This is a genomic window from Chitinophaga sp. H8 (genome assembly GCF_040567655.1).
GTDB lineage: Bacteria > Bacteroidota > Bacteroidia > Chitinophagales > Chitinophagaceae > Chitinophaga > Chitinophaga defluvii.
This window is the reverse complement of sequence record NZ_JBEXAC010000001.1, coordinates 3,344,951-3,402,621: the sequence shown is the minus strand read 5'-3', so window position 1 is coordinate 3,402,621 and position 57,671 is coordinate 3,344,951. Positions and strand designations below refer to the sequence as shown.

Annotated in this window: 48 protein-coding genes (2 of these 48 running past the window's edge); 32 read left to right on the top strand and 16 right to left on the bottom strand. The window is 45.7% G+C overall.

The window, feature by feature from the left end; genetic code table 11:
* From ABR189_RS12945 to ABR189_RS12915, 7 genes are all read left to right on the top strand, one after another.
* Positions 1-882, top strand: the 3' portion of a protein-coding gene (locus ABR189_RS12945; protein WP_354660921.1) for an aldose 1-epimerase family protein. Its footprint begins 186 nt before the window's first position; the window shows 882 of its 1,068 coding nt (coding positions 187-1,068); its start codon lies off the left edge, out of view; it ends in the stop codon at positions 880-882.
* Between the two features lie 21 nt (positions 883-903).
* Positions 904-2,121: a class I mannose-6-phosphate isomerase gene (locus tag ABR189_RS12940; protein WP_354660920.1), complete on the top strand. Its 1,218-nt coding sequence runs from the start codon at positions 904-906 to the stop codon at positions 2,119-2,121.
* A gap of 65 nt (positions 2,122-2,186) precedes the next feature.
* On the top strand, positions 2,187-3,233 hold the full coding sequence (locus tag ABR189_RS12935; RefSeq protein ID WP_354660919.1) for a sugar phosphate isomerase/epimerase family protein: 1,047 nt from the start codon (positions 2,187-2,189) through the stop codon (positions 3,231-3,233).
* Between the two features lie 46 nt (positions 3,234-3,279).
* A complete protein-coding gene (locus ABR189_RS12930) occupies positions 3,280-4,431 on the top strand; it encodes a Gfo/Idh/MocA family protein (protein WP_354660918.1) in 1,152 nt (383 codons plus the stop codon).
* Positions 4,432-4,466: 35 nt separating this feature from the next.
* On the top strand, positions 4,467-5,228 hold the full coding sequence (locus tag ABR189_RS12925; RefSeq protein ID WP_354660917.1) for a 3-keto-disaccharide hydrolase: 762 nt from the start codon (positions 4,467-4,469) through the stop codon (positions 5,226-5,228).
* A 31-nt stretch (positions 5,229-5,259) separates the two neighbouring features.
* Positions 5,260-7,668 (top strand): DUF1549 domain-containing protein, encoded by a 2,409-nt coding sequence (locus tag ABR189_RS12920; protein WP_354660916.1) that lies wholly within the window; start codon positions 5,260-5,262, stop codon positions 7,666-7,668.
* 18 nt (positions 7,669-7,686) lie between these two features.
* Entirely contained in the window at positions 7,687-9,120 is a 1,434-nt protein-coding gene (locus ABR189_RS12915; RefSeq protein ID WP_354660915.1) for a DUF1501 domain-containing protein, read from the top strand.
* Here the strand turns inward: ABR189_RS12915 and ABR189_RS12910 are convergent.
* Entirely contained in the window at positions 9,069-9,494 is a 426-nt protein-coding gene (locus ABR189_RS12910; RefSeq protein WP_354660914.1) for a winged helix-turn-helix transcriptional regulator, read from the bottom strand. The genes ABR189_RS12915 and ABR189_RS12910 overlap by 52 nt on opposite strands.
* Before the next feature lie 187 nt (positions 9,495-9,681).
* On the opposite strand from ABR189_RS12910, the gene ABR189_RS12905 reads away from it, so the two are divergent.
* A complete protein-coding gene (locus tag ABR189_RS12905) occupies positions 9,682-10,557 on the top strand; it encodes an SMP-30/gluconolactonase/LRE family protein (protein ID WP_354660913.1) in 876 nt (291 codons plus the stop codon).
* Between the two features lie 75 nt (positions 10,558-10,632).
* Positions 10,633-11,400, top strand: a complete 768-nt coding sequence (locus ABR189_RS12900; RefSeq protein WP_354660912.1) for an SDR family NAD(P)-dependent oxidoreductase — start codon at positions 10,633-10,635, stop codon at positions 11,398-11,400.
* Here ABR189_RS12900 and ABR189_RS12895 read toward each other — a convergent pair.
* The 3 genes from ABR189_RS12895 to ABR189_RS12885 all read right to left on the bottom strand — a co-directional run bounded on the left by ABR189_RS12895 (position 11,394) and on the right by ABR189_RS12885 (position 13,535).
* Complete coding sequence (locus ABR189_RS12895) at positions 11,394-12,269, bottom strand: ThuA domain-containing protein (protein ID WP_354660911.1); 876 nt, start codon at positions 12,267-12,269, stop codon at positions 11,394-11,396. The two genes, ABR189_RS12900 and ABR189_RS12895, sit on opposite strands and share 7 nt — an antisense overlap.
* Positions 12,270-12,414: 145 nt before the next feature.
* Positions 12,415-12,627, bottom strand: coding sequence for a dodecin family protein (locus tag ABR189_RS12890; protein WP_354660910.1), 213 nt, complete (start codon positions 12,625-12,627; stop codon positions 12,415-12,417).
* A 68-nt stretch (positions 12,628-12,695) separates the two neighbouring features.
* Positions 12,696-13,535: a universal stress protein gene (locus ABR189_RS12885; RefSeq protein ID WP_354660909.1), complete on the bottom strand. Its 840-nt coding sequence runs from the start codon at positions 13,533-13,535 to the stop codon at positions 12,696-12,698.
* A gap of 519 nt (positions 13,536-14,054) precedes the next feature.
* Here ABR189_RS12885 and ABR189_RS12880 point away from each other — a divergent pair.
* From ABR189_RS12880 to ABR189_RS12870, 3 genes are all read left to right on the top strand, one after another.
* Positions 14,055-15,056, top strand: a complete 1,002-nt coding sequence (locus tag ABR189_RS12880) for a hypothetical protein (protein WP_354660908.1) — start codon at positions 14,055-14,057, stop codon at positions 15,054-15,056.
* Between the two features lie 4 nt (positions 15,057-15,060).
* Complete coding sequence (locus ABR189_RS12875) at positions 15,061-15,645, top strand: Crp/Fnr family transcriptional regulator (RefSeq protein WP_354660907.1); 585 nt, start codon at positions 15,061-15,063, stop codon at positions 15,643-15,645.
* A gap of 97 nt (positions 15,646-15,742) precedes the next feature.
* Positions 15,743-16,171: a LytR/AlgR family response regulator transcription factor gene (locus tag ABR189_RS12870; RefSeq protein ID WP_354660906.1), complete on the top strand. Its 429-nt coding sequence runs from the start codon at positions 15,743-15,745 to the stop codon at positions 16,169-16,171.
* Here ABR189_RS12870 and ABR189_RS12865 read toward each other — a convergent pair.
* Together ABR189_RS12865 and ABR189_RS12860 are read right to left on the bottom strand one after the other, a co-directional pair.
* Complete coding sequence (locus ABR189_RS12865; protein WP_354660905.1) at positions 16,168-16,425, bottom strand: hypothetical protein; 258 nt, start codon at positions 16,423-16,425, stop codon at positions 16,168-16,170. The genes ABR189_RS12870 and ABR189_RS12865 overlap by 4 nt on opposite strands.
* Positions 16,426-16,592: 167 nt before the next feature.
* Positions 16,593-16,958: a GreA/GreB family elongation factor gene (locus ABR189_RS12860; RefSeq protein WP_354660904.1), complete on the bottom strand. Its 366-nt coding sequence runs from the start codon at positions 16,956-16,958 to the stop codon at positions 16,593-16,595.
* A 490-nt stretch (positions 16,959-17,448) separates the two neighbouring features.
* Here ABR189_RS12860 and ABR189_RS12855 point away from each other — a divergent pair, with 490 nt between their 5' ends.
* Positions 17,449-18,342, top strand: a complete 894-nt coding sequence (locus tag ABR189_RS12855; protein WP_354660903.1) for an AraC family transcriptional regulator — start codon at positions 17,449-17,451, stop codon at positions 18,340-18,342.
* Between the two features lie 9 nt (positions 18,343-18,351).
* Here ABR189_RS12855 and ABR189_RS12850 read toward each other — a convergent pair whose 3' ends face one another.
* Positions 18,352-19,917, bottom strand: coding sequence for a sodium:solute symporter family protein (locus tag ABR189_RS12850; protein ID WP_354660902.1), 1,566 nt, complete (start codon positions 19,915-19,917; stop codon positions 18,352-18,354).
* Positions 19,918-20,138: 221 nt separating this feature from the next.
* Between ABR189_RS12850 and ABR189_RS12845 the strand changes: the two genes are divergently transcribed.
* Positions 20,139-21,125 (top strand): dihydrodipicolinate synthase family protein, encoded by a 987-nt coding sequence (locus tag ABR189_RS12845; protein ID WP_354660901.1) that lies wholly within the window; start codon positions 20,139-20,141, stop codon positions 21,123-21,125.
* A 41-nt stretch (positions 21,126-21,166) separates the two neighbouring features.
* Here the strand turns inward: ABR189_RS12845 and ABR189_RS12840 are convergent, their stop codons facing one another.
* The 4 genes from ABR189_RS12840 to ABR189_RS12825 form a co-directional block, all read right to left on the bottom strand.
* Positions 21,167-21,682 (bottom strand): DinB family protein, encoded by a 516-nt coding sequence (locus ABR189_RS12840; protein WP_354660900.1) that lies wholly within the window; start codon positions 21,680-21,682, stop codon positions 21,167-21,169.
* A 53-nt stretch (positions 21,683-21,735) separates the two neighbouring features.
* A complete protein-coding gene (locus tag ABR189_RS12835) occupies positions 21,736-22,116 on the bottom strand; it encodes a VOC family protein (RefSeq protein WP_354660899.1) in 381 nt (126 codons plus the stop codon).
* Positions 22,117-22,263: 147 nt separating this feature from the next.
* A complete protein-coding gene (locus tag ABR189_RS12830) occupies positions 22,264-23,526 on the bottom strand; it encodes a hypothetical protein (protein ID WP_354660898.1) in 1,263 nt (420 codons plus the stop codon).
* Positions 23,527-23,535: 9 nt separating this feature from the next.
* On the bottom strand, positions 23,536-25,092 hold the full coding sequence (locus ABR189_RS12825) for a CotH kinase family protein (protein WP_354660897.1): 1,557 nt from the start codon (positions 25,090-25,092) through the stop codon (positions 23,536-23,538).
* A gap of 152 nt (positions 25,093-25,244) precedes the next feature.
* Here ABR189_RS12825 and ABR189_RS12820 point away from each other — a divergent pair, with 152 nt between their 5' ends.
* The 3 genes from ABR189_RS12820 (at position 25,245) to ABR189_RS12810 (ending at position 27,247) form a co-directional block, all read left to right on the top strand.
* Positions 25,245-25,706, top strand: coding sequence for a GNAT family N-acetyltransferase (locus tag ABR189_RS12820; RefSeq protein ID WP_354660896.1), 462 nt, complete (start codon positions 25,245-25,247; stop codon positions 25,704-25,706).
* Between the two features lie 146 nt (positions 25,707-25,852).
* A complete protein-coding gene (locus tag ABR189_RS12815) occupies positions 25,853-26,158 on the top strand; it encodes a hypothetical protein (RefSeq protein ID WP_354660895.1) in 306 nt (101 codons plus the stop codon).
* A 111-nt stretch (positions 26,159-26,269) separates the two neighbouring features.
* Positions 26,270-27,247, top strand: coding sequence for a sugar phosphate isomerase/epimerase family protein (locus ABR189_RS12810; protein WP_354660894.1), 978 nt, complete (start codon positions 26,270-26,272; stop codon positions 27,245-27,247).
* An 88-nt stretch (positions 27,248-27,335) separates the two neighbouring features.
* Here the strand turns inward: ABR189_RS12810 and ABR189_RS12805 are convergent, their stop codons facing one another.
* The 5 genes from ABR189_RS12805 to ABR189_RS12785 form a co-directional block, all read right to left on the bottom strand.
* A complete protein-coding gene (locus tag ABR189_RS12805; RefSeq protein ID WP_354660893.1) occupies positions 27,336-28,958 on the bottom strand; it encodes a RagB/SusD family nutrient uptake outer membrane protein in 1,623 nt (540 codons plus the stop codon).
* A 17-nt stretch (positions 28,959-28,975) separates the two neighbouring features.
* The gene (locus tag ABR189_RS12800; RefSeq protein ID WP_354660892.1) at positions 28,976-32,455 is read right to left on the bottom strand and encodes a SusC/RagA family TonB-linked outer membrane protein; all 3,480 of its coding nucleotides are present in this window, start codon (positions 32,453-32,455) and stop codon (positions 28,976-28,978) included.
* Positions 32,456-32,548: 93 nt separating this feature from the next.
* Entirely contained in the window at positions 32,549-33,505 is a 957-nt protein-coding gene (locus tag ABR189_RS12795) for a FecR family protein (RefSeq protein WP_354660891.1), read from the bottom strand.
* Positions 33,506-33,613: 108 nt separating this feature from the next.
* On the bottom strand, positions 33,614-34,186 hold the full coding sequence (locus tag ABR189_RS12790) for an RNA polymerase sigma factor (RefSeq protein WP_354660890.1): 573 nt from the start codon (positions 34,184-34,186) through the stop codon (positions 33,614-33,616).
* 94 nt (positions 34,187-34,280) lie between these two features.
* Positions 34,281-34,766 (bottom strand): hypothetical protein, encoded by a 486-nt coding sequence (locus ABR189_RS12785; RefSeq protein ID WP_354660889.1) that lies wholly within the window; start codon positions 34,764-34,766, stop codon positions 34,281-34,283.
* A gap of 447 nt (positions 34,767-35,213) precedes the next feature.
* Here ABR189_RS12785 and ABR189_RS12780 point away from each other — a divergent pair, with 447 nt between their 5' ends.
* From ABR189_RS12780 to ABR189_RS12710, 15 genes are all read left to right on the top strand, one after another.
* The gene (locus ABR189_RS12780; RefSeq protein ID WP_354660888.1) at positions 35,214-35,945 is read left to right on the top strand and encodes a GntR family transcriptional regulator; all 732 of its coding nucleotides are present in this window, start codon (positions 35,214-35,216) and stop codon (positions 35,943-35,945) included.
* A 76-nt stretch (positions 35,946-36,021) separates the two neighbouring features.
* Positions 36,022-36,939 (top strand): ROK family protein, encoded by a 918-nt coding sequence (locus ABR189_RS12775; protein ID WP_354660887.1) that lies wholly within the window; start codon positions 36,022-36,024, stop codon positions 36,937-36,939.
* 15 nt (positions 36,940-36,954) lie between these two features.
* Positions 36,955-38,721 (top strand): class I mannose-6-phosphate isomerase, encoded by a 1,767-nt coding sequence (locus ABR189_RS12770; protein WP_354660886.1) that lies wholly within the window; start codon positions 36,955-36,957, stop codon positions 38,719-38,721.
* A 50-nt stretch (positions 38,722-38,771) separates the two neighbouring features.
* Positions 38,772-41,111, top strand: a complete 2,340-nt coding sequence (locus tag ABR189_RS12765; protein ID WP_354660885.1) for a GH92 family glycosyl hydrolase — start codon at positions 38,772-38,774, stop codon at positions 41,109-41,111.
* A 48-nt stretch (positions 41,112-41,159) separates the two neighbouring features.
* Positions 41,160-44,252 (top strand): SusC/RagA family TonB-linked outer membrane protein, encoded by a 3,093-nt coding sequence (locus tag ABR189_RS12760; RefSeq protein WP_354660884.1) that lies wholly within the window; start codon positions 41,160-41,162, stop codon positions 44,250-44,252.
* Positions 44,253-44,273: 21 nt separating this feature from the next.
* Positions 44,274-45,869 carry a RagB/SusD family nutrient uptake outer membrane protein gene (locus ABR189_RS12755; RefSeq protein WP_354660883.1) on the top strand — a complete coding sequence of 532 codons (1,596 nt, stop codon included), beginning with the start codon at positions 44,274-44,276 and terminating at the stop codon, positions 45,867-45,869.
* Positions 45,870-45,913: 44 nt separating this feature from the next.
* On the top strand, positions 45,914-47,059 hold the full coding sequence (locus tag ABR189_RS12750; protein WP_354660882.1) for a SusE domain-containing protein: 1,146 nt from the start codon (positions 45,914-45,916) through the stop codon (positions 47,057-47,059).
* 25 nt (positions 47,060-47,084) lie between these two features.
* Positions 47,085-48,284: a glycoside hydrolase family 76 protein gene (locus ABR189_RS12745; RefSeq protein WP_354660881.1), complete on the top strand. Its 1,200-nt coding sequence runs from the start codon at positions 47,085-47,087 to the stop codon at positions 48,282-48,284.
* Between the two features lie 60 nt (positions 48,285-48,344).
* A complete protein-coding gene (locus ABR189_RS12740) occupies positions 48,345-49,514 on the top strand; it encodes a glycoside hydrolase family 76 protein (protein WP_354660880.1) in 1,170 nt (389 codons plus the stop codon).
* Positions 49,515-49,533: 19 nt separating this feature from the next.
* Positions 49,534-50,709: an MFS transporter gene (locus tag ABR189_RS12735; protein WP_354660879.1), complete on the top strand. Its 1,176-nt coding sequence runs from the start codon at positions 49,534-49,536 to the stop codon at positions 50,707-50,709.
* 331 nt (positions 50,710-51,040) lie between these two features.
* Complete coding sequence (locus ABR189_RS12730; RefSeq protein ID WP_354660878.1) at positions 51,041-51,403, top strand: hypothetical protein; 363 nt, start codon at positions 51,041-51,043, stop codon at positions 51,401-51,403.
* Between the two features lie 17 nt (positions 51,404-51,420).
* Positions 51,421-52,530 (top strand): C2 domain-containing protein, encoded by a 1,110-nt coding sequence (locus ABR189_RS12725; protein WP_354660877.1) that lies wholly within the window; start codon positions 51,421-51,423, stop codon positions 52,528-52,530.
* A 245-nt stretch (positions 52,531-52,775) separates the two neighbouring features.
* Entirely contained in the window at positions 52,776-53,453 is a 678-nt protein-coding gene (locus tag ABR189_RS12720) for an RNA polymerase sigma factor (RefSeq protein ID WP_354660876.1), read from the top strand.
* 88 nt (positions 53,454-53,541) lie between these two features.
* Complete coding sequence (locus ABR189_RS12715; protein WP_354660875.1) at positions 53,542-54,510, top strand: FecR family protein; 969 nt, start codon at positions 53,542-53,544, stop codon at positions 54,508-54,510.
* An 80-nt stretch (positions 54,511-54,590) separates the two neighbouring features.
* Positions 54,591-57,671, top strand: partial view of a SusC/RagA family TonB-linked outer membrane protein gene (locus ABR189_RS12710; RefSeq protein WP_354660874.1) — the 5' portion only. It continues 330 nt past the right edge of the window; 3,081 of the gene's 3,411 nt are visible here — the first part of the coding sequence; its start codon is at positions 54,591-54,593; its stop codon lies beyond the right edge, outside the window.

Genomic DNA, 57,671 nt, shown 5'->3' with positions numbered 1-57,671 from the left:
CATAATTTGTCCTGGCTGAGCTGTACAGGCATCACACCTCCAGCGCCCTTTTCGGATAAGGGCATTGAATGGTTGCGAACCTTTGGTGGCGGATTGATTACTACCTGTGGGCTCTCCCATGTTGGAGGTCCCGATAAGGATGCATTTGGAGAACGCAGCCTGCATGGAAGAATCAGTAATGCACCTGCTGAAATTATATCCATCATACAGCCAGACCCCGCTATGGGCAAGCTGGAGATGAGTATTACGGGTATTATCCGGGAAGCTACTGCATTAGGGCCCAACCTTATTCTGAAACGCACCATTTCAGGTGTACTGGGAGAAGCAGGTATTCAGGTAAAGGACGAAGTGATCAACCGGGGCAATACCCCTATGCCACATATGCTGTTATATCATATGAATTTTGGTTGGCCAATAGTAGATGAAGGAGCCCGTATCATCTGGAATGGTAGCTGGACATCCAGGGATGAAAAAAGCAGTGAGATCTTCCGGGAAGGAAATGATTTTTACACCTGTCCGCCTCCGTTGGCCAGTCATGCAGGTACGGGAGAAGCTGCTGCTTACATTGATGTGGCAGCAGATGCTGATGGTACTTGTACGTGCGGGGTGTATAATCCTGCACTCAATATGGCGGTAGCTATAAAATTCCGGAAGAAGGAATTACCCTGGCTAACCAACTGGCAGCACTGGGGAGAAGGGGAGTATATTATGGGGCTTGAGCCTGGTACTAACCCACCTATCGGTCAGAAAGCGGCCAGAGAGCAAGGTACATTACGTCAGCTGGCACCAGGAGAGCAATGTAATTATCATCTGGATATCAGGATATTGACCGACCAGCAGGCCATCAACAAATTTTTAAACGATACCACTAACGTGAATTGAAAATCATATTAATTGTAACCAATGGAAAAATTAAGTTTAGCTCAAAAAGCCTTTGATCAGGGAAAAGGAATTTTACGTCTGGCACCTAACTGGGTACCAAGATCATTTTGTGTACCAGGAAGAAGGATTAAACTTCATCCGGACGATTATTATGTATTGGGTGGCGTACGTGGTGGTATTGATGAACGTTGGTTATCATCTACTACACCCGCCAAGAATGGGCCATTAACCGGCGAAAATGAAGGGTTAAGCGTTGTGATTTTTAATGACGGTACAAAAGAAGAACGTATCTTATTAAAAGATGCGATCAGCGAGCTGAAAGGTGCGGTGATCGGCAAGCGTTTGTGGGATACTTATGGTGCATGGCCTATGTACTCCAAGTTTTTTGATAATATGGGACCACTTCCCCATCACATACATCATAATGACGAAAAAGCGGCATTGATTGGGCAGCTGGGCAAACCGGAAGCTTATTATTTTCCACCTCAGCTCAATAATCATGGGGGTGATTTTCCTTACACATTTATGGGAATTTCTCCGGGTACTACCAGAGATGAGATCCGTGAGTGTCTGAAGAATTTTACCAAGGGTGATAACAAGATCACCAGCTATTCCCAGGCCTTTAAGCTAGATCCGGGAACAGGATGGGATGTGCCGCCAGGATTATTGCACGCACCAGGTAGCTTATGTACTTATGAACCACAGAAAGCATCGGATGTATTTGCCATGTACCAGTCACTGGTAAATGAAGCGATTATTCCGGAAGAGCTATTGTGGAATGGTACACCAAAAGAAAGCATAGGCGATTTTGAGGCCCTGCTGGATGTAATAGACTGGGATCTGAACCTGGATCCTAATATTCATGAAAACCGCTACATGGCGCCTAAGCCGGTAAAACCCCTGGCAGAAATGCAGGCTGCGGGATATACGGAAAACTGGATCTGTTATAAATCAGATGCTTTCAGTGCGAAAGAGCTGACCATTCAACCAGGTGCAACGGTGGTGATAAAAGATAGTGCAGCTTATGGTATCATTATGATGCAGGGCCATGGTAAAATGGGTGTGTGGGATATAGAAACGCCTTCCCTGATCCGTTACGGGCAACTGACTAATGATGAGTTTTTTATCAGCGAACAGGCTGCTGTGGAAGGGGTTAAAATAGTAAACGCTTCTGCTACAGATCCTATTGTGATGCTGAAACACTTTGGACCGGGAAACCCTGATCTGGTTTTAAAATAAGCTGTTAGCTATTGGCTTTTAGCAATTAGCTATTATGTTCTGTTCTGGAAATAAAATTAAACGTTATGCAAGAAAATAATTATCCTAAGCTTCATAATGCTACCTGGCCTGGTATTGTTGGAAAAGGACCAGATTCTGAGCCGGTGATAGGTATAGATACTATGCTGCAGATGACTGCTGCAGCGGAAGTGGACGGTGTTAAGTTTGATGGAATTGATATCGGGCTTTTTAGTCCTCACTATGATATTGATGGTTCTGCGGATGGAATTAAAAAACTGGCAGATAAGGTAGGATCTTACCAACTCGAAATTGGCAGTATTGTAGCGCCAATATGGCCTCCCAGTGGAGGTTCTGCGATGGGCAGCAAAGAAGACCGGGCACGTTTTGTAGAGCAGGTGCGTAAATCCTGCCAGGTAGCGAAGCAGTTAAAAGAACTGGGCATCCGTAAAGGAGGCGTAGTACGTATTGATTCTGCTACTGGCCCGGAAGCCTGGTCAAAGGATCCGGCAGGTAATACAAAACTGATTGCACAAACTTTCCGCGAGGCTTGTGATGTTGCAGCGGATTACGGAGAAAAGCTGGCGGCAGAAGGAGAGATCTGCTGGGGTGGTATGCATAGCTGGAAAGCGATGATAGATACCCTGGAAGCAGTGGACCGTCCTAATATTGGTTTTCAGGCGGATATGTCCCACACCTTTTTGTATCTCCTGGGATATAACAGTCCGGAAGACCGCATACTGCCGGTTGATTTTGACTGGAATGACCGGGAGACACTGACGGCAGCGCTTAAAAAATTAACGCATGCCCTCCGTCCATGGACAATAGATTTCCACGTAGCACAAAATGATGGTACGGTGCATGGTACGGGATCACATGATAAAACCGGACGTCATTGCACTGCAGCTGATCCTAACGGCAAACTGGACATTGCAAAAGATGCCGGTCATTGGTTGCGCGACGATAATGGAGCGCTTACAAAAGCGTTCAGGCATATCTGTTGGGACGGCTGTATGTTCCCTAATGAGGTAATGACACAGCCTAAAACCTGGAATGATATCCTTGGAGCGATGATAAAAGTGCGCCGTATGCATGGTTGGTATGAAGCTGAATAGCATGACCACCGGTATTATTTTTCAACAACCTTAATCAGTAGCAATTATGGCAAAAAAGAAAGAACTGAATATTGGATTAATAGGATGTGGCTTTATGGGCAGAACACATTCCAATGGATATTTAAGGGCAAGGAATTTTTTCCCTGAACTCGCTTACACACCTGTATTAAAAGCGGTGTGTTCCCGTAGTGAAAATAAAGTAAAAGCATTCGCAGAACAATGGGGATATGAATCTGTGGAAACAGATTGGAAAGCAATAATTGCCCGCAAGGATATTGATGCGGTGGATATCTGTACGCCCAATGATATGCATGCAGAGATTGCTATCGCTGCAGCAGCGGCAGGCAAGATGGTACTGTGCGAAAAGCCTTTAGCCCGTACGTTGGAGGAATCCAAACAGATGGTAGATGCCATCGAAAAGGCAGGTGTTAAAAATACTATCTGGTATAATTACCGTCGTCTTCCGGCGGTAACCCTGGCCAAGAAAATCATTGATTCGGGAAAGCTGGGTCGGATCTTTCATTACCGTGCTAACTTTTTGCAGGACTGGACTATTAATGCCAACCTGCCACAAGGAGGCGAAGGGCTCTGGCGCATGGATGCGGATGTGGCAGGGTCTGGCGTAGTGGGAGATCTGCTTTCCCATTGTATCGATACTGCTATCTGGCTCAACGGAGGCATTAAAAATGTATCAGCAGTAGCCGAAACATTTGTTAAGGAAAGGATGCACCAGCTTACCGGTAAAGTAGAAAAAGTAAATATTGATGATGCTTGTGCTTTCCTGTGCCATTTTAATAATGGTTCCCTGGGACTTTTTGAATCTACCCGTTATGCCCGTGGACATAAAGCGTTATACACTTTCGAAATCAATGGTGAAAATGCCTCTATCCGCTGGGACCTGCATGATCTGAACCGGTTGGAATACTTTGATAATGCAGATGATTCTACGGTGCGTGGCTGGCGCTCTATTCATGTTACTGATGGGGATCAGCCTTACATGGATAAATGGTGGGTACCTGGTTTAGGTATCGGTTATGAGCATTCTTTTGTACATCAGGTAGCAGATTTTCTGAAAAGCCTGGAAACAGGAGCTCCTTGCTCACCTACTTTCAAAGAAGCCTACGAAACACAGCAGGTGTGTCAGGCAGTACTGGACTCTGCTGCTTCAGGCACCTGGAAGGATACCCAGGGCAAATAGTGTTTAATATTAAATCTATCACAAAAAAAATAAGGATGTTAAAAACAGCAGCTTCAAGATATATTCCATTGGCAATAGCAGCAGTGGGGTTAATGATCGGAGGATGTCAATCCAGTGGCAATACAGGAGGCAAAGATGGTTTTGTACAAATATTTGATGGTAAAACATTAGATGGCTGGGAAGGGGATACTACTTACTGGCATGTAGAAGATGGTAAACTGGTAGGGCAGGTTACACCGGATAAACCACTCAAGACAAACACATTTATTGTTTGGCAGGGTGGTCAGCCGGGTGATTTTGAACTTAAGGCAGAGTTCCGGATTACTAAAGATGGTAATAGCGGGATTAATTACCGTAGTGAAATGTTTGAAGGTATTCCGCATGCCATGAAGGGATATCAGGCAGATATTGATGGTAATAATAACTACACCGGGCAGAATTATGAAGAACGCGGCAGGACTACATTGGCTTATCGCGGACAAAAAACGATGATACCTGCTCCTACTGCAGAAGTACCGGGCGAAAGCAAGAATAATGCCTGGGTAACCGCTGCCGTAACCGGATCATTAGGAGATATCGATTCCTTAAAAACCCATATCAAAAGCGAAGATTGGAATGAGTGTCATCTGATCGTGAAAGGAGATCACTTGCAACATTATATCAATGGCATTTTAATGAGTGACGTAACGGACAAGGATACTGTGAATGGAAAGCTGAAAGGAATGTTAGGCATACAGGTGCATGTTGGGCCACCCATGAAAGTAGAATATCGCAATATTATGCTGAAGCAGGAATAAGCTACTGCATGGTGTATTTAAACATTGTTGTATGACGGTTGCAACTATATTGCTGACCATAACAGCGGTAACACCTGTAGTAGCCGGTGAGGGGACTACAGGTGACCATTTCTGGTTTTGGTCATTCCTGGGAAGGTTACATCCCATGGTAGTGCATTTCCCTGTCAGCTTGCTGGTAGTGGCATTACTGATGGAGGTGATAGGTGGGAAACGTAAAGCAGATAGTTTTAGGGCCGGTATACGGATGCTGGTTTTTATCGGAGCTATCTCAGCAGTAGCGGCTGTTGTTTTTGGGTTGCTTTTATCCAATACGGAAGATTATGGAGGAGATACACTTTCCATACATCAATGGACGGGTATTGCTACGATGGTATTTGCCTGCATTACAGCAGGTGGGTATTTAAAACAATGGCGCTTCCGGAAAACATTACTCACATTCACAGTGGTTGGTGTTACTATTGCCGGGCATTATGGTGCAGGACTAACCCATGGCGAAGATTATCTGACGAGTGTGATACCAGGTAATGATTCCTCTGCTGATACTTCGGGAGCGGGCAATTTTTTATTAGCCGGGCATACCGGGCCACTAACGGATGTGCAGGTACAAGACCTGAACCTGCAGGTGCGTACTATTTTTGCCCATAACTGTAATAATTGCCATGGCGAAGCGAAGGTAAAAGGTAAACTAAGACTGGATACCAAGGCATTTGCCATGCAGGGCGGAGAAAACGGGGTGGTAATTGTGCCGGGAGACCCGGGAAAGAGTGAGCTGATGAAGCGCATTCTTTTACCAAAGAGTCACAAAAAGGCAATGCCTGCTAAGGGCAAATCTCTTACCAAAGAGGAAGTAGCGGTGCTCGACTATTGGATTAAACAAGGGGCTCCCTGGCCAGAGGGAGAACAAAAAAGTGTATTCCGTGTAGCGGCACTGGAACCAAGAACACCAGACCTCCCACCCGCTACCGGCGATCTCGTTTCGCCGGTAGACCGTTTTGTAAATGCTTATTTTCAAAAGCATAAAATCAGCTGGCATAATCTGGTAGACGACCGTACTTATATCCGTAGGGTATACCTGGATGTGACCGGCTTGTTACCCCCCGTGGATAGTATAGATGCCTTTATCCAGAATAAGCAACCGGATAAGCGGAATACCCTGGTACTTAACCTGCTTAACCGTAACAACGATTATGCGCAACACTGGCTTACTTTCTGGAATGATGCCCTGCGTAATGACTATAGTGGTACCGGCTATATTACCGGCGGCCGGTCAGACATTACCAAATGGCTCTACACTTCATTGGTTGAAAATAAACCCTACAACAATTTTGTAAAAGAACTGATCAGTCCTTCCAATGAATCCCGTGGTTTTATACGGGGGATTGAATGGAGGGGAACTATTAACTCCAGCCAGCGCACTGAAATGCAGGCCGCACAAAACGTGGCGCAGGTATTCCTGGGACTGAATCTCAAATGTGCTTCCTGCCATAATAGTTTTGTAAGCGACTGGAAACTGGAGGATGCATATGCTTTTGCCAATGTGTTTTCTGATACTACATTGGAAATTAATCATTGTGACAAGCCTACCGGTAAAATGGCTGGCCGGCGTATGCTGTTTAAGGAGCTGGGAATTATTGACCCCAATGCTATCACAAAAGAGCGTTTGAAACAACTGGCAGACTACCTCGTGCAACCTAAAGACGGTAGATTATACCGCACAGTGGTAAACCGTGTATGGGCGCAGCTGATGGGCCGTGGTATCGTAGAGCCGGTAGATGTAATGGATAATGAACCGTGGAGCCAGGACTTACTGGATTGGCTGGCGGTGGATTTTGTAGAAAAAGGTTATGATATCAAACAACTGATTTATACGATACTTACCTCCCGTACTTATCAACTGCCGTCTGCAGGAATGAAAGAGGCCGGAGAGATTGTAGCACCTAATTATGTGTTTAGCGGAATGTTGCGCAGGCGGCTTACGGCAGAACAGTTTACGGATGCGGTGAGCAGTGCTATTTATCCGGTATATCCTGACAGTGTAGTAGTATATCCGCTTTTGCCGGAGCACGTTAAAAAGGAAATTCCTTTTGCACGCGCTGCCCTGGTGAAAAATGATGCATTCCTGACAGCATTGGGGCGCCCTAACCGGGAAACTGTTTCTACTAGCAGATCATCCCAGGCAAGTTTACTGCAAGCCTTGGAGCTGACCAATGGGGTACAGTTTAACGATGCGATTAAACGTGGTGCTGATAAATGGAAAGGTATGTATCCGGATGCAGGTGTAATGGTAAAAGAGATTTACCGGAATGCACTGGGACGGTTACCTTCTCCTGAAGAACAGGCTGTTTCTCAGAAAGCTTTAGGCAGTACACCAACAACAGCGGAGATACAGGATTTTATATGGGCGATGACGTTATTACCGGAATTTCAGTTGATTTATTAACCAACAAAAAATGTGAGCATGTCAACCAATTGGAACAGAAGGGATTTTATTAAAAAATCAAGTGCGGCCACACTGGCTGCATTGGCCGCATCTGCACCTATTGCAAGTATGCTGAGTGGATGTGGTAAAAGCAAATGGGGCGCTAATGCCGCTACTGCTGATACTGTGATACTCCTGTGGATGGCCGGAGGAATGGCACATACAGAAACATTTGATCCTAAGCGTTATACACCTTTTGAAAAGGGCATGGAAGGTAACCGGGTGCTCAGCACTTTCAAATCACTGCCTACCGCACTGGATGGTATTCATTTTTCAGAAGGATTGCAATCAATTGGAAAGGTGATGGACAAAGGCACCCTGATCCGGTCGTATGTGGCGGCTGATATGGGACATATCCTCCATTCCCGGCACCAGTACCACTGGCATACCTGTTATGAACCCCCGCAAACGGTGGCTGCACCACATATCGGATCCTGGATAGCCAAAGAGCTTGGCCCAAAGAATCCTGTTATTCCGGCATTTATTGATATCGGCCAGCGTATGACGGTAGGAGAGGCGGAAGAACTGAAAGCTTTTCATACGTCCGGTTTTTTAGGTAATGAATATGCTCCTTTTTTTATTCCTGATCCCCGGCAGGGACTGGAAAGTGTGCGCCCTCCCGTAGGAATGGATGCCAAGCGTTTTGAAAAAAGAAATCAGTTATATAATGACCTGATCAGCAAAAGTGCTGTAGGGGAATTGGGGAGTGATTATCAGAAAGAATCATTGAAGCGGTCTATGGAGCAGGCATATATGCTGCTTAACTCACCAGAGGCTAAAGCGTTTGACCTGAGCCAGGAACCCAAAGAAAGCTATGATATTTACAATACCGGGCGTTTCGGATTGGGCTGTTTGCTGGCAAAACGTCTCACAGAACAGGGAGCCCGCTTTATCAGCGTAACCACGGAATATGAACCTTTCATGGGATTTGATACACATGAAAACGGACATACCCGCATGGTGGACATGAAGAAAATGATTGATGCTCCTGTGGCACAATTGATCAAAGACCTGGACAAGAGCGGCCACCTGGATCGTACATTGGTGATTATCGCCAGTGAATTCAGCCGGGATATGATGGTAGAAGGAAGACCGGATGCCAAAGTATTGGAACAGGTAAATCAGCCGGATATTTTATCTGAAATGAAGTTCTATGGCATGCACCGCCATTTTACAGATGGCTGTTCTATGCTGATGTTTGGTGGTGGTATTAAGAAAGGGTTTGTATATGGAAAAACAGCAGATGAGCGTCCTTGTAAATCCATTGAGAATCCCGTAAAAATAGATCAGGTACATCAAACCATTTATCATACCCTGGGGATACCGGAAGATACACAGTATGAAGTGGAGAAGCGGCCCTTTTATACCACACCGGATGGTAAAGGCAAGGCGATTATGGATTTGCTGGCCTGACCCGGCATGATCCTGTTGCGGTGCGCATGGCCCCAGTTCACAATATCTACCAGGATTTTATCCAGGGTTCTGCCGTACTCCGTTATTTCATATTCTACTGTTACAGGTTTTGTATTACAAACGGTACGGGTAACTAATTCATTTGCCTCAAGTATCTGAAGCTCTTTAGACAACATCTTGGCAGCAATCCCTTCTACTTCCTGTATCAGGTCTGTAAACCGCATTTTACCCCGAAAGCTGAGTGTGCAGATAATGGGCACTTTCCATTTGCCGCTAAGGAGCTCCATGGCATCCCGCAAAGCCAGCATCCTTTGTGTATAGTAAAGGCATCTGCTATTATGCGTGATGGCTGGCACTAACTTTTTGTTCTTCATATGTTACAAACTTTAGACTACCGGTACATACAAAGCTAGAGAAATAAGTAAGGCCAAAGCAAGTTAGTTTCCGGGAGGAAACTATGTTTCAGAAAAAATAATCAGTTTTTTGCTATATTAAAGGCTTTATTAAAATCATCCTTCACCGTAGAGAGGAGAAGGAATATCCCGTTTGAAATTACACTTTATGAAAGCAACGTTATTGCATCCTTCCGTTTGCGGTTTAGGTGAGGGGCCTTTATGGCATAAGCAAAGGAATAGCTTATTCTGGGTAGATATCCTGGCAGGAAGGCTTTTTGAATATAACTGGACTACTGCCCAGGTACAGCAATGGGAGGTAGGCCACATGATTTCGCTGGTAGTGCCAGGGAAGAATAAGGAGGAAGTAATACTATGTATGCAGGGTGGCGTAGGTCGGTTTAATTTGTTGTCCGGTCAGCTTTCCCCTGTTACGGATTTAGGACTGGACTGGACAACGCTTCGTTGTAATGATGGTATTTGCGACAATCAGGGGAGGCTCTGGATTGGCACTACTGAAATTGATCATGCACCGGCTGGTGGAATTTTGTATTGTATTGATGCTGCCCATCAGGCGCATGAAAGAATACCGGATGTGACTATCTCAAATGGTATGGCATGGTCACTGGATAATAAACGGCTCTACCATACGGACAGCGTTACACATGAAATCAGGTCTTACATTTACAAGGAGGAAACAGGAGAGATTATTTTTGAAAAGGTAGCAGTAAAGGTGCCTGAAGAAAAAGGCACACCGGATGGCTTTACCATCGATAAAGAAGGGATGTTGTGGGTAGCACTCTGGGGTGGTTTTGGCGTGGGTAGGTGGAATCCGGATACCGGTGAAATGATTGGTTTTGTAGAAGTACCCGTACCTAATGTAAGTTGTTGTGTTTTTGCAGGAGAACAGCTGGATCATCTTGTTATCACTACCGCCCGCAAGGAATTGAGTGAACAGCAGCTTCGGGAGTATCCCGATAGCGGCAACGTATATATGATAAAGCCTGGCACCAATGGTGTGGAAGCGTTTGATTGTGTATTATAGTATCATCTGCTGGATTGTTTTTTAAAGTGGTCTGGTGCTGAAATGCCAGACAACTCAAATTAAACTCAAAAAGAAATGGCAAAGAAATCATTTGAATCGAAGGTCGCAATTGTAACCGGAGCAGGGCAGGGCATAGGATTCGAGATAGCCCGGCAACTGGTGGCAGAAGGAGCATCTGTAATATTGAATGATCTTGATCCGGACTTAGCTGCAGCTGCTGAAAAAAGCATCCGGGATGCAGGCGGTAATTGTACGGCCGTGGCTGGCAATACAGCCGATGATCAGATCATCTCCGCTATGATCAATACTGCTGTAAAAGTATATGGTCGGTTGGATATTGTGATCGCCAATGCGGGGATTACTTTATTCGGGGATTTCCTGGATTATCCCAGGAAATCATTTCAGGCTGTGTTGGATGTGAATCTGGGAGGTACCTTTTTCCTGGCCCAGGCAGCTGCGCAACAAATGAATAAGCAGGGGTCGGGAGGCTCATTATTATTTACTTCTTCTGTAACAGGCCATCAGGCACATAAAGGATTAGCAGCTTATGGTATGACTAAAGCGGCGCTGGAAATGCTGGCTAAAAACCTGGTGATAGAACTGTCGCCGCATCAGATCAATGTAAATACAGTCGCACCTGGTGCCACACTCACAGAGCGAACACTGGAAGATGCTAATTATGAGAAGGTATGGTCCGGTATTACACCAATGGGCCGTCCGGCTAGTACGCTAGACATTGCTAATGCAGTGCTGTTTATGGTTTCTGATAAAGCGCGGCATATTACCGGCCAAAGTCTGGTGGTAGATGGTGGCTGGACTGCTGTAAGTCCACCGCCTTACTGAGCAGCAGGGGAATGTGGTAGCTGCTTTCCGGCTCCCTTGCCCAGCCATAATAAGGCATCAATAATCAGCTGATTTTGTATGGGGTTAGCAAAAGTAAACGACAGGGTTTTATTGGTACCATGTTCGTAATCAATATCATTATGCCCCATATTTACATAGAGCATATGGTATTTTTTGTTAGTCCACACTACCGGATAATCCCCGCTGTGCCATATTTCATGTTGTTTTGGGCCCGTGCCCAGCGGGAAGCTGGAGGGATCTATAGACAACAGTACTTTAATGTCAGGGTTGGCCCGCAGGTTGTTGGACCATCGGTACCATTCGTTGGGGGCTGACTTAAAGGTGACAGGCAGGTTTTTAGTAACCGGGTGCTGGCGATCTTCCACATGTAATATAGCGGCAGTGGGCCTCCAGGTATTGCTCACATAAGATCCTGAACCAAGGAACGTATCGTGATACCAGTCCCAGTTCTGCGGAAAATCTGAAGGTGTTAAAGCAAAGGCTGCAAAGTGAAATCCCATCCAGGCCCCTCCGTTATCCATGTAGGTTTTGAAAGCAGCTCTTTGATCCGGATGATCAGGTCGCGTATCTAAAAAAAGCACCACCTGGTATTGCGCCAGAAATGCAGTGTTTAGATTATTCCAGTCTTTTGTAGACGTATACGTAAATTGATATTGCCTGGCAATTGCTGCAAACCAGTTATTGGCTTCTTGTACATAGCTGATATGTGCCTGATCGTTTTTTGCGGTGTAGAAGGCAATAACGCTGAATTTGCTTTGCGCCCGACCCAAAGGGATACCCAATAACAAGCACAGGCATAAAAGCATCACAGGTATTGCTGATTCGTGGAATTTGAAAGATATACGCATGTTTTACCTGGGGAATTATCTAAATATACATAAAAGCTATGCAAAACAATCCCTCCTCCTGCAGATGACATTACATGCGCAGAAGAAGGGATAGACCAGCATAGCATCCGGGAATATGCGCTAATGGCAGGCTCCTGTATGCTGATTATCTTTCCTTGCTATCAATCCGGAAGGATACTTTACAAATGAGGCCATAGGAAGTTATTTTGCCCTCCTTAACATGCGCTTTAATATCCTTCACATAAATGGAATCTATGTTATGGATGGTTTTAGATACCTCTTTCACCGCACTCTGCAACGCGTCTTCAATTCCTTTTTCGGAAGAGGCAATGACCTCAATTACTTTTACAATAGCCATGATGTTGTAATTTATAAGTGAAATAATATTAGCAGGTTAATGCAGGCGTTGTTAGGTACTAAAATCAGCTAAGCGCTGGCAGCTTTTTTAGGTGGAAGGGCAATAATAGGCGTAGTAACACGGTAGGCCAGTGCTTTGGTGATGCTCTGATGAAACAGCTGATAGAATATCCCTCGTTTTTTTGGGGCTAATATGATCAACGCATCTTCTTTTTCATGAGCAAAATGGATAATGCCTTGTACAATATCCGTGTCACTGGTAAAGTGATAAACTGGTTTGTAACTGTCCAGTAACAGGTGCAGGTCAGATAACTCGGAAGACCGGGATGGATGCTTGTCCGGAGGAGCTACATTCAGTATCCATAAACGCGCATTTAAGGCATGCAATAAGGTATCCAGCCGTTGTAGTGGAATCGTGTCGTGAACATTTTCCAGGTCAGTTGTAAAAATAGCATTCTTTACATCCCTCAATGGTGCCTGTGGAGGTACTAATAAGAGCGGAAACTCACTGCTTTCCAAAACTTTAATGGCATTATTACCTATGATAACATTTTCAAACTGGGATTTACCGGTAATACCCATAATGACCAATGATACCCTTTCTTTATGACAAAGCGCATTTACCGCCACAGGCAGGGTATCGTCACTTGTTTTAATAATCATATCCATACCCGAAAGGAAGGGGGTAACATGATGCGACCATTCCTGCAGTGACCGGAGGCTTTCCTGTTTGAACTGTTCCAGGTCTCTGGTGGGATAAATAGGAAGGTCTGTAGCTGGAATAACGGTTTGATAAGCATGGTACAGGATGATACGTTTGCTATGCATCTGATTGCCCAGCATGCATGCATATTTTGCCGCGTGCAACGCAGTATCGGAAAAATCTGTAGGAACGAGTAATGATTCCATATGCCGCTTCATCTGTCAGAAAATGGGGCACAAATTACAGGCCGTATTTTAAATGAATTTTGAGGTAGAATATGGTGACAAAATGGTGAGGTATTGCGACAGGTGTAGAAATTATGCCAGGGTATTATTCCACGCGCTACACCCATTCTTTTTAGCTGAAATGCCTATTGGTATATGTTAATTAAGCAGGTACATATAATAGGAATGTTGGTATATAAGCAGCTTGGGTTATGGCACGATTATTTCAGGTATATAATCAGAAGTTTCTAAAAAGGGGTGGTCTGGTAAAACAGATCTGAGATCAAACCCAAAACACCTGATCTGGGTAATGCCAGCGTAGGAAAACGGAAACATCAAGGGCTCCGGTGAAAACCGGAGCCTTTTTTGTGCCTGCTCCCCATCTCCTTGATTTTCCATTGCTAAACACCAGCTTTTATAAGATAGCGGCATCATGTGCCTGCTATATATTTGCAGCAGGTTTATTATACTTGCTGTAAATAAATTTGTAATTTATAGTTTATGAGGAAGGGTTTTTGGCTGCTATCTATCTTGTTACCTGCTTTTTTTGCTTGTAAAATGGGCAAAACAGTAGTACAAAACCGTTTGCAGCAGATATCCCTTAATTGTGCACCCACTACACCAAGAAATTACGTTTGGCAACAGCCTGATCTGCATCAGCCATTAACACCGGATGAGCTGGTCCGCTTTTCTAAAAAAAGCTGGCAGCTGGCGGGGTTATTAGGGGTGGAAAAGCAGTTGAGGGAACTGATAGAACTGGAAAAAAAAGGAAAAGCTGCTTTTACTATAGAAGACCGGCTGCACTGGCTGGAATTAAAACAGTTTGTGGCTGATCGGGTGGATCTGGCCTCCCTCGAAATATCTGCTACTGCGGCAGAACTGGACTGTGAAGAAGAACGTGCAGATCAGTTAAAGGAATTGCTACGCGAAAAGGTGGGCAATGCGGAACGGAAAATCACGGTGGCTGCTATTATTACCGGGGCGGCTACAGGATTGCTGGTAGGTGTGATGAATTTGTCTAAAAGTAATGAGAACCTGTCTGAAGAGATTGCTATTGCGGGAGGGGTGGTAGAAGCTACCCTGGGTATCCTGTCGTTGAAGATAGAACGTAATATTCAGTTTGAACACCCACGGAACCATCTTCGTGATATCTGGTACGGAGCTGATTCCACCACCAACTTTCCCCCTTTGATATGGTATTATCTCAATTTACCTTTTAATGAAGACAAGCCTTCTCTGAGAGAGTCCCTGAAAGCACAATGGCTTTCGCTGGATCAGCTGTCACTGAAAGATAGCAGTACCTATGAACTGTATTTTGGGAATGGGGGGAAATATACGGCAGATGCACTCAATGACCGCTCCAGCATGCTGGACCAGTTGGAAGCATTGATCTCCCTGATGAAAAAAGATCTACAACTTATCATGAAGGAACTGATAGAAGGCCGGGCAGGCGTAGGACAAACTGCTTACCTGTTTTCCGGTGATCCCGAAAAAATTACATGAATATATGTTTGAAAAAATCTGTCAATGGCTACGGGAGCATCATGTGCGTATTTTACCGGAAGAGCTGGAAATATTCGCAACCCACACACAACAGGTGGTGATTCCTCCCCAGACTATCATTATGCAGCAGGGAAAACCGGTAAAGAAATTGTTTTTTCTGAATGAAGGTATTGTCCGTTTATTCAGGATGCACAATGATATGGACTTTACTTTGGGAATTGTTTCCAGCAATGATTTTGTGTCTACCACCACATATCTGTTAAACCAGCATCCGTCTACTTGTGCCCTTGAAACCCTAACGGAAGTAAATGCACTCGAATGGAACAGGGAAGATGTAATAGCGTTGCTGGCCAAAACCCAAATGGCAACAGATATAGAAAAAGCACATACAGACAGGTTGTTAAATTGGATGCAGGATATACAAATAGATATTATGTGTCTGACAGCGGAAGAACGTTATCTGAAACTACTGGAAAGCCAGCCTGAAGTGATACGTACCATTCCGTTAAAATATATAGCTTCATTTTTGAGTATCCACCAGGATAGTCTTAGCCGGATCAGGAATAAAGTAGGCCGTAAAGAAGGATGAGGAGCGGTTGGTAAAAACCTGACATACGTCAGAAAGGAAGTGCGGATATAGGGATACTTTTGGCTCATTGATGCTATCTATAATTAATCAGCTAAAAATGATCTTCTCCGGAAATAACGAATGTAAGCCGCAGTTAAGCCAGGACCCGGCATATATGTTGCCTGAAAACCCTTCTTCCCGCTGGCTGTACCGGCCGGTAACTTTCCCCACCAGAATCCTGGTAGAAAATGGCAAACGTTTAAAATGCCTGGATGTTGTAACTATTACTTATCTAAAGGCAGAAGGGGATTATACAGTAATCTATACCCATGAAGGCAGTTATCTGAGTTCATATGGTATAGGAGCTATTGAGAATAAGCTGGACCCCAGGTTGTTTATGAGGATTCACCGTTCTTTTATTGTCAATATTAATTGTATTAAAGAGCTGTACCGGGACATTACAAAGATGTTTCTCGTACTAGACAATGGTATGGAAATAAATGTGGGCCGTCATTATGTACATGCCATCCGTAAGATGATGTTTTAATTGAATTGCATGGGAATATCTAGGGTTTTGGTTTCATCTATCCTGGCCTTGGGCTTGCTGTCATTTTTTTGTCTCCTTTTGCCATCATTGATAGCCGGTTGCTCCGGAAAAATCTTATCCAGACATTTATCTATTGTTACCGTAGGCGGTGGGGTCTTCAGGTTATGGCAAAACGGCCCGTTTTTTAAAAATAACACCACTACCAGGATCACTACACCAGGTACACATTTTTTTAATATACTGAATAGGCTCATTTTTATACGTTTTATAGCATAAAAATAAGCGCGGCAATAAGCGGGATACACGGGAATCGACAAACGACCAAATACACCGATATAAGCCATATATCTCCGATAAATAAAAAAGCCCCGGTAAAAACCGGAGCCTTTATGCTTATGGCAGGAGCAATACAAAATGACCCTTATCCTACCGGGTTAGTTACCTCCATGACAATGTAGTATTTCTTGCCTTTTGCGGCTTGTATACTTACATCCTGTCCTTTTTGCAGGCCCAATAGCGCTACACCTATCGGTGAAAGTGCGGTGCTTGCGGTTTGATTGTTTCCGGGCACAGACAGCTGGTATATGAAATTGCGCCGGGCCATCTTATCACGCACCACTACTCTGGAATTGAGGCGCACCACATCATGGGGTAAATCAGCTTTATCTATCACTTTCGCCTTTTGAATCTTCTCTTTTAGTTGTATGGCGCCTGTTGTTTTGGCGTAGTTCATCAGTAAATCGTGATCATCTTTGGAAATAACGGGCTGTATATGATTAGTTGACATGATTGTTCATTTTTCGGTATTAAATACAATAGTTTTTCTTCAGGTCATTCCTGCATGCTAATGCATAGAAATGCCTGTGTAATTGCTGTATTCGGGATACAGGCAATCGCCATGATTGAAAATCATCGGTAGTAAATGGTATCCCCCGGCGCTGGAATGAGTGATCAGGCGGGGGTTAGTGTATTGAAGTCTTTGAAATTGGAGTAGAAATAACTCTTTTCAGGTAGTAAAAAGAGACTTTTATAAATACCTGAATACCTGGAGAAAGAGGTCGCAGCTTTTATGTATATAATATCCTGCACAGGGCAAAGATAGCACTTATATTGGTAATGGCCTATGCTTAAACAAATGGTTGTCCATGGATTGTAATATGTTAGCCTATTTTTCCTTGAAATTATCATTTCTGACCCATAAATGCCTAATATGTTTTTTAATATTTGTAAATTTAAACGGGGTAAAGCATTGTAAACAAGCTAAAATTTAACAGATTTTGAAAGCGCACTTTCATAAAGTTTTACAGGATGAACAAAGCTCATTCAGTATCCGGAATTCAATTGGGTCGAATTTCGGGAACCAGTGGCATTATCACCCGCAGCTTGAATTGCATTATGTGATCAGGGGAGAAGGGGTAAGGTTGATAGGTGACAGTGTACAGAACTTTAGTGCAGGTGAATTATTGTTGCTGGGGGAAAACCTGCCGCATACCTGGCGTTGTAATGAGCCATATACCCAAAACGACCCTGCTTATAAAGCAGAAGCCATTGTTATCCAGTTCCTGCCGGATTGTTTCGGGAAAGATTTCATAAATCTTCCGGAGGCAGGACCTATGAAGAAGTTGTTTTCCAATGCCAGGAATGGCCTCGTAATAGAAGGGGATACCAGGGACTTTGTAGTGCCGTTAATGTATAAGGCCGTAGCATCTTCCCAAATGGAAAGAATGGTGACGATGATGTCCGTATTGCATCTTATTTCTATTTCCAATAACCTGGATTATATTTCTTCTTCCAATGCCTTCTACAGGTCCAGTGATGCGGAAAATATCCGTCTGAATGAAATATGTTCTTATTCGCTGAAGAATTATAAAAAGGACATCTCCCTGGAAGAAATTGCATTGATTGCCAACCTGAGTGTTACCTCGTTTTGCCGTTATTTTAAACAGATGACGAACAAGACTTACAATGATTTCCTGACAGAAATAAGGATCAGTCAGGCCTGTAAGATGTTGATTGAAGGCAAGATCTCTACAGATGCGATCTGTTTTGAATGTGGCTTCAATAATGTATCTAATTTTTACCGGCATTTTAAAAAGATAAAGGGAGTAACTCCTTACGAATTTAAGCGTAAATGTATGTACGCTAATCTGTATGAGCAGGGGGCTATGTAGCCCCCCGGTTTATGCATGTACTTTTGCTGGCGTTTTGCGGAATCTTGTCAGTAATACGCCTATCAGGAATATTGCCAGTGTACCGATTACAATCACCATGCTTTTATGAAAAGGGCTTCTTAAATACTGCAGATGATCAGGAATCATACTGGGTACCGACATCCAGATGATTACCAATACCCCGATAATGGTAGCCGTAACCGCTTCTGCATTACCTGCTTTCCTGGAAATAATACCCAGCAGAAATAACCCCAGCATCGCACCGGCAAATATGCCGGAAAGTTCCCACCATATATCCAGCAGGCTTTTCACACCTATCATGGCAATACCTGTACCCATGCCCAGCACACCTACGATAGCAGTGGTAGACAATAAGAGCCAGAGCATCTGCTTGTCGGTCATATTAGGCTTAAAATATCTTTTTACAATATCCAGGCTGAAAACGGTGGCAGAAGCGTTCATACCCGAACTGATCGTACTCATGGCGGCAGAGAGGATAGCGGATACTATCAGGCCCAACAGCCCGGAAGGGATCTTATTAGCCATGAAATGCGGCATTACTTTATCGCCATAAGCATTGGGTGCCAGGTTGGCCGCTACCTCGTTCAGCTTGGCAGCAGAGGCGCCGGGAAACTGCTCTGCTGCTACCTGCAGGCGTACACCGCTGAGGATCTCCGGATGTACGTGTGCATAGGCATACAGGCAGGTACCAATTACAAAGAATAACAGGGATGCAGGAAGGTATAACCAAACGCATACCCAGATAGATTTGGATGCTGCCTCGGCAGAAGTAGCCGTATGATACCGCTGTACATAGTTCTGATCCATCCCGAAATTATTCAGGTTGATAAAGAAACCATAGAGTAAGACGACCCAGAAGGTGGAAGCAGTAAGGTCCGGTGCAAAGCTGCCCAGGCTGAATTTATCATCCTGCATGCCTATATCAATGATCTGGGGAATACCACCGGGAATATCTTTTATGATCAGATAAAGGATCAGGAAGGCCCCGATCGTTTTAATGATGCCTTGTACCACCTCTGTCCAGATCACAGCTTCCATGCCCCCGAAAACAGTGTAGAGAATGATACAGATACCTGTTACCAGCATAATAGAAAACATCGAATACCCGGTAATAGCCTGCAGGGTGAGTGCGATACCAAAGAAAATAGAGCCTATTCTGGCCAGCTGGGTTAATAAAAAGCACACCACCGCATAGGTACGTGCCCAGGGTCCAAAGCGATGCTCCAGGTGAGAGTAAGCGGATACTTCTCCGGTTTTCCGGTAAAAGGGTACAAAGTATTTGGCGGCTACCCAGGCGGCAAATGGCATGGAGATACTGAATACAAAAGCATTCCAGTTGGTGCCAAATGCTTTGCCCGGTACCCCCAGGAAAGTATTGCTGCTTAAAAAGGTGGCATATATAGATAGTCCGATGGCCCATCCGGGAATGCTTCCGGAAGCCTTGGTAAACTGACTTACATTCTTATTCTTCCTGGAAAAAAAGAGACCGGTCAACACCATCGCAACCAGGTATGCGGCAATAATAACAACGTCTAACGTGGAGAAATTTTTCAATGAAATAACATTAATAGTGGATAATAGGCCAATGAAACAAAAATACATGATAGCTGCATGTGTTTCCTATATGTTTTTTGCAGCAGTTTGTATGATATTATCTGGTATGTATAACATTTTGCCATCACCCCATTTACCTGTGGCTTTTCCTGTTAGTTTTGCTGCTGGTAGCTTTGCCCGTAGCAGATCAATTCTTATTTAATCCTATAACTCAGTTATTTATGTTTTCAGAAAAGAAGTTCGTGCCGGTGATGATCACACCCTTTAATCTTAAAGCGAAAGTAGATCTGGATGCGGTAACGCAACTTATAGATTTTTATCTTGCCGCTGGCGTAAAGGGCTTTTTTGCCAATTGTCTTAGCAGCGAGATGTATAGTATCAGCGAAGATGAAAGGCTGGAACTTACCAGGCATATTGTACGGTATGTAGATGGTCGCGTACCAGTAGTAGGTACCGGTTCATTCGGACTTACCATCGCCGATAAGGTGGAGTTTACAAAACGGATCTATAACACCGGAATCAATGCGGTGATATTAATTACAGGTCACTATGCCAATGTTGATGATAGTGATGAAGTATTAATGGCCAATTTTGATAAGATGTTAAAACTAACGGATAATATTCCGTTAGGACTATATGAATGCCCGGCACCTTATAAACGTATTTTAACGCCAGGTGTGTTTAAACACCTGCTGGAAACCAACCGTATTGTTTATCATAAGGATACTTCTATTGATCCTCAAAAGGTGAAGGAGAAACTGGACCTGGCAAAAGCCAATGGTAGCCAACGCTTTGAGTTTTATGATGCACACACGCCTAATGCGGTGACCTCCCTGCAGGCAGGTGCAAAAGGAATGTCTGCTATTGCCGGTAATTTTTATCCGGAGATATTAGTATGGATGTGTAATAATGCTACAGATCCTGCGAAAAAAGCAGAGGTAGAATGGCTGCAGTCAGAATTGAGCAGGGTAGATCCGTTGATCCACATTGCTTATCCGATGAGTGCTAAATATTTCCTGCGCAAACGCGGACTGCATATCAGAACAATTAGCCGCAGCTATACCCTGGAACTGACGCCTGAGCAAAAGCAGGTATTGGATGGTATTTATGACAGCTTTATTGGCTGGTGCGACAGGCTGGGTATCACTCCTGTAAATGCCAGCAGCTTAGGGACACTAGCTCCAGTATCACTGGATCCGCCTATTTGAGTGGATAATCCACCCAAACAGGCTGGCAGGTAGCGGGCGTGTTATACCAGGCTAACTACCTGTTGATAAATGTTTTTCAATTGATGCAGGTGGCGTTGGGTATGGTAAATAACAAAATAAACAGCTTCCAGGCGGGTTAGATAACCCAATACAGGTAATTCAAATGCCAGGCAGGTTTTCGTCAGGTCCAAAGTAGTAGTGGCATGATCAAGACCTGCCTTTATATCCTGTAAGGAACTCAGCAGGTACGGCTTTTCGTAATGGATATCCGCTGGTATGATGAATGCCGGTGCCTGCATCTTGGTCTCAAAGTTCAGAAATATACCTTTGATCTCTGCTATCTTGGCATCAGGTGCTCTTGGCGTATCTTGTACGGGACCATTGATTACTTCCAGAAAACCACCGTTGGCTTTGATAAGGTGTTCTGCCAGTTGTCCGGCGGTCCAGCTGTTTTTAAAAGGAGCTATATTAAGCTGTTCCTGATCAAAAGTGGTCAGCTGATGCAGTAATTCCTGGAAGGAATGATCAAGTGCCACCTGAATTGCTGTGGTTTCCATTATAACTGGTTTGTAGATGAATAAATACCTGTTGTTTAGTTAGCCCGCACAGTTTAGTGCGCTGTTGTTTCCAGTACAGAAAGAATATTGCCTGAAGGGTCCTGGAACCAGGCTATTTTAGGACCACCTCCCCGGAAAATACCTTTTTCATCTGTCTTCAGGGCGCCTTCATATTGTAGAAAACGTACCCCAAGCTTGTTTAGCTGCGCTACAGCTTCCTCAATATTATCTACCGGAAAATTAAGAATGGTGAAAGTGGCAGGTGTATGATTAGGTTTTGGATAAATCAGGATGGGATTGCCTCCCGCGATTTTAAGCTCCAGCATCCCATTCATTTTTACAACTTCAAGCCCAAGTATGTTTTGGTAGAAGTCATTCGCTTGTTGCAGATCATTCACGGAGAATCCGCTGAATGCTTTTGTGTTCCTGAACATAGTGTTAATATTTATTGGATGAATAAATAAAAGGTACCACTGTCTTGCAGATCAGTGGCTGCTATGAGATCATGACACAAATTTACTGCCATTAAATGGGGTGGGAGGGGTGCATACGCGGCAATGTAAGGGGGTGATTGTGACATTTTATTGTGCTTGGGCCCATATTTGCCGGATGGTGTTTTCCTGCCCATACCCAAGCGGGCAGGAGGCACTTTTTATATTTACCCGGTAATTATGCCCTTTACCGGGTTTGCCCGTTACCGTTACTCTTCTTCCCGGCATTTGTACATAACCATCCGGGTCTGTATGGCGTACCCAGTTCCAGGCATATTTCAGCCATTCATTACGATAGGCCTCCGGTTGAAGGCTATACCAGGTAATTTCATCATATCCCCATATAAAATGCGAAGCAATATTTGCTTTGCCAGGTGTAGCGCTAACGCCAAAATTATCAAATTCTGCGAGGTAAGGAAGGTGTTCGCACTGCCATCCACTGGGAGTAATCCCACCCTGGCTTTTGCCATAAATAGCATCCAGGTAGTTTTTTTCCAATACAGCTTGTTGTCCTGCTTGATCAGGGAGTTCTTTGGGACGTAATGGAAAGGAGTGAAAGTCGAGCAGCAGTTTTCCTTCTATTGATAGTCCTCCGCCGGGTACATGCGCATCACAGAGCACCATTTTCCTGCGGGCATGTGACCGCGCATAATCCCTGGTACGCTGCAGTACAGCAGCCCAGTTACGATAATGCACATTCCGGTCTGTCATTGCCATTAGTTCCACCTGTCCAAAATGAATAGCTTCTATTCCGGCATCTATGTATTTTCTGGCCAGAAAATAAAACCACTTCTGCGCTTCCGGCTGTGCGATGTCAGGTACACTGGCTCCTTTATCCCAATGATTTACCAATATGCCTTCAGGGTTACACATGGCGTCATACTTAAAGTTCCGCTGAACAACCGGCTCGTTAAATGCCTGAAATACCCAGTCTGGTATACTTACCTGGTTTACCTGTTCCGTAATGATCTCAAAGATACAGGACTGAAAAATCAGCTCCGGGTCATACGCATGCATCCGTCGGGTATTGGACGTGATAGCCTGCCAGAAACGTGGGTCCTGGAAGCGGTATTCTGATGCCCAGGAGTAAGTAGCGCGGCCGATAAACTTGGCGCCTGTATGTTGAAGCATCCGTATATCATCTTCCTTATAGAGATAGTCGTTATCTGTGTAAAACCCTTCGCCGGTACAGAATTCTGTAAGGGATATGGCCCTGCTCAGATAATTGCGGAGCACCTGTTCGCTGATAACACCATTGCCAAAAGTATAGTCCCGCTTTGCAGTGAGCGTTTGTGCGCGGGATGGCAGCATATGAATGCCAGCTAACAACACAGATAGAAGAAAATATTTCATGCGATGGAATTAGTCAAATTTGCTACCATTGATTTGTCCGTCCAGCCAGGCTATGCGCTGCTCCATAAACCGTTTGAAATAGTCCACTTCTCCCTGATAAGAGCCTGCCGCCTGAAGGTTTTGATGTACCAGGGTACTGAGGATATCCCACTTCTCAAAGTTCTTTTTTTGAGTTACCATCAGCTTACTGGAGAGTTCGGTGATATAGTCGGGCAATGTGCTGATGCGGGCAGTATATACAGCATTCCAGCGTGCACGCACCGCCTGCCGGAAAGTAGGATCTTCCATGAGGCGATTGATCCACGCTTTAGGTTCATGTGCTGCATCCCGCATTAGCTTGTTAACAGAGTTGCCCAGCCGCCTGTCATTATTAGCTGCCAGGTCAAAATCCCATACAGGTCCTGCACTTATTTTACCGTCTCTCTTTTTGTAGAAATAGGTGCTCCAGTTCATATCAGAATTACCCATGATCTCATTGACGAGATAATAATTAACATAGGATGGTACATCAAAATAGCGGCGGTAACCATTAGCCGGATCACTGAAGTTATTGGCAAAAAGTGCATTTTCAAAGTCGGTGAAGTAGTTGGTAATATAATCGGTTTGTGCAGGGGTAATATCTTCTGCATCCGGATAATGTATAGTAACAGGCATACTTCTGGGGGTATAAAAATGAGCCGGCTCGCTGGCGGCATAACCATCTACTTCCAGGAGATAACCGCCGGTAATCTGAGGCAGCGTAGTGGCACCTTTATCTTGTTCTTCCACATTTACCTTGTGTGCGGCTACCTCAATCTGTTCTGTAAGCTGATAGGTGCCCAGGTATTCATTGTTGAGTACTACTTCTACATAAAAGGCTTTAGGGGTAAATGCCAGCTCCATACGCCGGCTTAGTTCAAAGGCAGTTTCATTCCGCATCATGGACTTATCGCCGTAATTGGCCAGCAATACCCATGTTTTATCGCTGCTGATACCCAGCAGGGGCGCTTTTTTATCGAGTTTTAGTTTGTATGGTTTTTTAGGCATACCCCAGCTGGCATTTCCCCGGCCACGTATCCTGATTTTACCATTATAGGAGAGTGCGGCAGGTACATTGCCGGTTATTTCCAGGGTACCATCCACGTATACTTCCTTACTGTCAACCGGTTTATTATTGGTGTTGATCTGTAGTACAGGTATTTCTGTGGCAATAGTTACCACATAGGTTTTTACAGAGCTGTTTGCTGCGGTGATCACATACTTTACTGCCTGGCTGAAATCCTGCCTGGTTTCACCGCTTATCTGAAGTATACTGTCTACTGTTACTTTTTTACCCTCAAATGCAAAATCCGGTGCCAGGGAGGACAGGGGAATGCCGGATAAGGCTGGTATGCGGATAGTATCTGCTCCGATAATACCGGCAATGTCTTCCTTTAAACCGTCGTTGTGAGCCGCTTTGAAGCTGAAGCTGGTAAATACTTTATCATCTGCAAGAACAGGAGGGGCTGCCTGTTTATCGCGGGAACAGCTGCATAGTAAGCTGATCAGCACAGGTATAACAAAGAGAATGGAGGCTGTTTTTCTCATAACGTGGATGATTTAATAAATAGATAACCCTCTTAATTTACGAAAGAGAAATGGCTTTTCATAATGTGACAGAAGGATGCAATAATAACGCAGTAAGTGGGTGTGGACGATTTGGCTTAATTTAGTTGATGATTAGTGAAAATCAATAAGCTATGGATCAGATAATAATCAGAAAAGCCGGATTAAATGATCTCGGAACGCTGCTGCGTTTTGAGCAGGAGCTGATTGCCGCAGAACGTCCGTTCGACAGTACTTTACAGGATGGGGAAATTCATTATTATGATATACCTGCTATGATAGCCGCGCCGCATATTGCACTGCTGGTGGCGGTGATCAACGAGCAGTTAATTGGAACGGGATATGCCCGCATAGAGGAAGGCCGGCATTATCTTAAACACCGGCAACATGCCTATCTGGGATTTATGTATGTAGATCCTGTCTACCGGGGTAAAGGAGTGAACAGGGCAATTATGGAAGTGTTGAAAAATTGGGCTTTGGAGCAAGGCATCAGGGAACTCAGACTGGATGTATATTATAGTAATGAGCAGGCAATAAAGGCATATGAAAAAGCAGGATTCCACCGGCACTTGATTGAAATGCGCATGGGGTTGTAAACACAACACTTCCTTATTATACCTTGTAGTAAAAGTATTACAATGGCTGCATGAATGTACTACACACGATCTCTCTGGTATAGGCTGATTTTATGCAATAAACAGCAAAATAAGTACATAGATCCGGTGGGCAATGGTACCAGCAATTGCTACACTGCAAACGTAACCATGGAGGTAGCACTTTTGAGATCCTGGCCGACCAGGATAATACGGTAATCCTATGTTTGCATAAATGGGGGGAACATGAACATCCCACCATGACAAACCCGCGTATGCAGCCTGGAAATGGTCTTATCCTATACTTCAGGGTCAGCAACCTTACGGGACCGTGGGAAAACGCCCAACGCTTAAAGGCTGTGGTCGAAGCGCCTCCTCATCTGAATCATAACTCCGGACAGGAAGAGTTTTCTTTAAGAGATCCGGATGGTTACTATATCACTGTTTCCTTATGATAGGATGGATTGAACAGGCTGTTATTTACTGGCTATAGCCGGATAATACAGGAAAGATGCGGCAGATCAGATTTTTTGCAGTAACTTCTGTTCCATCCAAAATCATGAACCATGAATACAAGAAGGTCTTTCCTGCGTCAGGCTGCCCTTGTTACTGCTGCCCTGACAATAGATCCGGCCCGGCTGTTCAGCCGCCCGGCAAATACTGAAGGATTCCGTAAAATAGGGTTACAGCTTTATACGCTACGGGATGCACTGGCAACAGATGTGAAAGGAACTATTGAAAAGGTGGCTGCCATTGGCTACAACCAGGTAGAAACATTCTATGGCGAGGCGGGCCCGCATAGTACCAACCAGTTCTGGGGGCTGGACCCCAAAGCGTTTAAATCCCTGCTTAAAACCAATGGACTTACGACCCCCAGCGGACATTATCAACTCAATGACTATCTTACCCCGGGAAATGGGAAGGACACTTCACTGAAATCCCAGATAGCGATAGCGGCGGCAGTAGGGCAAGCCTATTTTGTAGTGCCGGTACCTCCGCTATATCTATGGAATAAACATCCGGCTACCAGCGATGACTACAAATTTATAGCTGCACAGCTCAATAAAGCTGGCGAACTGTGTAAGCGGTCTAACCTGAAAATGGCCTATCATAATCATTTCTGGGAATTCAGAAAACTGCCGGACAGTAAAGAAACCGGTTATGATATCCTCTTGAAAGAAACAACGCCATCATTGGTAAGTTTTGAGCTGGACCTGTTCTGGACAATAAAGTCAGGAGTAGACCCTGTGGCACTGTTTAAACAGGCGCCTGGCCGTTTTCCAATGCTGCATATAAAAGATGTTGCGAAGGATAATACGGCCACTATTGCAGATACTGGTAATGAAACGTCAGAGCATATCCTGTCCGGTGTTACTTTTACCGAGGTAGGAACAGGAAGCGTCAACTTTAAACAGATCCTGGAACATGCTCCTACAGGTGGTGTAAAATATCTGTATGTAGAACAGGACAAAATCACAATAGATCCTTTTGACAGTGTCCGCCAAAGCTGCACCTATGTGAAACAACATCTACTGACCACGTAATCACCGGATGAAACTGTTTTAAGTAAAACGCCCTGAAAGCAACAGCTTCCAGGGCGTTTTGTATATACGAATACGCAGTACGGTTGTTTTACCAACCCGGATTATTCTCCTTCAGTAATTTATTCGCATTTAATTCATCCTGTGGAATAGGGTATAGGAGGTTTTTATTTTCCCTGGTTTTAATAACATTTTCAACAGTGGCCAGTTTATTCATCACCTGCAGGTATACTCCCCAGCGGACCAGATCAAAACGGCGGTTAGCTTCCTGGTAAAATTCTTTTCCGCGTTCATCAAATACAAGGGAACGGAATGCCTGCTGGGAAAGCCCTTTGGCTACTGTTTCCTTACTGCGTTGTCTTACTGCATTGAGGGCATCATAGGCGCGGGAGGTAGGTCCGCCTTCGGCCTCATTTTCTGCCTCTGCAAACATCAGCAATACATCCGCATATCTTAAAAGCGGTACGTTGCAATCCCGGTTGCCGGTACGTACGGTAGTGCCATTGGCGCCTATCTCAGTATCTGTGCCAATCCAGTATTTTTTGGTGAACGGATGCGAATATTCCTTATAGAATTTGGCAGTATACCCTCCGGGTGCCTGCTGGTACTTAAGGGAGTCGCGTTCGGGATAGAACATCCAGGCGCCATACATAAAGTACTGATGGAAGATGCCGTCGGAAGAACGGGCATCCGTATCGCTATAACTGTTGTACAGGTTGGCAGACATCCAGTAGTAAGAGTTCCCGCCATACCATGGGGCGGAGTAGTAGTTCTGCAGCAGGGTGCCATAATCATTATTGTCCATCGTCTGCAGTTCCCAGAGAAATTCTTTATTGTTCTTGTTCGCACGTCCCCATATGCCCATGAAGGTGGGCATTAAATCATACTCTTTGCTTTGCATTACTTCCAGCGCTTTATCCCGTGCTTTGGCAAAAAGTGTTTTGCTGTCCATCTGCTCATGTCCTTTTACTACATCTTTGGTGTAAGTGTAAAGGGCATTGTCTGCCCCGCCACGTACGCTTAGCTGTGCCCCGCTCAATGCGCCGGATGCCATCGTCAGGTACACTTTTGCCAGCATCGCTTTGGCAGTTCCTTTGGTTACTTTACCTACAGCGCCGGTAAATGATCCTCCTTTGGGGGGTAGTAATTTTTCGGCTTCCTGCAAATCATTGATGGCTTGCTGGTATACTTCCTCTACAGAAGACCTGCCCATATCCCTGCTGCCGTTAGTAGGGTTTTCTAAACGGATAGGTACTGCTCCCCACAATCTTACCAGGTTGAAATAAGACCATCCCCTGAAAAAGTAAGCTTCGCCCAATATCCTGTTCCGGGTAGAGTCGGGCTCTATTTTAATAGCTGGTACTTTATCCATAATGGTATTTACCTGGGATATCAGGTAATAATACCCATGCCATAAACCATTAATAACAAAGGAACCGGTATAGTTTCCAGCACCTACGCCACCCATGTTCCAAAGTGGTCCCACAATATGATCATGATCTACATCCTCTGAAAATAAAGCGGGCGACTTATAGAAATCCCAACTGTGCAGATGGCCGTAAAGTCCTGTAACAGCAGCTTCTGCATCTGCAGGTGTTTTATAAAGATTATTGGGAGAATAAAAATCATATACACTTTCATCAAGTGATTTCTTACAGCCTGCTGCAAAAAACAACAGCGCTGCCATGAATAACAAATATTTGAACGATTGCATGATGACGGTTTTAAGCATTAAAAAGTACAGTTAATACCTATTGAATAGGTCTTGGAATTGGGATAGTTGCCCAGGTCTACACCACGGCGCGAAGGATCCTGTCCGAACCCGTTTACTTCCGGATCATAACCACTATACCTGGTAATGGTAAAGAGATTGTTCATACTGGTATAAACCCGTAAAGCTTTTATAATGCGGTTGTCAGTAATGTTAAATGTATAACCCAGGTTTACATTTTTCAGCCGCAGGTAAGAACCATCTTCTACAAACCTGTCTGAAAAACGTAATAACCGGAATGAATTAAGTACCGCTTTAGGATTGGTACCTGTAGCGCCTTCACCGGTCCACCTGTTATTATAGGCTTCCAGGGAGGTGTTGGAAAAACTGCCTTGGTTATCTGTAATGTATTTCAGGGTATTGATGATCTTTCCTCCCTGTACTCCCTGAAAGAAAATACTGAGATCAAATCCTTTGTAACTGAAGTTATTGGTAAAGCCGTAAAAGAAATCAGGGTTTACATCCCCGATGATCATGCGGTCATTGGCATCAATCACATGGTTGCCATCCTTATCGGTATAACGCACTTCGCCTACCTGCCTTTTGATCGCTTCAGCAGGTTGGCCTTCATAGAATTTGCTGTTAATAACTGCTGCTTCTGATTGGAAGATGCCATCTTCTTTAAAGCCATAGATGATACCGATAGGTTTGCCTACTATCTGGATAAATGGCTGATAGTTTACCGGCTCGGTACCTATCTGCTGTACCCATTGTTCAGTTACATCTCCGAGGTCCAGTATTTTATTTTTGTTGAAGCTGATGTTGGCAGCAGTGTTCCACCGGAAATTCCTGTTATCAATCACCCGGGCAGATACCGCTGCTTCATAACCTTCGTTGGCTACTTTACCTATATTGCGCAGCTGGGAATAGAAACCGGTACTGGTGGGTAAGGTCACGTTCTGTAGCAGGTCTTTGGTTTTTTTACTGTAATAATCCAGCACCACGGAGATCCGCTCATCCCAAAGACCTATATCCAGCCCGAGGTCTATCTGATGCGTAGTTTCCCAGCGCAGGTTATCATTGCCCAGGGTAGATACTACATAGCCATTGGTCAAGGTGCCGTTATAAGGATAATTGGAGGCGCTGATCTGGGAAAGGGAAGCATACGAGCCGATGCCCTGATTGCCTGACTGCCCGTAACTGAGCCTTAACTTAAGATTACTGAGCCACTTTGCCTCTTTTAACAATGCTTCTTCCGAAATACGCCATGCTACTGCGCCAGAAGCAAAACCAGCCCATTTGTTATTGACCGCAAATTTACTGGAACCGTCCCGGCGGTAAGTGGCGGTAAACAGATATTTATCGTTAAATACATAGTTGACCCTCCCGAAGTAAGAAAGCATTTTCCAGTCAGACTTGCCCGATATGGGTTTGTTGACAATAGTACCTGATTGCAAACTGTTATTGGTCAACGCATCGTTCATAAAGCCGGTTACGCCTATCTGTTTCCATTGATATACCCCTTGGCCGTAAGACAACCCTAATGTGGCATTGATACTATGTTTTCCTACCAGCTTATTGTAAGTAAAATAGTTTTCTGAGTTCAGGGTCTGGCCGTCATTATCTGCGGCATAGGCCCGGCCTTTGGCAGCATTCCCTTCATTGATAGTTTGTGGGAAATACTGATCTCTTTTACCATTGGATACATTCCAGCCCAGCACACTTCTCAGTTTTAATGCAGGGGTAAAAGCTATTTCTGCATAGGTGGAAGTGAGCAGTTGGGTGTTGGTAACCTGGTTTAATGCCTGTTTAGTATATTGGTAAGGGTTAGAGGTAAAGTATAGCTGGGTAAATTCCCCGCTTACGGTGTCCTGCATGGGAACAGTAGGTAAGAAGGTGAGGGCGGATTTAATAACGCCTCCTTCTGGTCCTACTACACTGGCGCCTGTGGTCACCAGGTTATTGGTAGTACGGGAATAAGTAATGTTGGTACCTACCTGCAACCAGTCTTTTACTTTCCTGTTCAGGTTTACCCGCATACTATAGCGTTTAAATCTGGAATTGTTGATAATACCTTTCTGATCAATCAGGTTGCCGCTCAACAGATAGGTGTTATTATCTGTACCACCGGAAAAACTGAGGGTGTAGTCCTGCAGCGGTGCTGCGCCATAAATTTCATCCTGCCAGTTGGTACCACCGCCTCTGAAATCAGCAGGTGCTGGCAGGTACCTTTTCTGTACATCGTCATAGCGGCCCGGATAGGGAAGCTGGTCATCTGCTTCATAAGTAGTGCCCAGGTATTTATCTGCATTACGGTAAGTTTCGTTCTGATACTCCGCAAATTGCTCTGCATTCAGTAATTTATATTTCTTGGATATCTGGGATACACTGGTTACCACCCGGAAATCTATCTTGTCTTTTCCTTTTAATCCCTTTTTGGTAGTGATCATCACCACCCCATTGGCACCACGGGAGCCATAGATGGCCGTGGCAGAGGCATCTTTCAATATTTCTATGGACTCAATTTCACCAGGATTTAAGAAAGAGAGCATGTTCACCTTCTGCTGTTCAAAAGTGGAACCAGACCCTGGTGTAACAGAGGCATTGTCCTCTGTCATCGGCACGCCATCAATAACATACAATGGTTCTGTGCCTCCCATGAAGGAATTGGTGCCACGGATCTGTACACTCATACCTGCGCCGGGAGCGCCATCTGTTTGTGTTACAAATACACCGGCTGCTTTACCCTGTATACCTTGTTCCAGGGTCACGGGATTCGATTTTACCAGATCATCTGCTTTGATGGAAACAACGGATCCGGTAAGGTCCTGCTTGCGTTGTGTACCATATCCCACTACTACTACCTGTTTAAGTTCGGATGCCAGGGATTCAAGTTGTACCGTATATTCATTGGTCTCAGAGAGTTTGATTTCAGCCCGCTTAAAACCAATGGCGGTAATGAGCATGGTGTATTTTCCTTCGGCGGGAACTTTAATAGTAAACGCGCCTTGCTCATTGGTGATGACCGCTGCATTGGTTTCCCTGATCCTGACAGTAGCGCCGGGGATAGGATCATTGCCCTCCATTACTTTCCCTTTGATAACTCTTTGAGCCGATGGCTGCGCTGTGCCGGCTGCATGGTTTGCATCGGGATAAATGATAATAGTATTGAACTTTTCTTCAAACGCGAGATTGGTGCTGGCTACCAGTTGCGTGAGGATTTTTTCAATGGTAGCCTTGTCCCAGTTGGCCCGCTTTACTTCATAACGTTGTACATAGTTCTCATCATAGGAGAATTTCATCCCGCTATGTTTTTCCAATGCGCTGATGGCGTGGATGAGGTTCCCTTCCGGAACAGCAAAGCTGGTCACCACCTTTTTAAGCAGTTGCCCGTTGGTGGCAAATACCGGGGTCACCATCAACCAGGAAATAAAAAGTGTAGTCAGAAAAAGTGGCCTTTTCGGATAAGGCCATAAATGGTGTAAACGTTTCAATTGCATGTTTAACAGATTAAAGTTTAGGCAATAGCAGTTCACTTGCAGGCTCACACGGGCCTGGCGTTTATGCGTGTTTTTATATTGAGGGGTGATGAATTAATATACTTCGTAAAGCCCCGCTTCCTTATTCCTGAAGTGAATCTTTCCAGGTTGGACACTGACTCTTTCTATCATTTGCAGCACCTGTTCCAGTGGCATCCCCTTTTTAAAGGCAATGCTCAGTTTCCCCTTTTCCAGGCTTCTCGATGTTATAAATTGTACAGAGTAGATCCCTTCCAGTTCTTTCAGCACATCCTGTATAGAAGCGCTGGTCATAACGATATTACCCTGGATCCAGTCTGCCACTTCTGCATTGGTCACACTATCCAGGTCAAAGGAATCGGTGGCTGCATGATATACCAGCCTGTCTGTAGCAGTCAGCTGGCTAAGATACCGGTGCCTGGTGGTGGCTACACTCACTTTACCGGTACCTACTGCTACCTGGTCTGGTAATTCTTTATAGGTACGTATTTTAAAAGTGGTACCCAGTACTTTGGTGATTAAATGATTGGATTGTACAACAAATGGACGGTGGGGATTTTCCCGGATATCAAAATAAGCTTCTCCGGTTACCAGAACCACCTTTCTGAGAGTATCCGAAAACGTTTCAGGGTATTCCAGGGTGGTATTGGCATTCAGCCAGATGACAGAACTATCGGGTAGTTGCAGGGACAACATCTGCCCTTGCCCGGTACTGGCCATCAGCATTTTGATTGGAGGAGGGGCCTGATGGATGAATTGCCGGAACAAATAAGTGATACCCAACAGCAGCAGTATAGCGGCAGTTGCTGCCCATTTCCAGCGCAGCCAGAATACACGGGGCTTGCTGCTTTGGGAGGAGATATGCTCCCATACCGACATTTTCATGGCATTAGCGTCGGCATCCGGTAATTGTTCGGTTATGGGATGTGCTGCTACCTGATCCAGCCAGGTATATAATAACAACGTGTTTTCTGTACTGAGCTTTCCCTGCTGGTATTGCTGCAACAGGCTATAGATCTCTTCTCTCTCCATTTTTTACAACTTGCTAATAGGTAGTCACATGTCGGAACACGAATAACCAGTGTGGTGGAAAATTTATTTTTTCTGGCAGCAACGGTGGCCTTTTTTAATTGGCCAGCCTCAGAACATCAGCGTAAGGAAATTATTCCTGAGCTTGGTTTTTAAGCGGTGGGAGGCTTCATTGAGCTGATTGCGTACGGTTTGCCCGGAGATGTTCAGGGTGGTAGCAATTTCTGCTATCTCCAGATTATCGAAGTGCTTTAGCTGGAATACATGCTTCATACGGGGAGGCAACTGGTTTACCTGCGCCAGCAATGTCTGGTATGCTTCTTTAAAGAGCATGGAATTGGCTACGGTATCATCTGCGGCGGCCTGCTTTAACGAAGAAAAGAGGTGGATATGTTTTTCCCGGATCTGCTCTTTACGTAAAGCATTGAGGATACGGTGCTTTAATACAAACAGAAGAAAGGCTTCCGTATTTTGAGGTACAGGTAATGTCTCGCGCTTTTCCCATATCTCCATAAAATATTCCTGCAGGATATCCTTGGCTATATCCTGATCCGTTACAACACTATAAGTATACCTGAGCAATGTATGCCAGTGCCTGTCGTAAATGGTTTCAAAGGCTTCTTTGCTGCCTTGCTGAAACGCCTTCCAGGTGTCGGCATCCATAATAATTTGAGTTGAAGCCATTAGTTAGTCTTTTGGCATATAATATGGCTACGGGCATTACTTTGATACCCTGGTAAAACGTGCTAATTTATATAAAGCAATTCAATAATTACAGTTAATTCTGGCGGCAGGCTTTTATGCGGGGCGGGCTTTTCCCCGGACAATGTATGGTAAAGACTACTTCTTCCGGAAAGTACCATACGAGCTGCCCGGATGAGGTTACCATGGCACGTACGGCTGGTAAAACGGTAGTGCTTGCACTAATGGCGGGGGCAGGTATGTAAACAGCTGCCAGCGCAGCAGCTAAACGCTCTTCCCCGATGCCGGCTTTGAGCAGTCGCAGCGCAGTGCTGGTCATTTTCCTGTACAGGGCTACCTGTTGCGCTGCTACCGGCATACTGCGATATAACCGGGAGGCAATACGGGAACATAATGCCAGCCTGTTGGCATACAGCATGGTCCTGGCAAAAGCAGGAGAAGTCTTTACCCGCTTGCTACTCAAACTGCTCTTCAGCCGCGCATAATACCGCCCGTTCATTTTGTAGAAGGTGAGGTTGGATCGGGTGCCGGTTATTAAAAGAGGGCCTGCTTGTCTTGCCATATTGCCTGCTTTTCCAGGTAATTTGATTAATCCCGGAGTACCTGCCAAATGAAAAGGCCATTTAGGCCAAATATGGACAATATGGTCAAATATGGACTCCTGGATACAACGATATATTTTAAAAGCTGATTTGAAGCGGCTGCCAGGTCACCTTTATTTTATCAGTGGGTAATGCCGGTGCTGAAGTATAGTTAAAGCATAGTAAAGGCATAGTAACGCTATAGTAAAAGCGTTCTATAAGTACAACGCTGCTGCAACCCGCGTGATCCGGTACAGCAAAAATTCTTCCTACAGCAGGGACTGGATTAATTCATGTTTACTGCTTATGCTCAGGTATTCAAGTGCCATTAATCATGGGATCTTTGTATAGCTGTCTGATCCCCGCACAAAAAAAAACAGAAAGAATTGTTTTATTTTAGAAACTTTAGTATGTTTGAACATTCATACATGAGTTTAAAGATAGATCATAAAAGTAAATTACCGCTCCACATACAAGTGGAAGAACTGCTGCGGAACCTGATCAGCCAGCCGGAATATCAGAATGGCTCCTTCCTGCCAAAGGAAGTGGAGCTGGCCAACCGGTTGGGCGTTTCCAGGAATACCATCCGGCAGGCCACCAATAAACTGGAGTACGAAGGGTTGCTGGCCAGGAAAAAAGGAGTAGGTACCAAAGTTGCACAACGGCAACTCTCCACCAGTTTGCAGGACTGGCAGAGCTTCACCAAGGAAATGTCCAAACGTGGTATCATTACTTCCAACCTTTTGCTGAAGCTGGAAAAGGTAAAAGCCGATGAAAAAATGGCCGGCTTCTTCAATATCCAGCTCAATACACCAATCTGCAAACTCAGCAAACTTAAAGGTGTGGATGGAGAACCAATCGTTTACTTCGAAAGTTACTTTCATCCTCGTATCACCCTTACTGAAAACGACGACCTGAACCGTCCATTGTATCAGCTGCTGTCCGAAAAATTCGACATCATTGTAGTACGCTCCAGCGAGCACATTAGTGCCCTGACTGCCGGCAATGTTGCAAAAAAGCTGCATACAGACCCTAAGTGCCCCGTGCTCTTCAGGGAAAGATTCGTTTATGATCCGGGCGACAGGCCGGTGGAATATAACATAGGGTATTATAGGTCCGACAAATTCACGTATTCCATTGAAATAAGATCAGAACGCTGAGCTTATTATTACATCCTTTTTTTGCTCCATGCAGGAAAAGGATATTTTTTTCTTAATTCTTAATATGTTCAAACATATGAACAATACTTATGTAATCGGTGCGGATATTGGTGGTTCCCATATAACGGCGGCCCTTGTGGACCTCACCACCGGGGCTGTGCTGGATGATTGCAAGTTCAAAGAACCAGTGAATGCCGCAGCGGGAGCAGCGGATATTCTTGACAGGTGGACGGTGGCCATCGGCCGTGTACTTTCTGCCGCCAATACAGACGTACCAGCCATCGGCATTGCCATGCCCGGGCCGTTTGATTATCCGGGTGGTATTTCGCTGATCAAAGGTGTGGCCAAATACGAATCACTATACGGCTTAAACATCAGGGAGGCACTTACCACCGCGCTCGGATTTTCAAAAGGTATTTACTTCGAGAATGATGCTTCCTGTTTTGCTCTTGGCGAAGCATGGGCGGGAGAGGGCGCCGGATGCAGCCGCATGGTAGCTGTTACACTGGGCACCGGCCTGGGAGGCACTTTCCTGCACAATAACGTGATTGTACACCAGGGGAAAGGCGTGCCGCCCGAAGGATATATCTATCATCTTCCGTACAAGGCCGGTATTGCGGAAGACTACATCTCTTCACGCTGGCTGCTGAACGAATATCACCATCGTACCGGCCACCGCCTGAACGAAGTGAAGAACATCGGAGAACTAGCCGAAAAGCAGGATGCAACAGCATTAGCACTGTTTGCAGAACTAGGCAACGCTGTAGGCGATGTTCTGGCACCGTGGCTACAGGATTTTGAAGCTGAACGAATGGTGATCGGGGGCAACATCCGCAAAGCACATCCTTATTTTCTGCCTGCACTACAGGAATGCCTGCTGAAAAAAAAGATACCAACAAGCATACATATTTCCAGCCGTGGTGAAAACTCGGCGCTTTCAGGAGCTGCATGGTTATGCAAATCCATACTCGGCACAAATAACAACACGAGATAGAAAATGAACACCATCATGAATTGGAGAAAAACAACACAACCCTTGCTGCCGGCAACAACGGCAGAAAGAGTCGTTCCACCGGCGGGGCATTACGACATGTACCCTTTTGCCAGGCTGGGACAAGGCAAGATCCAGAGCGGATATGCCAGTCTTGCTAACTGGATGATCGGTCGTAATGTTATTTTGATAGACGGATATATTGGTAACGACTGGGAGTATATTGGCAGCTCCCTGGCGCGGGAGCTGGCGGCTGCGGGAGTGGCCGTGAACCTGGTGTACACCGATGTATTGATGAAACCTGCTGAAGAGGTGGAAGCACTGGTTGCGCCTTTCCTCGGTGAAAAAGGAACAGTGTGGGGCAGAAAGGCAACTATCACCCTGAAAGAACTGTTTGATGATAACAAATTGCAAGGCATAAAACCGGCAACTGAAGGCATCACGCTGGTAATCGGTGTGGGAGCCGCTCTTACCGGGCTGCAGGCACCGGTAGTGTATATAGACCTTCCCAAGAATGAGCTGCAATACCGTATGCGCGCCCATTCAGCCAATAACCTCGGTGGAACCGAATGGAATGATAACCAGGAAACCTACAAACGATTTTATTTCGTTGACTGGGTGCTGCTCAATGCGCATAAACAGCAGATTTTGTCACGCATCGAAGTGATTGCGGACGGTCAGTGGAAAGAACAATTCACATGGGCCAGCTACACTACCATCAGTGAAGGACTGCAGTACCTTTCACAAAACGCTTTCCGCGTAAGGCCATGGTTTGAAGCTGGTGCATGGGGAGGCGACTGGATGAAGGAAAAAATTTCCGGTCTGAATAAAGAAGAGGTAAACTACGCATGGTCGTTCGAAATGATAGTGCCGGAAAATGGATTAGTGTTTGAAAGTGAGGGCAAATTATTGGAAATAGCGTTCGACTGGCTGATGATAACGCATTCAAAAGAAGTACTTGGGCACGATCAGCAGCGCTTCGGGATCGATTTCCCCATCCGGTTCGATTTCCTCGATACGTTCGATGGCGGCAATCTTTCTATTCAGTGCCACCCCAGCGTAAAATATATTCAGGAACAATTCGGTGAAACTATCACACAGGATGAAACCTACTACATGCTGGATTGCAAGAAAGGCGCAAAGGTGTACCTCGGCTTCCAGGAGAATATCGATCCTGCCGCTTTCCGCCAGGCGCTGGAAAAAAGTGTGGCTGATAACAAAGCCATCGATATCGAAGAATATGTGCAGGTATTTGAAGCCAATAAACACGACTTTTTCCTGATCCCCAACGGTACAGTACATAGTTCCGGCAAGGATAACCTGGTGCTGGAAATCAGTGCCACCCCTTACATTTTTACATTCAAAATGTACGACTGGGTACGGTTGGGCCTTAACGGTAAACCCAGACCTATCAATATTGATCATGCTTTCAATAACCTCGATTTCAGCCGGAAGGGCAACCGGGTACAGGAAGAATTGATCTCGAAACAGCAGGTGATCGCCAGCGGCGAAAACTGGCAGTTGGTACATGCTCCCACTCATGCGGAACATTTCTATGATGTGCATAGAATGGAATTTACAGACACCATGACGGTGGAAACAGCAGGCAAGTGCCATGTGCTCATGCTGGTAGAAGGTGATTCGGTGTTGGTGGAAACTGCCAATGGTTTCCGGCAGCGGTATAACTATGCCGAAACATTTGCAATACCTGCTGCTGCAGGGTCTTATAAGATGATCAACGAAGGCAATGCTACAGCTAAAGTGGTTAAAGCTTTTGTAAAATAACAGGTAAACTGTCCGGGACATTGTTCCCGGACAGTTATCACCACAAAAAAATGTTAGTTATGAGAAAGGAAAATTGGATGCTCTGGTTGTTGCTGTTTGTTTTTTCAGTATCCCATCTCCGTGCGCAGCAAAAGAATGATCCTGTCAGTTATGTAAATCCATTGATTGGTACAGCGCATTCCCGTTGGTTTCATTTTGCGCCCGGTGCTTCTCCATTCGGCATGGCCAAACCCGGCCCGTCTACCAACGGGCATTATGGAAATCCCAACGGCTGGGAGGCAGTGGGGTACGACTACAGGCATACTTCCATAGAAGGGTTCCCCAATTTTCACGAGTTCCAGGTAGGTGGTGTTTCACTGATGCCTACCAAAGGGCAATTGATTACAATACCCGGCAAGCTGGAGGATTCCCTGTCGGGCTACCGCTCTGCGTTTGATCGTGCACAGGAAGAAGCAACCGCAGGATATTATGCTGTATTGCTGAAGCGTTATGGCATCAGGGCTGAACTGACATCTACGCAGCGCGTGGCCTTTCAGCGGTTTACCTTCCCTGCCGGTACAGATGCTCATATACTTTTCGATATTGGCAATAAACAAGGCGAAAGCGGCGAAGTAAAAGATGCACATGTATACATAACACCTGATGGCCGCATTGAAGGCTACGTGATCACCCTGCCCGCTTATGTACAGAAGTACCAGCAGGGAGCAGAGGTGGCCATGTATTTTTCGGCAGTGACAGATAAAAAACCGGCGACTTTCGGCACCTTTCGCGGAGAAACACAAACGGCCGGCGCTGCTGATATCAGCGGAAAAGGAGCAGGACTGTACCTCACCTTCGCTACCAAAAACCAGGAAGCTGTTACGGTACGCATGGGGCTCTCTTATACTTCCATAGAAAATGCCCGCCTCAATATGCAGCGCGAAGCTGCTTCAATGAACTTCGACCAGGCCAGGCAGCAGGCACACGAAAAGTGGAGCGATTACCTCAGCCGTATCAGCGTGAGCGGTGGCTCAAAGTCCGACCGCACAAAATTCTATACAGGATTGTACCACGCAGTACTGGGGCGCGGTCTTGCCAGCGATGTGAACGGTGCCTATCCAAAAAATACCGGCGGCATCGGGCAAATTCCTCTCAACAAGCAGGGAACTCCAATACATCAGCATTACAATACAGATGCTGTATGGGGAGCCTTCTGGAACCTGACACCATTGTGGGCACTGGTATACCCTGAATATTATTCAGACTTCGTAAGCAGTCAGCTGCTGGTATACAACGATGCTGGATGGCTGGGGGATGGTATTGCCTCCAGCAAATATGTATCTGGTGTGGGAACCAACTTTGTAGGCCTCGTTATGGCTGGTGCATACAACTATGGTATCCGCGATTTTGATGTGGTAAAAGGGTACGCCGCGGCGCTGAAGAATGAGATCGGTTACGAAAACAGGCCGGAAGGTGCAGGGAAAGATGATGTGGAACGCTTCCGTAAATATGGTTATGTTGATCATATTGATCCCGCTCCCGGCGGGTGGAACTTCTCCGGCTCCCACACACTGGAATATTCATTCAGCGCTTACGCAGTAGCCCAATGGGCAAAAGCATTGGGCAAAACCAGCGATTATAATACCCTGATGAGACTCTCCAAAGGCTGGGAAAGAATTTTCGATACCGACATAAAATATATGCGACCCCGTTATGCCAACGGCCGCTTTGTCGATAACTTCAAACCAGAGGAGCCCTGGCGTGGATTCCAGGAAGGAAATGCCGGGCAGTACTCTTTTTATGTGCCACACAACCCCGAAGGGCTGATCGCTAAAATGGGCAAGGCGGAATTCAATAAAAGGCTTGACAGCATTTTTACTGCCGCGCAAAAAACGGTTTTCGGAGGTGGCACTACGATAGACGCATTCTCCGGTTTGTCCGCACCTTATAACCACGGTAATCAGCCCTGCCTGCAAATGCCATGGATGTTCAACTACTCCGGTAAACCATACCTCACACAGAAATGGGTGAGAGCCATCTGCAATGACTTCTACGGTACCGAAGGTATTCACGGTTACGGATATGGTCAGGATGAAGACCAGGGACAGCTGGGGGCCTGGTACGTAATGAGCGCCATCGGACTCTTTGACGTGCAGGGCGGGGCGGCCGCAAAGCCCGTTATGCAGATAGGCTCATCACTCTTTGACAAGGTAGAGATCAGGCTGAACAAAAAATATTACAAAGGCAATACGCTCGAGATTGTTACGCGTAATAACAGTGCTGCCAATATCTATCTCCATCACCCAACATTTAACGGGAAAAAACTTCCGCAGAACTCCATACTGTTCCGGCAACTGACAGCAGGAGGAAAGCTGGAGTACGAACTGTCTGACAAGCCTGCCGTTTTTTGACCCGGCGGGCTTCCAAAAAAAATTCCACATTGATTAAAATTCAAGCCTATGTTTAATTATTGGCACGTTATTGTAGAAAGGCACTTACTTAAAACCAGACACCCATTGCTGGTGTTGCTGGTGTTGCTGACGATGGCGCAGCACGCTTACTCACAGGAAGCTCGCACCATTACCGGTCGCGTTACGGACGAGCTTACCAAACAACCTATACCGGGTGTATCCGTTTCTCTCAAAGGTACCGGCACCGGCACGGCTACATCTGCCGAAGGCGTATTTTCCTTAAAAATTCCCACCGGCAACAACCAACTGCTGGTGTTTTCTTCGATTGGTTTTACTTCCCGCGAAGTGCCGGTTACAAATGCAGACCAACTGAATGTATCCCTGAAGCAGGCCAGCAGCACACTGTCTGATGTGGTGGTGGTAGGGTATGGCACCCAGAAGCGCACCAGCCTTACAGGTGCTGTGAGCGTGGTGAGCGCAAAAGACCTGGAAGGGAAACCTGTTACCAGCGCCGTACAGGCGTTGCAGGGAGCAGCTCCCAATCTTATTATCCAGCAGAACGCTACAGAACCAGGTGCTGCCATCAACATCAACGTGCGCGGCGTAAGTACGGTCAACAACTCCAGCCCGCTGATACTGGTAGATGGTGTGCCCGGCTCACTCGACCTGCTCAATCCTAATGATATTGAAAGCATCAGCGTACTGAAAGATGCGGCATCTTCCGCCATCTACGGCTCCCGCGCGGCCAATGGGGTGATACTCGTCACCACCAAAAAAGGGAAGCTCAACAAAGTACCCCGCATTACCTATAATGGGATGGTGGGGGCTCAGCAACCCACGTTCCTGATTAAACCGGTAAGCGGCGTGGAATATATGCAGCTCAAAAACGAGGCGCTGGTCAACTCCGGACAACCTGCACAGTTCTCTCCCGCGCAGATCCGCCGGCAAGGAGAACTGGGTTCGGAAAAATGGTGGATGGATGAAGTGATGCGCCCCGCTGCACTGCAACATAATCATAACCTGGGGGTCACCGGCGCCGTTGGTAAAGTATCCTACCTTTTGTCGGGCGGATATCTCGATCAGAACAGTCTTTATCGCGGACCAGACTATGGCTACCAGCGTTATAACGGCAGGGTCAACCTCAGTACACAGCTAGGCAAATTAAAGCTGGGAGGTAATTTTGCCTATGCCAAACAAAAAATCCGGGAACATGCCTATTATTCAGACTGGCTTATCTCCACGGCTATCCGCATTCCCCGTATCTATCCAATCAAAGATACGGCAGGTAGGTACTTCCTGCCACCCACCTCTTCCGTGAATCCGCTGGCGCAGTTGGAGCAGGGCGGCCGCAGACTGTACAATAACGACAGCTACAACTATATGGCCAATGCTGAATACGCTATCACCAAACATTTATCCGCCAAAGTGGTGTATGGTGCAGATATCCGTGTAAATAACATGGACGAGTTCCGCCGCTCTATAGACTACGCGCCTTATTCCGGTTCAGACAACCAGAGTGCCAGAACCGTAAACCATGCCCGCAGTATACAGGACAACTTCCAGGCATTGCTCAACTATGACCAGACATTCAATAAGGTACACGAAGTAAAAGGCTTGCTGGGATATGCTACGGAAGGATGGAAAAACGAGTATCGCCAAACCCGCAAGCTGAATGTAGACAACTTCACCGGCGATTCCACTGCCGGTACCCAAACCCTCACAGGATTTAATGATACCTACGATACCCGTACCGATCAGTGGGCGCTTAACTCCGTTTTCGGCAGGTTGAACTACGCCTTCAATAACAAGTACTATTTTGAATTCAACTTCCGCTATGATGCCTCCAGCCGCTTTGCCAAAGGCAACCGTGGTGCCTTCTTTCCATCTTTCTCCGCTGGCTGGCGTATTACGGATGAACCATTCATGGAAACAATAAAACAGAAGGTGGGCGACCTGAAGCTGCGCGGTTCATGGGGCCAGTTAGGCAACCAGCAGATCATTTCCAACTATGGTTACCTGAACGTATATACGACAGTGAGCAATATGTACGGTTTCAATAACCTGCCACAGGCAGGCTCCTCGTTTGCGGTTGGCAATCCGGTAATCACCTGGGAGTCTGCCAGCTCCGCCAATATCGGCTTCGACCTGTCTATGCTCGACAACAGGCTCACCATCAGCTACGACTATTTCAACAAGATCACAGACAATATTCTGCTGCAACTGCCCGCTCCGGGACTGTACGGTGCTACGCCGGCATTTCAGAACGCGGGTAAGGTGAAGAACCAGGGCTTTGAAGTCGCGGTTAACTACCGGGCCAAAACCGGCGCGTTCAACCACACCATTGGTGCCAACCTGGCCGATAACCTCAACGAGATCGTTGACTTCAAAGGCAGAACATTCATACAGGAGGGAGACGTGACCTACATCAACCGCGAAGGTTTCCCGATCAGCTCCTATTACGGTTACCAGGCAGACGGTTTTTATCAGAACCTCGATGATATCAAGAACAGCGCCAAACCCGCCTTTGGGAACGATGTGAAGCCGGGTGATATTAAATATGTAGACCGCAACGGTGATGGCATTATTGATAGCAACGACCGCTTTGTTATGGGCAACCCTTTCCCCCGTTTTACCTTCGGGCTGAACTACAGTGTTGCCTGGAAAGGCTTTGATGCCAGCATCTTCATCCAGGGGGTGGGAAAAAGGAACGTATACCTGCGGGGTGAAGGCGTAGAGGCTTTTCATAACAACTGGGATAATGTATACGAACAACACCTGGACCGGTGGACACCGAATAATCCAAACGCGTCTTATCCACGTCTCACTACCGGTACAGAATCCGCTATTAATAATGTCAACTCTACTTTCTGGCTCGAGAATGCTGCTTATGCAAGGCTGAAGAATGCCCAGATCGGTTATACGCTGCCTGCCAGCCTTACCAACAGAGCCAATATTCAGAAAGTGAGGGTGTACCTCACAGGCCAGAACCTGTTCACTATTACTGGTATGAAAAATGGCTTAGACCCGGAATTGACAGAGTTTAATAATACCCTCAACCTGAACCAGCTCGGTAGCGGCACCAGCGGCCGTATTTATCCGGTGCAGAAAGTATGGGCAGTAGGACTGGATATCAACTTTTAACCACGTTTAAATGATTGTATTATGAGGACAAGAAAGTATTGTTCAATAGTGATGGGGGTGCTGCTGCTGGCAGCGGTGGGATGTAAGAAGCTCGACCTCGGACCTTCTTACCAGGATACAGACCTCACCTTCTGGCAAAAACCGGAAGCTGCGATGCAGAGCCTTAATAACTGCTATGCGGGTATGTATGCAGATGATTATTATTTCTTCAACGAAAGTCTCAGTGATAATTCCTTCAACTCCAGTGCTGTAAACGGTGGCGGGGCACGTGCTATTGCAGCCGGTGTTTATGATGGGCGCACCAACCGCGTAGCTGGGGAGTGGGCTTTTCACTACGGCGGTATCCGCAACGTTAATAACCTGTTGGCTAATATTGATAAAGTGCCCGGACTCGATCCCGCCCTGAAGGCCCGCTATCAGGCAGAAGCCCGGTTCATCCGTGCCTTCCACTATTTCCACCTCGTTAACTGGTATGGCGATGTGCCGCTGATAAAAAACGAGATCTCTTATGATGAAAGTTTCCAGATAGCCCGTACGGCCAAGGCCGAAGTGCTGGCTTATGTACTCACAGAGCTTGACGAGCTGACCGCTGCGCTGCCGGTGAAAGCCGAATACACTGATGCGGACAAAGGCCGTATCGCTAAAGGCGCTGCTGCGGCCCTCAAGGCAAAAGTGCTGCTCTACAACAACAAATGGAGCGAAGCCGCAGCTGTGCTGGAAAAGATCATGAGCAATACGTATGGCGTTTACTCCCTGTTCCCTTCCTTTGCAGGTATTTTTCAGCCGGAGAATGAAAATAATAGTGAAGTAATGCTCAATATGGAGTTTGTGCCGGTTCACAGAACGCAGGCCATGCAGCGCTTCTTTATCCCCTTCACCGAAGGGGTGCTCATCAGCGGCATGGCACCTTCACAGTCGCTCGTGGATGATTTTATTATGATGAATGGGAAGCGCATAAACGAAACCGGTTCCGGGTACAACGAAAATGCGCCCTTCCAGAACCGTGACCCACGCCTGGAAGCAACTATTATACACGATGGGTCCTCCTTCGTTACAAAACGTGGGGAAACAATCACCATCCGCACGGCACCCGGCACGGGAGATAATGCGGTAGACAAGTCAGATGCTTCCCAGACGGGATACTACTTCCGTAAGTACTACGATCGCACCGCAGACGGCAACAACAACTCCGGCCTGAACCTTATCCTGATCCGTTATGCAGATGTGCTGCTAATGTATGCAGAAGCTAAAGTCATGATGAACCAGATGGATGAGGCTACCTGGAACAAAACCATTAAACTGCTCCGCCAGCGTGCAGGGTTTACAGACCCCGCTGCCCTCAACTTCGCCAGCTATGCTGGTGCAGCCATGACGGATCTGGTACGCCGCGAACGCAGAACCGAGCTGGCCCTGGAAAGCCAGCGGATCTTTGATATCCGCCGCTGGAAAATAGCTGAAACCGTAATGAACGGTACGCTATACGGTATGAAAGTGGGCAACAGCCATCTGGCGGTAGATCGCCGCGTATTCAATGTTGGGAAACATTACCTGTGGCCGGTACCGCAAGCAGATATTGACATGAACCAAAAACTCCTGCCGAATAACGCCGGCTGGTGATCATACCAGCGCAACCAATATCAATACTCATCAAAAGAAATTATATGATACGCACATTCAACTTCAGGATATATAGCATCATCGCCGCAATGGTGGCCGTAGTGACGTTCGCTTCCTGCGAAAAAGATAAAACCATCAACAGCAACATTTCCACTGTTAAGGAATTGTATTACCCGGAAATGGGTAAATACTACAAGCTGCAGCCTGCTACCAGCGCTGTAGTGAATTTTGAATGGAGTGCAGCCCGTGCAGAAGACGGTAGCCTGGTTATGTATGAAGTAGCATTCGATACAGTAGGTGGCGATTTCAGGCGCCCCATCTACACCGTTGCTTCCAATGGCAACGGTGTGCAGAACTCCCTCGCACTCTCTCATAAAGTGCTGAACAGCATTGCCAGTAAGGCAAACATTCAGCCCTCCACATCAGGTTCCCTGCAATGGACAGTTATAGCCAGTAAAGGACTCAATGAAAAACGCGCAGACTCCTCCAGAGTTATCGTGATCGAAAGACCGGCGGGTTTCACCGAAATACCGGCCAACGTGTTCATCACCGGAGAGGCCACCGAAGGTGGAACTGACCTGGCTGATGCAGTAGCCATGAAACTGGGTGCAGACGGTGTGTTTGAGATCTTTACCCGCCTGAAAGACGGCGCCTACAGCTTCGTAGACCGCAACAGCGGCACGCCGGTAACGTACTCCATACAAGGTACCCGCCTGCAGGAAGGAGGAGAGGGCCGGCAGGCTGGCGAAAAGATCTACCGCATCCGGCTCGACTTTGCAAATGCAGCTGCTGAAATGATCGAAATCACCGACGCAGGTGTTTTTGCCTCCGCATACAACAAGGTGATCGGCAAGCTATCATATACCGGCAATGGCACCTGGTCAGCACAGAATGTGCCTATCACTTATTTCGATTTCGGTAGCTGGAAAGACGATCGTTTCAAATTCGAGTTCACCATCGTAGATGCAGGCGGTACCACCAGTACCATAAAATATGGCAGTGTGAACCAGGTTAATTCCACGCCACCGGATGCCAATACTCCTGCCGCGTATTATCAGGTAGTGCCTGTAGATAATTCTCAATGGGACTATACCTACAAATACGCTACCGGATCAGATGGTAAATCAGGAAACTTTATCCTGCAACTGAATGCAGCGGAAGACTATTCGTACAAACTCACCGTGCACTAATTGCTGAACCATTAAAATCATTTACATGAGGTCGATCATTCTGATTATAACGGCTGCGGCACTTGCTCTTACGGGGTGTTATAAAGTGCGGGAAGATGTACCGGTAAAGGGCAAGGGGGATACTACCTCCGTAACGCTCACCTACAAACTCAAAGCCCGCCAGGCCATCGATAATATTTACAAGTACTATAGCATCAGTGGTAGCAACTACGTAAAGGAAAGCTATCCCGCTCAACCGGGAGACCCGAGGTATGCCTACCTCTGGCCATATTCTGCAATGTTCACTGCTGCTACGTTGCTCAAACAGATAGGGTATACAGATGAGGTAGCGCAAGGGTATTACACCAGTACCCTGGCAGGTATGGAAGGCTACCTGGATGCGTCCAGAACGCCTGCAGGCTACCAATCAGTGCCTGTAAGTGAAGGCCGTGCTGACCGTTTCTACGATGATAACGCTATTACCGGTATAGATATGCTGGAAGCCTACCAGGTTACTGGCAATGCGGAACTGCTCGGCAAGGCAAAGATTTGTTACGTGTTCTGCGCATCCGGCGAAAGCCCCGAAGCGGGTGGTGGCTTGTACTGGAACGAAGGGGTGATGAATAATCCAGACGATCCGAATTATATCAAAGCTACCAATGTGACCGCTATTTCCGCCACACTGGCACTGCAGTTGTACCAGCATGAAAAGAACGAAACATACCTTGCTTCCGCTAAACGCTGGTATAACTGGGTCAAAAAATATATGCTGGATCCGGAGGATCATACTTTCTGGAACTCCGTCTGGATCAAAGATGGTAGCATCAACTATGCTAAATGGACATATAACTCCGGCGCCATGATACAGAACGCTGCCCTGCTTTACAAGATCACCGGCGAAGAAAGTTACCTCGAGGAAGCCAAGGATTGGGCACAGGCATCCTATAATTACTTCACCCGTGAAGTGGGCAGTCAGGGCCGGTTCTTCGTTCCACACGACCCCTGGTTCACTGCTATGCTGCTGCGTGGCTACCTGGAGCTGTATGAGCTGGACAAGAACGCCACCTACATCAATACCCTTGTAGCCAACGTAGATTATGCATGGCAGCATGCTCGTATGCCGGATACATTCCAGTTTTATGAAGACTGGTCCGGCTCCGACATCGGGAGGTATTACTCCCTGCTCACGCATATAGGGATGGTAGAGATCTACGCCAGGATCTCGATCTGGAAAAACGAAAAATAGATAACTGCTCCAGTCCTGGTAAACATACATGGCCGGGATGGATGCATTTAAACCGGATAAATGAAAAGGATATTATTCAGTATTGCGCTAACTGCTATGGTTATACCCGCTGTGGCACAGCAGGTACAGTCAGCCAGGGAATACGAGCGAAGAGCAACGGAAATGTTTCACCGGGTATGGACCCTGTACCGGGTACCGCAACATGGACTTTTTTCTGAGTATTACCCGCAGCAACACCAGGATTCTCTTACTTATATGCAGGATGGGAATGTACAGTCAAAAGAGGTGAGTTACCTGTGGCCACTCAGTGGTGTGGTGTCATCTGCCATTAATATGATGCGGCTGCCCAGCCAAAAAGCTGCCTACCGGTCGTACGTTGATACCGTTATGGCTGCCATGTATCAATACCGCGACACTACCCGGACCCCGGCGGGGTACCAGGCCTACCCGGCAAAATTTGAGAAGGTAGACCGTTATTACGATGACAACGGCCTGGTGGCGATCGACTATGCGGAAGCATATGAAAACACCGGCAACCCCGTTTATTTGTCAACGGCGAAAGAAGTGTTTGCTTTCATCATGAGCGGCTGGTCGGATGTACTTGGTGGCGGTGTTACCTGGCTGGAAGGCCATGGCGATCAGAAGCCTGCCTGCAGCAATGGTATGGCTACATTAGCTGCCCTTAAATTATACAAGGCTACCAAAGAGCCTTATTATCTGCAGCAGGGTATCCGGTATTATGAGTGGATGAACAAACACCTGCGGGATTCCGCCGGTTTGTATGCGAATGATATTAAGACCGCCAATGTTATAGTGAACCCGGTCTATTACACCTACAATTCGGGCTCAATGCTGGAAGCAGCAGTAATGCTCTACGAGTTCACGCGGCAGCAAAATTACCTCCGTGATGCCAGGAAAACCGCAGTATCTGCCTATCATTATTTCGGCAAACCGCAGGAAGGAATGCGCAGCGAGTTCTGCGACCTGCCCTGGTTTGCAACGGTACTGTTCCGTGGATACAGTGCGCTTTACGCGATTGACAAAGATCCAATATATTTGAAAGCTATTATTGCAAGGGTAGACCATGCCTGGGATAACCGTGACCGTTATGGCCTGCTCAACCATAACTGGAGCGAAGGACGCGACGAGGCAGGAAAGCCTAAATGGCTGCTCGATGAATCCTGTATTGCAGAGCTGTATGCCCGCATGGCCAGGCTGAACATAAAATAAATACAACATCAAGTAACTTATGAAACAAGCTACCAGCAATCCACAACCACCACCGGCCAAAACAGGTGTACTACAGCTGGCGCCGATATTGTTCGGCTTCTTCATTATGGGCTTTGTAGACGTGGTGGGTATTGCCACTAACTACGTAAAAAAAGACTTCGCCCTGTCCGATACCTTGTCAAACCTGTTGCCCATGGTGGTTTTTCTTTGGTTCCTGATCTTCTCAGTACCTACCGGTATGCTGATGAACAGGATCGGCAGAAAACGCACTGTACAATTGAGTATGTTGATTACAGGAATAGGTCTGCTGGTGCCTATGATGTCTTATACCTTGCCGGTTGTGCTCACAGCATTTGCCATGATAGGGATTGGCAACACCCTGCTGCAGGTGGCGCTCAACCCACTGCTGATCAATGTAGTGAGTAAAGATAAACTGACCAGTAGCCTTACCACCGGACAGTTTATCAAAGCGATATCGTCTTTCCTGGGGCCCATCATCGCTGTGTATGCCGGTACCCGTTTCCATAACTGGCAATGGCTTTTCCCGGTATTCGCAGGCATTACACTGTTGTCTTTTATCTGGCTGAGTGCTACTTCACTACATGAGGATGATCGCAAGGAAAATACCTCTACGATTTCGGAATGTTTCGCGTTGCTGGGCGACCCGAAGATTTTCCTGTATTTCCTTGGCATTCTTACATTGGTAGGCATCGACGTTGGTATCAACGTTTCCGGTCCGAAGATATTGATGGAAAGAACCGGTATGGCACTCGAACAGGCCGGGTATGTAGCCAGTGTATATTTCGTTTTTAAAACAGCCGGTACTTTCTTTGGCGCTATTCTGCTTGCAAAATGGTCTGCCAGCCGCTTTTATCTGGTGTCTGCTATTGCCTCTGTGGTGGCTATGGTGGTGCTCCTGTTTGCTTCCGGTACTGGCATTATTTATGCCGGTGTGGCGCTGGCAGGGTTTGCCTGTGCAAATATCTTTTCCATATTATTCTCATTTGCGCTGCAGCGGAAGCCAGAGAGATCCAACGAGGTATCAGGTCTTTTGATCATGGGCGTTTCCGGCGGGGCTGTTTTTCCAGTGCTGATGGGGCTGGCATCCGATGCAGCTGGTGCGCAATGGGGCGCGGTTGCCGTATTGCTGGTTTGTTGTGTCTATCATTGGGGGCTGGCAATGAAAGCACGGTAAGAAGCGATAATGGATTTGAACTTGTCTGATAGCTGAAGTGTATGATTGGTTAATAGTGAAACGAAGGACGGTATAAACAACAAAATGGGTGTCTTCAAATATAATGGAGGCACCCTTTTGTATTTGTATTATTAATAATATACGAAATTAATTATCGTATAATGTGGTCAAAGTGTGTTAAAAAAAATCTCCTCCGTAAAAAAAAATGATTATTTTAGGCTAACAGTTTCCTCGTTTCCCAGCTCTGGGATCATGTGAAATCCTATTTTTCAGCGCTAAGATGGCTGAATGCATCTCGCTAAATCTTTTTGTTAACTAATAAATTTTAACCATGAGTAAACCCTCTATCAAAATCACATCAATTTATTGTAAGTCCACCTCAGAGTCTGATGTAACAGCTGGTGATGAAGTGTATTTAGTATGCCAGGCAGATGGTGGATTGCCTATCCGTGTTCCCGCTGGTGTCAATAAGAGCCAGAATATGAAGGACGGGGATACCTGGAACCTGGACCTGATCCTCAATTTTCAGTATGAGGTGCTGGTCACGCTCTGGGACCATGATGTGAATTATGATCCCAACTTTGCCACCTACCTGCAAAGCAATGATTTTGTACCAGGCAGCGGTTCCGGCTCCAAACGCCTCACCAACCTGAACGGTGCGGATTATACCATCAATTACACCTATATAGATTAACCCTCAAAAAAACCACGATGAACGAAAAACTGAAAATACAGCTCGCAAATTATGTTGCGGCTTACAAATCCATGGATAATGCTATTGAAGAACATCCTGAACCCGTTACGAAACGCGCATTGATGGAAACAGAAAAGAAAGTATTTGAAGAAGCAGAAAAAGTCTGGGCCAGTTATAGTAACTCGCCTGAAGGTAAAAAGGAGCTGGCAGCAGTAGAAAATATGGATCTGCCTGCTGTTCGGGCATATGTTGCGGGCCTGGTAGACAAACCGGTGTTTGTAAAGCTGATCAGCTGGCTCAAATCCCTGGATCTGCCGGCCAGTAGCTTTTCAATAGGGCTGGGTTTTGAGGCAGAGTTGATCATCGGATTCTCCGCTACAATAGGTATAGCCGTTGGCGTAGGAAATGCCAAAGGGGTACAGTCGGCCGAATTTTTAACAGTGTCACTGGAAGTGGGGGTACAAGCCGGAGCAATGGTTGGCGTACAGTTTGGGTTGTGGACCAACGCTCCTGCCGACCTGGGCGGAAAGTTAACGGGTACCGAAATAGACCTGGGCATAGAGTTGGAAGCTAGTGCAGCGCTTTATTATACACTTAAAGAAGGCATTAAAGGTGCGACTTTAATGATAGGAATAGGACTGGAAGAAGGGATTGCTGAAGTTGAATGCTATACTTTTATTCTGGGGGATCAGGGAGTGGACCCCTATTTAAAACCGGTTGTCCAGCCCAGGAAAAACAATTTCCTGATCATTGAAAGCCTGAAATGTGTGCACCCGTCTAATGATGGCGCAGGCAATGAGAATGAGATCTATTTTATCTTCCAGCCAGATCCGGCCGATGGTGGTACGGCCTATCCTTATCCGACGTACGATTATTTTTCCATGAAAGAAGGAGATACCTGGCAGTGTGGCCGTTCCGTATGGTTTAATTCCAATGTAGCGGTAACAGTATATGATGAAGATTATCCCAGCGACGATGATGTGGTGGGTACTTTCAGCATTAGTCTGTCACAATTAAAGCTGGGACAGACGGTCACCTTTAAAAGCACCAAAGATTATTCATCAGGATTAGATAAGGTGGAGTATACCATCAATGTGAAACTGATTGCCCAGAATGTGGGGTCCTGACTGGTATAACAATAATGAACTGATAAATAGCAAGCCAACCCGGATAGAATAGCATCAGGACGCTGAAAATGGCGGTCTTTTGCTGTATTTGGGTTGGCTTTTAACAAAGAATGGCTATCCCCCATATTCCAGCGATACCCCCCGGATTTTACATGCTTCTGGAAACAGTTAACATCTTAATAATATTCAAGAAATAATTTTGTGATTGATAGAATATTAAATTTCCAGTTGAACTACTAATTAACATGTTAGATACTAATTCCAGGGATAAAGAATTGTGGGAGCTATCGAAACAAGGAAATAAGGTGGCTTATTCCTTATTATATAAACAATATGTGCAATTGGTGGTCAGCGAAATAAACAAACGGATTAATAACAGAATAGATGCTGAAGATTTAACACAGGAAATATTTCTTACACTATGGGAGAAACGGACCACCGTTGAAATTGAGAATCGGGTGTATTCGTATTTGTATGGAATGGTTCAATATACGGTGTTTAACTATTTCAGGAATAAAAAAATACAGTCAAAGCAACTAAGAATCTGGCAAACGCTGTTGGATGATAACATCATTCAACTCCCCGAAGCAGCTGGCAGGTTATCCTCCATAAACAATATGGAATGCATCCTGAATGAAGAACATTCCAGGTTACCCCAGAAAATGCGTACCATATATGAACTTAGATATATAAAGAAGAAAAGCATTGAGTGGATTTCACAGGACCTTAACATTTCTCCCAATACCGTTCGGAACCACCTTAAAGAAGCACGTAAGCGTTTTAGCCTGGCCTTAAAGAAAAGTTTTTTCTTGCTGTTTTTTCTTTGTTGCGTGCTACTTTTTCATTTTTATTTAAACCTCACCAGATACTTAATCACGTTGTTGCCAGCTAATCCTGAATGTTTAATGTTACCAAATAGTTAATTGCATTTTGCTGACTAGCCATTTTTGATCTTTCTGTTACATGTATTAAAACAACTTCAGCCAGCTTGAATATGGCAGATAGGATTTTATGAAAACAGAAAAAGATCTGAAACAACTATTGGACAAATTTGTAAAGGGAAAATGTTCTGTCCGGGAACGGCTATTGCTGGAGAAATGGTTTGAGGAGATGGGGAAAGACCAGGCAGCAACGGAATTGTCGCCTGAGGAAAAGCAAAGCATGTTCAATAAATTTTCCACCTCCATAAAATTAAATAAAAAGCCTGTACCTGATTACCTGGTAATCATGAAGTCTGTTGCTGTTGCCGCCTGCCTGGTTGGCATTATCTGGAGTAGCTGGTATTATCTGATGCAAGGGCTCCCGGTGGAAAGAAATAATCAAACGCAAATAGACTTTTTAAAATACCAGACAGGAATCGGAGAAGTAAAAAAGGTGTCTTTGCCTGATGGGTCAATTATTTGGCTGAACGCAAAAACAACATTAGCGTATAGATCAGATTTTAATAACCACAGGGAGGTGCACCTCACCGGAGAAGCTTTTTTCCAGGTTGCTGCTGATAGCAAACATCTTTTTACGGTGTTGACAGGGGAAGGTTTACAAACTACCGTTCTGGGAACCAGTTTTAATATCAAGAGTTATGAACAGATACCGGAAGCCAGCATAACAGTTGTGTCAGGTAAGGTCCGGGTGGAGCAAAATAGCTCAGGGGGGCAAATAGGGGTATTACAACCCAACGAATCTGTTGTCTACAATCACAAACAGAAAACCTACCAGAAAGAAAACGTGGATGCTCTGGCGCTTACCAATTGGAGAAACGGTGGCTGGGATTTAAAAGGCAAAGGATTGTCTGAAGTGGCCAATATACTGGAGAGCCAGTTCGGGGTCAATGTTGTTAATAAAAAAGCAGGACTGGATACAATTGCTATTGACATGAATTTTACGAATAAGCAAAGTCCTGAGGAAATTATAAATGTGTTTTGCCTGTTGACAGATTGCCAACACAGATGGATCGGCAAAACTTTGGTAGAAATATATTAAGCATTGCAAATATAGCCTTATACATATAAGGGCTGGTAGGGGAATCTAATAATTACATTACAAAGTCAATCATCAAATTTATGAAATCAACGCATCTTTTGAGATGTGCCAGGTATTTTCTTGCCTGGCGCAAGGCATCCATTTTGTGGGCATTTTTCGTATGTGCTTGTACTTCTTTATCGCTTGCCCAGGAAAAGTATTCAGCTAAAATAAAAAAAGGTTCGCTGGAATCAACAATTGCGCAGGTAAGGAATATTACAGGTGCTGCCATCGCTTATAACAAGGCCGATGTAAGCGCATTCCAGATAGCGGATGCAGAGTATTCTAATTTGAGTACAGAGTTATTGCTGAAGAAAATAATATCAGGCCTGCCGCTTCACTTGAAAAAGGAAGGAAATACATGGGTCCTGGTTAAAGATGAAGCCACCAGACAGTTGATCACCAGTGGCGCTACTCAAAAGAAAGAATTTGGAAAGCTGGTGGGGAAGGTCTTTGATGAAGAAGGTAATCTGATGCCCGGCGCTTCCATTAATATCGGAAATGTAGGAACTACCAGTAATGAAAATGGCGAGTATGCTATCACGCTTCCGGCTGGAAGTTATACAGTGATAGTGAAATTTGTAGGATATAATACAAAAGAACTCCGGGGGATTAATGTAAATGGAGAGGAAGTATTAACCCTCAATATCAACCTGTTGAGAGCACATTCAAAGCTGGATGAATTTGTAGTAACCGCATTGGGAGTAAAACGGATGGAACGGAATCTGGGTTATGCTGTTACGCAATTAAAGGCAGAAGAAGTAGCGACGAACAAAACCATTAATATACAAAGCGCGTTGATGGGCAAAGTAGCGGGCGTGGATATTGGAGAAGCTGCTAATGGTATTGCCGGATCAAAAAGGGTTGTTATAAGAGGGATATCCACCATCTCTGCTTCGGGCAACTCTTCTCCGCTTTGGGTAATTGATGGGGTGCCCGTTAATTCAGGCAATTTCGGTAGGAATAACGACGCCGGAGGTGGTATTGACTACGGAGATGGCCTGTCTATGATTAACCCTGATAATATTGAAACCATATCCGTGCTGAAGGGAAATGCTGCTGCTGCGCTATACGGCTCCAGGGCTTCCAATGGCGTGATCCTGATTACTACTAAAAACGGTAAATCTTCCAGAAAGGACATGGTGGTAGAACTCCATTCCTCATTGACGAATTCAAGGATAGTAGATATGACCAACTGGCAATATCAGTATGGCCAGGGACGGGACGGTAAACGGCCGGTAAGCCAGCAGGAAGCGCTTGTAACAGGTGCATATTCCTGGGGGGAGAAACTGGATGGAAAACCAACAATACAGTTTGACGGTGTTGAAAGACCTTATTCCGCACAAAAAAAGAATCCGGCAAACTTTTACTCCGATGCCCTGCTGTATTCAAATACCCTGTCGCTTTCCAAAAGTACGGAACGCCACAATTACCGGTTGTCAATAGGACAGACAGATAGCAAGGATTTTGTTAACAGTGGCTCTTATAAAAGGAGGAATGCCTCTATCAATGCCAACAGTACATTCGGTAAAGTAACAGCCGCTGTGAATACCATGTATATGATAGAGAATGTGAAAAACCGTCAGAACGTAGGTGGGAACGTTCATAATGCTCACTATACCTTGATACAGCTGCCAACCAACCTGAATGTACTGGACCTGAAACCTGGTTACCTGCCGGATGGTACAGAGAAGATATTTACGGATGGTGCTATTACCAACCCCTATTTTGTGATAGATAAAATGTATGAGGAAGATACTAAAAACAGGTTGGTCAATTCCCTGTCCCTGCGATACGATGTGCTGGACGGCCTGTATATTCAGGGAAGACTGATGCAGGACTATTTTTTCTTCAAACGACTTAACTACCAGCCGGAAGGAATGAACTGGCAGCCTTTTGGCGGGGAATATGAACAGCGGTGGAGCGACTTCCTGGAAATGAACTATGAGGCTACGGCAGGTTATGACAGATTCCTGAAAGGAGCATTTAACCTGAACCTCATGGGTGGTGTGAATTCAATGAAAAGAACGGCGAATAACGTAAATATGTATGGTACCCCCTTTGTTATACCAGGTATACATACCCTGAATAATACTATTACCAAAACGACTACTACTGGAAAATCAGAATCCCAGATTAACTCGGTGTTCGGTATGGCGGAACTGTCTTACAATAAATACCTGTTCCTCACGCTTACCGGGAGGCAAGACTGGTTTTCTACGCTGCCTAAAACAAGCAACCACCTGTTTTATCCATCAGCGTCACTGAGCTTTATATTTACCGATGCCCTGAAGATAAACAGCAACCTCTTTCAATATGGTAAATTAAGAGGTTCATTTGCGCAGGTAAGTGGTGGTGCAGACCCTTATGGATTGGATCTTTCTTACGGGCTGGATAGCAAAAATTATAATGAACAGGTATTACAAGGTATTGTTACTACCACCATCCCCAATAAATATCTCAAACCACTAATATCAACTGAAGCGGAAGTAGGGGTGGAAGTGCAGCTGCTTAACGGACTGTTGTACCTGGATGCAGCTTACTATAGCAAAAAGGTGAAAGATGATATCGTTTCCGTGAATGTGCCTAATTCATCTGGTTATAATAAAGCCTTGCTTAATACCGGAAATGTTAACAATTCAGGTTTTGAGATTATGGCAGAGTTCAAGCCGCTACGCAACAAACTAAAATGGACCTCAAGAGTGGTCTTCTCCAAAAATTACAACAAGGTTGTCAGTTTGGGGAATATTGAAAGCCTGCAGATCGGCGCGGCCAAGAATGATGCTGTTACGGTGAATATAGAAAAAGGACAACCTTATGGTGTAATTAAAGGCTCCGTGTATAAAAGGGATGATAAGGGCAATATTGTTTTTGACAAAGATGGTTATGCCGTTGTGGGCGACAGGTCTGCAGTGCTGGGGAATGGCTTTCACGACAAGATTGCAGGATTTACTAACCGCTTTTCTTACGGAAATTATTCACTGTCATTCCATATTGATGGCAAGTTTGGTGGCAAGCTATATTCTCAGACCAACAGGTGGGCGGTGTCTGCAGGAAAACATCCTATGACACTGGAGGGAAGAGATGCCGGGATCATCGGGAAAGGTGTTACAGAAGAGGGA

Excerpts from the sequence above, each read along its gene's own strand:
- ABR189_RS12940 (WP_354660920.1), top strand. The coding sequence starts at position 904 with ATGGAAAAATTAAGTTTAGCTCAAAAAGCCTTTGATCAGGGAAAAGGA.
- ABR189_RS12935 (WP_354660919.1), top strand. The coding sequence starts at position 2,187 with ATGCAAGAAAATAATTATCCTAAGCTTCATAATGCTACCTGGCCTGGT.
- ABR189_RS12930 (WP_354660918.1), top strand. The coding sequence starts at position 3,280 with ATGGCAAAAAAGAAAGAACTGAATATTGGATTAATAGGATGTGGCTTT.
- ABR189_RS12925 (WP_354660917.1), top strand. The coding sequence starts at position 4,467 with ATGTTAAAAACAGCAGCTTCAAGATATATTCCATTGGCAATAGCAGCA.
- ABR189_RS12920 (WP_354660916.1), top strand. The coding sequence starts at position 5,260 with ATGACGGTTGCAACTATATTGCTGACCATAACAGCGGTAACACCTGTA.
- ABR189_RS12915 (WP_354660915.1), top strand. The coding sequence starts at position 7,687 with ATGTCAACCAATTGGAACAGAAGGGATTTTATTAAAAAATCAAGTGCG.
- ABR189_RS12910 (WP_354660914.1), bottom strand. The coding sequence starts at position 9,494 with ATGAAGAACAAAAAGTTAGTGCCAGCCATCACGCATAATAGCAGATGC.
- ABR189_RS12905 (WP_354660913.1), top strand. The coding sequence starts at position 9,682 with ATGAAAGCAACGTTATTGCATCCTTCCGTTTGCGGTTTAGGTGAGGGG.
- ABR189_RS12900 (WP_354660912.1), top strand. The coding sequence starts at position 10,633 with ATGGCAAAGAAATCATTTGAATCGAAGGTCGCAATTGTAACCGGAGCA.
- ABR189_RS12895 (WP_354660911.1), bottom strand. The coding sequence starts at position 12,269 with ATGCGTATATCTTTCAAATTCCACGAATCAGCAATACCTGTGATGCTT.
- ABR189_RS12890 (WP_354660910.1), bottom strand. The coding sequence starts at position 12,627 with ATGGCTATTGTAAAAGTAATTGAGGTCATTGCCTCTTCCGAAAAAGGA.
- ABR189_RS12885 (WP_354660909.1), bottom strand. The coding sequence starts at position 13,535 with ATGGAATCATTACTCGTTCCTACAGATTTTTCCGATACTGCGTTGCAC.
- ABR189_RS12880 (WP_354660908.1), top strand. The coding sequence starts at position 14,055 with ATGAGGAAGGGTTTTTGGCTGCTATCTATCTTGTTACCTGCTTTTTTT.
- ABR189_RS12875 (WP_354660907.1), top strand. The coding sequence starts at position 15,061 with ATGTTTGAAAAAATCTGTCAATGGCTACGGGAGCATCATGTGCGTATT.
- ABR189_RS12870 (WP_354660906.1), top strand. The coding sequence starts at position 15,743 with ATGATCTTCTCCGGAAATAACGAATGTAAGCCGCAGTTAAGCCAGGAC.
- ABR189_RS12865 (WP_354660905.1), bottom strand. The coding sequence starts at position 16,425 with ATGAGCCTATTCAGTATATTAAAAAAATGTGTACCTGGTGTAGTGATC.
- ABR189_RS12860 (WP_354660904.1), bottom strand. The coding sequence starts at position 16,958 with ATGTCAACTAATCATATACAGCCCGTTATTTCCAAAGATGATCACGAT.
- ABR189_RS12845 (WP_354660901.1), top strand. The coding sequence starts at position 20,139 with ATGTTTTCAGAAAAGAAGTTCGTGCCGGTGATGATCACACCCTTTAAT.
- ABR189_RS12840 (WP_354660900.1), bottom strand. The coding sequence starts at position 21,682 with ATGGAAACCACAGCAATTCAGGTGGCACTTGATCATTCCTTCCAGGAA.
- ABR189_RS12835 (WP_354660899.1), bottom strand. The coding sequence starts at position 22,116 with ATGTTCAGGAACACAAAAGCATTCAGCGGATTCTCCGTGAATGATCTG.
- ABR189_RS12830 (WP_354660898.1), bottom strand. The coding sequence starts at position 23,526 with ATGAAATATTTTCTTCTATCTGTGTTGTTAGCTGGCATTCATATGCTG.
- ABR189_RS12825 (WP_354660897.1), bottom strand. The coding sequence starts at position 25,092 with ATGAGAAAAACAGCCTCCATTCTCTTTGTTATACCTGTGCTGATCAGC.
- ABR189_RS12820 (WP_354660896.1), top strand. The coding sequence starts at position 25,245 with ATGGATCAGATAATAATCAGAAAAGCCGGATTAAATGATCTCGGAACG.
- ABR189_RS12810 (WP_354660894.1), top strand. The coding sequence starts at position 26,270 with ATGAATACAAGAAGGTCTTTCCTGCGTCAGGCTGCCCTTGTTACTGCT.
- ABR189_RS12805 (WP_354660893.1), bottom strand. The coding sequence starts at position 28,958 with ATGCAATCGTTCAAATATTTGTTATTCATGGCAGCGCTGTTGTTTTTT.
- ABR189_RS12800 (WP_354660892.1), bottom strand. The coding sequence starts at position 32,455 with ATGCAATTGAAACGTTTACACCATTTATGGCCTTATCCGAAAAGGCCA.
- ABR189_RS12795 (WP_354660891.1), bottom strand. The coding sequence starts at position 33,505 with ATGGAGAGAGAAGAGATCTATAGCCTGTTGCAGCAATACCAGCAGGGA.
- ABR189_RS12790 (WP_354660890.1), bottom strand. The coding sequence starts at position 34,186 with ATGGCTTCAACTCAAATTATTATGGATGCCGACACCTGGAAGGCGTTT.
- ABR189_RS12785 (WP_354660889.1), bottom strand. The coding sequence starts at position 34,766 with ATGGCAAGACAAGCAGGCCCTCTTTTAATAACCGGCACCCGATCCAAC.
- ABR189_RS12780 (WP_354660888.1), top strand. The coding sequence starts at position 35,214 with ATGAGTTTAAAGATAGATCATAAAAGTAAATTACCGCTCCACATACAA.
- ABR189_RS12775 (WP_354660887.1), top strand. The coding sequence starts at position 36,022 with ATGAACAATACTTATGTAATCGGTGCGGATATTGGTGGTTCCCATATA.
- ABR189_RS12770 (WP_354660886.1), top strand. The coding sequence starts at position 36,955 with ATGAATTGGAGAAAAACAACACAACCCTTGCTGCCGGCAACAACGGCA.
- ABR189_RS12765 (WP_354660885.1), top strand. The coding sequence starts at position 38,772 with ATGTTAGTTATGAGAAAGGAAAATTGGATGCTCTGGTTGTTGCTGTTT.
- ABR189_RS12760 (WP_354660884.1), top strand. The coding sequence starts at position 41,160 with ATGTTTAATTATTGGCACGTTATTGTAGAAAGGCACTTACTTAAAACC.
- ABR189_RS12755 (WP_354660883.1), top strand. The coding sequence starts at position 44,274 with ATGAGGACAAGAAAGTATTGTTCAATAGTGATGGGGGTGCTGCTGCTG.
- ABR189_RS12750 (WP_354660882.1), top strand. The coding sequence starts at position 45,914 with ATGATACGCACATTCAACTTCAGGATATATAGCATCATCGCCGCAATG.
- ABR189_RS12745 (WP_354660881.1), top strand. The coding sequence starts at position 47,085 with ATGAGGTCGATCATTCTGATTATAACGGCTGCGGCACTTGCTCTTACG.
- ABR189_RS12740 (WP_354660880.1), top strand. The coding sequence starts at position 48,345 with ATGAAAAGGATATTATTCAGTATTGCGCTAACTGCTATGGTTATACCC.
- ABR189_RS12735 (WP_354660879.1), top strand. The coding sequence starts at position 49,534 with ATGAAACAAGCTACCAGCAATCCACAACCACCACCGGCCAAAACAGGT.
- ABR189_RS12730 (WP_354660878.1), top strand. The coding sequence starts at position 51,041 with ATGAGTAAACCCTCTATCAAAATCACATCAATTTATTGTAAGTCCACC.
- ABR189_RS12725 (WP_354660877.1), top strand. The coding sequence starts at position 51,421 with ATGAACGAAAAACTGAAAATACAGCTCGCAAATTATGTTGCGGCTTAC.
- ABR189_RS12720 (WP_354660876.1), top strand. The coding sequence starts at position 52,776 with ATGTTAGATACTAATTCCAGGGATAAAGAATTGTGGGAGCTATCGAAA.
- ABR189_RS12715 (WP_354660875.1), top strand. The coding sequence starts at position 53,542 with ATGAAAACAGAAAAAGATCTGAAACAACTATTGGACAAATTTGTAAAG.